Source organism: Klebsiella sp. 141161 (genome assembly GCF_050600815.1).
Lineage (GTDB): Bacteria > Pseudomonadota > Gammaproteobacteria > Enterobacterales > Enterobacteriaceae > Klebsiella > Klebsiella aerogenes.
Genome location: NZ_JAQIRN010000002.1, coordinates 169,268 through 226,938, shown reverse-complemented (window position 1 = coordinate 226,938; position 57,671 = coordinate 169,268). Strand labels below are relative to the sequence as shown.

General features: G+C 55.2%; 47 protein-coding genes, 1 pseudogene and 1 CRISPR repeat array (2 of these 49 running past the window's edge). Of the genes and pseudogenes, 35 read left to right on the top strand and 13 right to left on the bottom strand.

Annotated elements, in window-relative coordinates; translation table 11 throughout:
* Together gudD and PGR79_RS05680 are read left to right on the top strand one after the other, a co-directional pair.
* Window positions 1–58, top strand: partial view of a glucarate dehydratase gene (gene gudD, locus PGR79_RS05685; RefSeq protein WP_213793482.1) — the 3' portion only. It extends 1,283 nt beyond the left edge of the window; 58 of the gene's 1,341 nt are visible here — the last part of the coding sequence; its start codon lies off the left edge, out of view; it ends in the stop codon at window positions 56–58.
* Between the two features lie 66 nt (window positions 59–124).
* Complete coding sequence (locus tag PGR79_RS05680) at window positions 125–1,264, top strand: glycerate kinase (RefSeq protein ID WP_087858597.1); 1,140 nt, start codon at window positions 125–127, stop codon at window positions 1,262–1,264.
* Window positions 1,265–1,402: 138 nt separating this feature from the next.
* On the opposite strand, the gene barA is transcribed toward PGR79_RS05680, so the two are convergent.
* A complete protein-coding gene (barA, locus tag PGR79_RS05675) occupies window positions 1,403–4,153 on the bottom strand; it encodes a two-component sensor histidine kinase BarA (protein ID WP_087858596.1) in 2,751 nt (916 codons plus the stop codon).
* 110 nt (window positions 4,154–4,263) lie between these two features.
* On the opposite strand from barA, the gene rlmD reads away from it, so the two are divergent.
* From rlmD to eno, 5 genes are all read left to right on the top strand, one after another.
* Window positions 4,264–5,568, top strand: coding sequence for a 23S rRNA (uracil(1939)-C(5))-methyltransferase RlmD (gene rlmD / locus PGR79_RS05670; RefSeq protein ID WP_087858595.1), 1,305 nt, complete (start codon window positions 4,264–4,266; stop codon window positions 5,566–5,568).
* A gap of 121 nt (window positions 5,569–5,689) precedes the next feature.
* A complete protein-coding gene (gene relA / locus PGR79_RS05665; protein ID WP_047078980.1) occupies window positions 5,690–7,927 on the top strand; it encodes a GTP diphosphokinase in 2,238 nt (745 codons plus the stop codon).
* Window positions 7,928–8,039: 112 nt separating this feature from the next.
* On the top strand, window positions 8,040–8,831 hold the full coding sequence (mazG, locus tag PGR79_RS05660; RefSeq protein ID WP_015703306.1) for a nucleoside triphosphate pyrophosphohydrolase: 792 nt from the start codon (window positions 8,040–8,042) through the stop codon (window positions 8,829–8,831).
* Window positions 8,832–9,110: 279 nt separating this feature from the next.
* Window positions 9,111–10,748 carry a glutamine hydrolyzing CTP synthase gene (pyrG, locus tag PGR79_RS05655; RefSeq protein ID WP_015703305.1) on the top strand — a complete coding sequence of 546 codons (1,638 nt, stop codon included), beginning with the start codon at window positions 9,111–9,113 and terminating at the stop codon, window positions 10,746–10,748.
* Window positions 10,749–10,828: 80 nt separating this feature from the next.
* A complete protein-coding gene (gene eno / locus PGR79_RS05650; protein ID WP_015369968.1) occupies window positions 10,829–12,127 on the top strand; it encodes a phosphopyruvate hydratase in 1,299 nt (432 codons plus the stop codon).
* A 67-nt stretch (window positions 12,128–12,194) separates the two neighbouring features.
* Here the strand turns inward: eno and PGR79_RS05645 are convergent, their stop codons facing one another.
* Window positions 12,195–13,304, bottom strand: a complete 1,110-nt coding sequence (locus PGR79_RS05645; RefSeq protein WP_113372946.1) for an SDR family oxidoreductase — start codon at window positions 13,302–13,304, stop codon at window positions 12,195–12,197.
* A 514-nt stretch (window positions 13,305–13,818) separates the two neighbouring features.
* Between PGR79_RS05645 and queE the strand changes: the two genes are divergently transcribed.
* Entirely contained in the window at window positions 13,819–14,490 is a 672-nt protein-coding gene (gene queE, locus PGR79_RS05640) for a 7-carboxy-7-deazaguanine synthase QueE (protein ID WP_113373144.1), read from the top strand.
* A 190-nt stretch (window positions 14,491–14,680) separates the two neighbouring features.
* The gene (locus tag PGR79_RS05635; RefSeq protein ID WP_087858593.1) at window positions 14,681–15,469 is read left to right on the top strand and encodes an SDR family oxidoreductase; all 789 of its coding nucleotides are present in this window, start codon (window positions 14,681–14,683) and stop codon (window positions 15,467–15,469) included.
* Between the two features lie 67 nt (window positions 15,470–15,536).
* On the opposite strand, the gene queD is transcribed toward PGR79_RS05635, so the two are convergent.
* Window positions 15,537–15,902 (bottom strand): 6-carboxytetrahydropterin synthase QueD, encoded by a 366-nt coding sequence (queD, locus tag PGR79_RS05630; RefSeq protein ID WP_015369973.1) that lies wholly within the window; start codon window positions 15,900–15,902, stop codon window positions 15,537–15,539.
* A gap of 317 nt (window positions 15,903–16,219) precedes the next feature.
* Here queD and cysJ point away from each other — a divergent pair, with 317 nt between their 5' ends.
* The 3 genes from cysJ (at window position 16,220) to cysH (ending at window position 20,567) form a co-directional block, all read left to right on the top strand.
* Window positions 16,220–18,019, top strand: coding sequence for an NADPH-dependent assimilatory sulfite reductase flavoprotein subunit (gene cysJ / locus PGR79_RS05625; protein WP_113372945.1), 1,800 nt, complete (start codon window positions 16,220–16,222; stop codon window positions 18,017–18,019).
* Window positions 18,019–19,731 carry an assimilatory sulfite reductase (NADPH) hemoprotein subunit gene (gene cysI, locus PGR79_RS05620; protein WP_087858591.1) on the top strand — a complete coding sequence of 571 codons (1,713 nt, stop codon included), beginning with the start codon at window positions 18,019–18,021 and terminating at the stop codon, window positions 19,729–19,731. Before cysJ ends, cysI begins: the two co-directional genes overlap by 1 nt.
* Before the next feature lie 101 nt (window positions 19,732–19,832).
* Window positions 19,833–20,567 carry a phosphoadenosine phosphosulfate reductase gene (gene cysH, locus PGR79_RS05615; RefSeq protein WP_087858589.1) on the top strand — a complete coding sequence of 245 codons (735 nt, stop codon included), beginning with the start codon at window positions 19,833–19,835 and terminating at the stop codon, window positions 20,565–20,567.
* A 41-nt stretch (window positions 20,568–20,608) separates the two neighbouring features.
* Here cysH and PGR79_RS05610 read toward each other — a convergent pair.
* The 6 genes and pseudogenes from PGR79_RS05610 to ecpA form a co-directional block, all read right to left on the bottom strand.
* Window positions 20,609–22,223, bottom strand: a pseudogene (locus PGR79_RS05610) (fimbrial adhesin EcpD).
* Window positions 22,224–22,280: 57 nt separating this feature from the next.
* A complete protein-coding gene (locus PGR79_RS05605; RefSeq protein WP_113372943.1) occupies window positions 22,281–23,990 on the bottom strand; it encodes a hypothetical protein in 1,710 nt (569 codons plus the stop codon).
* Between the two features lie 37 nt (window positions 23,991–24,027).
* Complete coding sequence (locus PGR79_RS05600; RefSeq protein WP_113372942.1) at window positions 24,028–24,732, bottom strand: fimbria/pilus periplasmic chaperone; 705 nt, start codon at window positions 24,730–24,732, stop codon at window positions 24,028–24,030.
* Window positions 24,733–24,812: 80 nt separating this feature from the next.
* A complete protein-coding gene (locus PGR79_RS05595) occupies window positions 24,813–27,350 on the bottom strand; it encodes a fimbrial biogenesis outer membrane usher protein (RefSeq protein WP_113372941.1) in 2,538 nt (845 codons plus the stop codon).
* A gap of 23 nt (window positions 27,351–27,373) precedes the next feature.
* Complete coding sequence (locus tag PGR79_RS05590; protein WP_087858585.1) at window positions 27,374–28,042, bottom strand: hypothetical protein; 669 nt, start codon at window positions 28,040–28,042, stop codon at window positions 27,374–27,376.
* Between the two features lie 58 nt (window positions 28,043–28,100).
* A complete protein-coding gene (gene ecpA, locus PGR79_RS05585; RefSeq protein WP_113372940.1) occupies window positions 28,101–28,691 on the bottom strand; it encodes a common pilus major fimbrillin subunit EcpA in 591 nt (196 codons plus the stop codon).
* Window positions 28,692–29,748: 1,057 nt separating this feature from the next.
* On the opposite strand from ecpA, the gene cas3 reads away from it, so the two are divergent.
* The 8 genes from cas3 to cas2e are packed head-to-tail and all read left to right on the top strand — an operon-like array spanning window position 29,749 to window position 38,200.
* On the top strand, window positions 29,749–32,412 hold the full coding sequence (cas3, locus tag PGR79_RS05580) for a CRISPR-associated helicase Cas3' (RefSeq protein WP_113372939.1): 2,664 nt from the start codon (window positions 29,749–29,751) through the stop codon (window positions 32,410–32,412).
* Window positions 32,413–32,423: 11 nt separating this feature from the next.
* A complete protein-coding gene (gene casA / locus PGR79_RS05575) occupies window positions 32,424–33,980 on the top strand; it encodes a type I-E CRISPR-associated protein Cse1/CasA (RefSeq protein ID WP_113372938.1) in 1,557 nt (518 codons plus the stop codon).
* Window positions 33,977–34,531, top strand: a complete 555-nt coding sequence (gene casB, locus PGR79_RS05570; protein ID WP_113372937.1) for a type I-E CRISPR-associated protein Cse2/CasB — start codon at window positions 33,977–33,979, stop codon at window positions 34,529–34,531. Before casA ends, casB begins: the two co-directional genes overlap by 4 nt.
* An 11-nt stretch (window positions 34,532–34,542) precedes the next feature.
* On the top strand, window positions 34,543–35,601 hold the full coding sequence (gene cas7e, locus PGR79_RS05565) for a type I-E CRISPR-associated protein Cas7/Cse4/CasC (protein ID WP_113372936.1): 1,059 nt from the start codon (window positions 34,543–34,545) through the stop codon (window positions 35,599–35,601).
* Window positions 35,602–35,611: 10 nt separating this feature from the next.
* Window positions 35,612–36,358 (top strand): type I-E CRISPR-associated protein Cas5/CasD, encoded by a 747-nt coding sequence (cas5e, locus tag PGR79_RS05560; protein WP_113372935.1) that lies wholly within the window; start codon window positions 35,612–35,614, stop codon window positions 36,356–36,358.
* A complete protein-coding gene (gene cas6e / locus PGR79_RS05555; RefSeq protein ID WP_113372934.1) occupies window positions 36,340–36,990 on the top strand; it encodes a type I-E CRISPR-associated protein Cas6/Cse3/CasE in 651 nt (216 codons plus the stop codon). Before cas5e ends, cas6e begins: the two co-directional genes overlap by 19 nt.
* A complete protein-coding gene (gene cas1e, locus PGR79_RS05550; RefSeq protein WP_113372933.1) occupies window positions 36,987–37,907 on the top strand; it encodes a type I-E CRISPR-associated endonuclease Cas1e in 921 nt (306 codons plus the stop codon). The genes cas6e and cas1e overlap by 4 nt, the downstream gene beginning before the upstream one ends.
* Window positions 37,907–38,200 (top strand): type I-E CRISPR-associated endoribonuclease Cas2e, encoded by a 294-nt coding sequence (gene cas2e / locus PGR79_RS05545; protein ID WP_047044269.1) that lies wholly within the window; start codon window positions 37,907–37,909, stop codon window positions 38,198–38,200. The genes cas1e and cas2e overlap by 1 nt, the downstream gene beginning before the upstream one ends.
* 96 nt (window positions 38,201–38,296) lie before the next feature.
* A CRISPR array of direct repeats spans window positions 38,297–40,521; the repeat unit is 29 nt; unit sequence GTGTTCCCCGCGCCAGCGGGGATAAACCG.
* A gap of 56 nt (window positions 40,522–40,577) precedes the next feature.
* Here cas2e and PGR79_RS05540 read toward each other — a convergent pair.
* Together PGR79_RS05540 and PGR79_RS05535 are read right to left on the bottom strand one after the other, a co-directional pair.
* Window positions 40,578–42,620 carry a hypothetical protein gene (locus PGR79_RS05540; protein ID WP_113372932.1) on the bottom strand — a complete coding sequence of 681 codons (2,043 nt, stop codon included), beginning with the start codon at window positions 42,618–42,620 and terminating at the stop codon, window positions 40,578–40,580.
* Window positions 42,621–42,753: 133 nt separating this feature from the next.
* Window positions 42,754–43,809, bottom strand: coding sequence for an aminopeptidase (locus PGR79_RS05535; protein ID WP_113372931.1), 1,056 nt, complete (start codon window positions 43,807–43,809; stop codon window positions 42,754–42,756).
* 246 nt (window positions 43,810–44,055) lie between these two features.
* Between PGR79_RS05535 and cysG the strand changes: the two genes are divergently transcribed.
* The 13 genes from cysG to rpoS all read left to right on the top strand — a co-directional run bounded on the left by cysG (window position 44,056) and on the right by rpoS (window position 55,283).
* Complete coding sequence (gene cysG / locus PGR79_RS05530) at window positions 44,056–45,462, top strand: siroheme synthase CysG (protein WP_162750123.1); 1,407 nt, start codon at window positions 44,056–44,058, stop codon at window positions 45,460–45,462.
* Window positions 45,463–45,471: 9 nt separating this feature from the next.
* Window positions 45,472–46,380, top strand: a complete 909-nt coding sequence (gene cysD, locus PGR79_RS05525) for a sulfate adenylyltransferase subunit CysD (protein WP_015369979.1) — start codon at window positions 45,472–45,474, stop codon at window positions 46,378–46,380.
* A gap of 9 nt (window positions 46,381–46,389) precedes the next feature.
* Window positions 46,390–47,817 (top strand): sulfate adenylyltransferase subunit CysN, encoded by a 1,428-nt coding sequence (cysN, locus tag PGR79_RS05520; RefSeq protein WP_271032877.1) that lies wholly within the window; start codon window positions 46,390–46,392, stop codon window positions 47,815–47,817.
* Window positions 47,817–48,422 (top strand): adenylyl-sulfate kinase, encoded by a 606-nt coding sequence (gene cysC / locus PGR79_RS05515; protein ID WP_047044279.1) that lies wholly within the window; start codon window positions 47,817–47,819, stop codon window positions 48,420–48,422. Before cysN ends, cysC begins: the two co-directional genes overlap by 1 nt.
* A gap of 50 nt (window positions 48,423–48,472) precedes the next feature.
* Window positions 48,473–48,799 carry a DUF3561 family protein gene (locus tag PGR79_RS05510; RefSeq protein ID WP_047044281.1) on the top strand — a complete coding sequence of 109 codons (327 nt, stop codon included), beginning with the start codon at window positions 48,473–48,475 and terminating at the stop codon, window positions 48,797–48,799.
* Window positions 48,800–48,937: 138 nt separating this feature from the next.
* Window positions 48,938–49,249, top strand: a complete 312-nt coding sequence (gene ftsB, locus PGR79_RS05505) for a cell division protein FtsB (protein ID WP_015369983.1) — start codon at window positions 48,938–48,940, stop codon at window positions 49,247–49,249.
* 19 nt (window positions 49,250–49,268) lie between these two features.
* Window positions 49,269–49,979 carry a 2-C-methyl-D-erythritol 4-phosphate cytidylyltransferase gene (ispD, locus tag PGR79_RS05500; RefSeq protein ID WP_047039060.1) on the top strand — a complete coding sequence of 237 codons (711 nt, stop codon included), beginning with the start codon at window positions 49,269–49,271 and terminating at the stop codon, window positions 49,977–49,979.
* Complete coding sequence (ispF, locus tag PGR79_RS05495) at window positions 49,979–50,458, top strand: 2-C-methyl-D-erythritol 2,4-cyclodiphosphate synthase (RefSeq protein WP_015703296.1); 480 nt, start codon at window positions 49,979–49,981, stop codon at window positions 50,456–50,458. Before ispD ends, ispF begins: the two co-directional genes overlap by 1 nt.
* The gene (gene truD / locus PGR79_RS05490) at window positions 50,455–51,504 is read left to right on the top strand and encodes a tRNA pseudouridine(13) synthase TruD (protein ID WP_271032878.1); all 1,050 of its coding nucleotides are present in this window, start codon (window positions 50,455–50,457) and stop codon (window positions 51,502–51,504) included. Before ispF ends, truD begins: the two co-directional genes overlap by 4 nt.
* Window positions 51,485–52,246: a 5'/3'-nucleotidase SurE gene (gene surE / locus PGR79_RS05485; protein WP_015369987.1), complete on the top strand. Its 762-nt coding sequence runs from the start codon at window positions 51,485–51,487 to the stop codon at window positions 52,244–52,246. The genes truD and surE overlap by 20 nt, the downstream gene beginning before the upstream one ends.
* Entirely contained in the window at window positions 52,240–52,866 is a 627-nt protein-coding gene (locus PGR79_RS05480; protein WP_087858575.1) for a protein-L-isoaspartate(D-aspartate) O-methyltransferase, read from the top strand. Before surE ends, PGR79_RS05480 begins: the two co-directional genes overlap by 7 nt.
* 124 nt (window positions 52,867–52,990) lie before the next feature.
* Entirely contained in the window at window positions 52,991–54,133 is a 1,143-nt protein-coding gene (gene nlpD / locus PGR79_RS05475; protein ID WP_045361378.1) for a murein hydrolase activator NlpD, read from the top strand.
* Window positions 54,134–54,290: 157 nt separating this feature from the next.
* On the top strand, window positions 54,291–55,283 hold the full coding sequence (gene rpoS / locus PGR79_RS05470; RefSeq protein WP_015703292.1) for an RNA polymerase sigma factor RpoS: 993 nt from the start codon (window positions 54,291–54,293) through the stop codon (window positions 55,281–55,283).
* 52 nt (window positions 55,284–55,335) lie between these two features.
* On the opposite strand, the gene PGR79_RS05465 is transcribed toward rpoS, so the two are convergent.
* A complete protein-coding gene (locus tag PGR79_RS05465; protein WP_015703291.1) occupies window positions 55,336–55,713 on the bottom strand; it encodes a DUF4440 domain-containing protein in 378 nt (125 codons plus the stop codon).
* Between the two features lie 122 nt (window positions 55,714–55,835).
* Here PGR79_RS05465 and PGR79_RS05460 point away from each other — a divergent pair, with 122 nt between their 5' ends.
* Window positions 55,836–56,723, top strand: coding sequence for a LysR family transcriptional regulator (locus PGR79_RS05460; protein ID WP_113372926.1), 888 nt, complete (start codon window positions 55,836–55,838; stop codon window positions 56,721–56,723).
* Here PGR79_RS05460 and PGR79_RS05455 read toward each other — a convergent pair.
* Entirely contained in the window at window positions 56,720–57,139 is a 420-nt protein-coding gene (locus tag PGR79_RS05455; RefSeq protein ID WP_087858572.1) for a MarR family winged helix-turn-helix transcriptional regulator, read from the bottom strand. The two genes, PGR79_RS05460 and PGR79_RS05455, sit on opposite strands and share 4 nt — an antisense overlap.
* A 173-nt stretch (window positions 57,140–57,312) precedes the next feature.
* Here PGR79_RS05455 and PGR79_RS05450 point away from each other — a divergent pair, with 173 nt between their 5' ends.
* Window positions 57,313–57,671, top strand: the 5' portion of a protein-coding gene (locus PGR79_RS05450; protein ID WP_113372925.1) for a non-oxidative hydroxyarylic acid decarboxylases subunit B. The gene runs 232 nt beyond the window's last position; the window shows 359 of its 591 coding nt (coding positions 1–359); its start codon is at window positions 57,313–57,315; its stop codon lies off the right edge, out of view.

The window sequence follows — 57,671 nt, the reverse complement described above, 5'->3', positions numbered from 1 at the left end:
GCAATATTTAATCCCGAACTGGACCTTTGATAACAAACGTCCTTGCATGGTTCGCTAAGATAACGCCGACCCTGTTGGGGTCGGCAACTGCCGGTCGCCGGGGTTATTCATATTAAGGACACTTATGAAGATAGTGATCGCGCCGGATTCTTACAAAGAGAGCCTGAGTGCGCTGGATGTCGCTACCGCGATAGAAACGGGGTTTCGCGAGATTTATCCCCATGCGGAGTACGTTAAAGTCCCGGTAGCCGACGGCGGTGAGGGTACCGTTGAGGCGATGGTTGCCGCGACGCAAGGGCATATCGTACAGGTCAGCGTTACCGGGCCGCTTGGCGAACCGGTCGAAGCCTTTTATGGCCTGTCCGGTGATATGCGCTGCGCCTATATCGAAATGGCGGCGGCCAGCGGACTGGAAAGCGTGCCACCCACGCGACGTAATCCGCTACTGACCACCTCCTGGGGAACCGGCGAGCTGATTCGTCATGCGTTGGATGCAGGGGTTTCGCAGATTATTATTGGTATCGGCGGTAGCGCGACCAATGACGGCGGCGCCGGTATGGCACAGGCGCTGGGGGCGAAATTGTTGACCGCTGGGCAACAGCAAATTGCGCCTGGCGGCGGCGCGCTGGAGACGCTGGCGCGGATCGATCTTAGCGAGTTGGATCCGAGATTGGCGGATTGCCGGATTGATGTCGCCTGCGACGTCACCAACCCGTTAACCGGCCCGCAGGGGGCAAGCGCGGTGTTTGGCCCGCAAAAAGGGGCGACGGCGGCGATGATTGAGCGTCTTGACCACGGCCTGCAACACTTTGCGCAGATTATCGCCCGCGATTTGGATATCGACGTGCTGAGCCTGGAAGGGGGCGGCGCGGCGGGTGGTATGGGGGCGGCGTTGTATGCGTTTTGCGGTGCCAACCTGCGCCCGGGAATTGAGATTGTGACCGACGCGCTGGGGTTGGCAGAGCTAGTGGCTGATGCCGATTTGGTGATTACCGGTGAAGGGCGTATCGATAGCCAGACCATTCACGGCAAGGTACCGGTGGGGGTGGCGAAGGTCGCGAAACGCTTCAACGTGCCGGTGATTGGGATTGCCGGCAGCCTGACCGCCGATGTTGGCGTCGTGCATCAGCATGGTTTGGATGCGGTCTTTAGCGTGTTGTATACCGTCTGTACTCTGGAAGAGGCGCTGGCGAACGCCGCCGCCAACGTGCGGATGACGGCACGTAACGTGGCCGCGGTATTGCAGATGGGCGGTAAGCGGTAACCCGGCCGGCGCAGTGGTATTTGTAGCCCGGATAAGGCGCGTAGCGCAGCGATCCGGGAACCCTCCCCGGCGGCGCTTACGCTTACCGGGGCTACCAACCAAGTACCGGACCGTGGCGCCGTGATTCGGAACACCGAATCACACTCCCATCTTGCACGCTTCGCGGGCGACGTTATCCATCTCGTCTAACAGTTCCAGCAGTTCCGGCTCCAGCTCTTCCGGCGCGGTACCGGCGCGCAACTGGCTTTCAAGGGTATGGCACAGTTTTTTCAGCCGCGGTACGCCGCTGTAGCTGCAGCTACCGTGCAGCTTATGGATTAAATCCAGCAGGCCTTCCGGCGTCTCGCCAACCAGCTGTTCTTCAACTTTATTGCGCACCTCCGGCATAAAGGCGAGCAGCATTTGCAGCATCTCCCGCGCGAGGTCTGGTTTCATGGCCGCCTGACGCAGCGCCAGCTGCCAGTTGAGCGTGACGTTATGATCGATAACCGGCTCCACCGGTTCAGCGATTTGCGGGGCGGCGACGTGCATGCCGGGCTGATAGCGCAACAGCAGGGTGCTGAGCTTATCTTCTTCAATCGGCTTCGCCAGATAATCGTTCATCCCGGCGGCCAGCAGTTTCTCGCGTTGCCCCTCAAGGGCATGAGCGGTCACCGCGATCACTGGAGTTTGCTGCTGATGCGGGAGCTGGCGGATCAATTCGCAGGCGCGAATACCGTCCATATCCGGCATTTGAATATCCATCAGAATGAGATCCAACTGCGACTGTTTGGCCTGCTCTACGGCATCCTGGCCGCTATCGCACAGAATGACATGCTGCACCAGATCGTCCAGCAGCGCGCCAATAAGCTTAAGGTTGGCCGGGTTATCATCTACCGCCATTACCGTCATCGCCAGTTTATCGCTATCGATATAGGGCTGTGGCACCGGCGGCTGCGCGCGGCAAGAGGCCATCAGCACCGGGAAAAGCCGCGTGGAGGTCAATGGTTTAAGCAGGCAGGCGGTAACACCGTTTCTTTTCAGCTCTTCGGCGCTAACCTGCGCGTGGCAAGGTAGCCCCAGCACCAGGGTTTCGGATAGCGAGCAGGCGCGGACCAGCTTATCCCGCTGGTTGCTGAGATCGCGCATCGACACCGGAATACCGGCCAGTAAAATATCGTAGTGCGCATCCGGCAGCGCTGATAGCGTCGGGCTGTAGACCACTTCCAGCGGCGTGGTCGCCAGCAGTTCCATCGTGCTTTGCGCGGCGGTAGCATTGGCTTCAATGTAGGCCAGCTTCTTGCCCGCCAGGCAATGGGTATCGAAACCGTCAGTAATGGCGTTCGGATTCAGGTCAAGACTGATATGGAACCAGAAGGTGGAACCGCGGTTCGGCTGACTATGGAATGAGATATCGCCGCCCATCTCTTTGACCAGCCGCTGGGTGATAACCAGCCCCAGGCCGGTGCCGCCGTGGCGGCGCGAGATACTGGCATCGGCCTGGCGGAAGGCCTGGAACAACCGCGACTGATCGCGTTCCGGAATGCCGATACCGGTATCATGGATCTGTACTTCAATTTGTACTCTGGAATTGCTTATCGCCCGCTGTTCAACCAGCACATCAATATTGCCGTGCTCGGTGAATTTAATCGCATTACCCACCAGATTGGTGATCACCTGCTGCAGGCGCAGCGGATCGCCAATCACATTATCCGGGACATCATTTTTGATGTTGAGGGTGAGCTCAAGGCCTTTATCGTGCGCCGAATGTGCCAGCAAGGTCACCACTTCATCCAGGGTATTGCGCAGCAGGAAAGGAATGCTTTCCAGAATCAGCTTGCCCGCTTCGAGCTTGGAGAAATCCAGCACGTCATTGATGATGGCCAGCAGATTATTCGCCGAACGTTCGATGGTGGTCAGGTGGTCGCGCTGGGTAGCGTTGAGATCGGTTTTCAGCGTCAGGCGGGTAAAGCCAATGACGCCGTTAAGCGGGGTTCGTAGCTCGTGCGACATATTGGCAAGGAACTCGGACTTGATGCGCGCGGCCTCCTGGGCACGCTTTTTCGCCAGATCCAGCTCGACGTTCTGAATCTCCATCTGCTCCAGCGTTTCGCGCAGATCCGAAGTCGCCTGATCGACATTGTGCTGCATCTCCTCGTGGTATGCCGCAAGCGACATCGCCATCGAGTTAATGCCGTTTTTCAACATATCCAACTCGCCGAGCATAAAACCTTCAACGCGGCTATCCAACTGGCCGCGGCGGATGCGGTCAACGGTGTTGACCATATTACGAATCGGCCCGGTCACGTCGCGCATCAGGCGCCAGCCGAAAATCAGCGCAATGCCGATACAAAACAGCATCATGACGCTTGAGATAAATATCTCTTTGTACTGCTGCAGGCGCACAGATTTAAGGTCGAGCTCCAGCGCCACATAGCCAAGCATGTTGCCCGGCATTTTAGCATCGCTTTCCGGCGACTCATCGGGCAGATAGCTTTCTGACACAATAGGCGTGCGCAGCACCATAATATCGCCGTGGCGGGTGACGCTCAGGCGGCGAGGGAAGGGCGCGCCGCGCGGGAGCTGTATTTCTCGCGGATCGAGCTGGAAGTTAGAGGTAACGAACAGCCGGTTTTTAGCATCATAAATGGAAATGGCCCGCACAATATCGGAATGGCGGCGGTGAAGCACGCTGATAAGTTGGCCGATCGCCTCGCGATTTTGCAAATTCATACCGTATTCGCTGGATACCGCCAGCGGTTCAATAATACTGGCGCCGGCATCTTCCAGCTGCCGCTGCAGGTCGTTATAGCGGTGGGCGACGAAGAAAATACTGAGCAGCAAACCAATCAAAACGGTCGGCGCCAGAATAAGAATCATCATGCGAGCACGTAGGCTGTAGTTGGTCATGCGGTTCCATTATGGGAGAATATACATATCAACCTTCAGACGGCTTCTGCATTGGTAGCCCGAATGATTTCATGTATAGAGTCAGTATATTTTTGAGATAATCCTCTACGATGGCGCAATTCTACTCTGCAAAACGGCGTGTGACGACGCGCCAGATCATAACCGTGACGGTAAATGACCTTGATCCCTTTGGCCAGGGCGTAGCCCGTCATCAGGGTAAGGCGCTGTTTGTCCCCGGCCTGTTGCCGCAAGAGCAGGCGGAAGTCGTGCTGGTAGAGGATAAAAAACAGTATGCCCGCGCTCAGGTTAAACGCCGCCTGAACGACAGTCCACAGCGCGTCGCGCCGCGCTGTCCGCATTTCGGCGTCTGCGGCGGATGTCAGCAGCAACATGCGAGCATTGAACTACAGCAGCAAAGCAAGCGCGCCGCGCTCTCCCGCCTGATGAAACGTGACGTTGACGACATTATAGCCGCTGAACCCTGGGGCTACCGTCGTCGGGCGCGTTTGAGCTTGAATTATCAGCCAAAGACCCAACAACTGCAGATGGGTTTTCGCAAGGCCAATTCCAGCGAAATCATCGATGTGGTGCAGTGCCCTGTTTTGGTGCCCCAACTTGAGGCGTTGTTACCCGCGGTGCGCGAGTGTTTAACCAGCCTGCAATCACAACGTCAACTTGGCCACGTTGAACTGGTGCAGGCGGACAATGGACCGCTGATGGTTTTACGCCATACCGCCGCGCTAACGGCGGCGGATAAAGAAAAACTGGAACGTTTTTCGCAAACTCACGGTCTATCCCTGTACCTCGCGCCGCAAAGCGAGATACTTGAACATATTCGCGGCGATGAACCCTGGTACACGTCAGACGGACTACGCTTAGTGTTCAGTCCGCGCGATTTTATCCAGGTCAACGATGGCGTAAACCAGAAGATGGTGCGTACGGCGCTGGCCTGGTTAGATATTCAGCCGCAGGACCGCGTTCTGGATCTGTTTTGCGGTATGGGCAATTTCACCCTGCCGTTGGCCAAAGCGGCGGCGAGCGTGGTGGGCGTCGAAGGCGTGCCCGCGCTGGTGGCGAAGGGACGAGAAAATGCCGCCCTCAATGGGTTGCAGAACGTGACTTTCTTTCATGAAAACCTGGAAGAGGATGTCACCCGGCAGGCCTGGGCGAAGCATGGCTTTGATAAAATTCTGCTCGACCCGGCAAGAGCCGGCGCGCCGGGCGTGATGGCGCATATTATCAAGCTGGCTCCGCGGCGGGTGGTCTATGTTTCATGTAACCCGGCGACGCTGGCGCGCGATAGTGAGGCGTTGCTTCAGGCAGGATATCGTATTCAACGTCTGGCGATGCTGGACATGTTCCCGCACACCGGGCACCTGGAATCGATAGTATTGTTTGAACGCGAGCTTACATAAAATTGTTCAGCCCGCATCGAGGCGACAGTGAAGATGCCTGATGGCGGTGTGGACTGAAGGATGACGGGTTTAAAATATGGCTTGCTGACTTCGGTAGGCTGAGTCCCTTAAGGAGAGGACAATGGTTGCGGTAAGAAGTGCACATCTTAATAAAGCTGGTGAGTTTGACCCGAAGAAATGGATCGCGAGTCTGGGGATTTCCAGCCAGCAGTCGTGTGAGCGCTTAGCCGAGACCTGGGATTATTGTCGCGTAACAACGCAGGGACACCCGCAGGCAGATCTCCTGTTATGGCGTGGCGTGGAGATGGTAGAAATTCTCTCCATGCTCAATATGGATATCGATACCTTGCGGGCCGCTTTACTGTTTCCGCTGGCGGACGGCAATGTTGTCAGCGAAGAGGTCCTGCAAGAGAGCGTCGGCAAATCCGTCGTTACCCTGATTCACGGCGTGCGTGATATGGCGGCGATTCGCCAGCTCAAAGCCACCCACACCGATACCGTCTCCTCAGAACAGGTCGACAATATTCGCCGCATGCTGCTGGCGATGGTCGATGATTTCCGCTGCGTGGTCATCAAGCTTGCGGAACGTATCGCTCACCTGCGCGAGGTAAAAGATGAACCCGAAGATGAGCGCGTACTGGCCGCAAAAGAGTGTACCAATATCTATGCGCCGCTGGCGAACCGCTTAGGAATAGGTCAACTGAAGTGGGAGCTGGAAGACTATTGCTTCCGTTATCTGCATCCAGCCGAATACAAGCGAATTGCTAAGTTGCTGCACGAACGCCGTATCGACCGCGAACATTACATCGATGAGTTTGTCGGCCATCTGCGTTCAGAAATGAAAACCGAAGGCGTAAAAGCTGAGGTGTACGGGCGTCCGAAGCATATCTATAGCATCTGGCGCAAAATGCAGAAGAAGCATCTCGCTTTTGATGAGCTGTTTGACGTGCGCGCGGTTCGTATCGTCGCCGAACGTTTACAGGATTGCTACGCGGCGCTGGGGATCGTGCATACTCACTATCGTCATCTGCCTGACGAATTTGATGATTACGTCGCCAACCCGAAGCCGAACGGCTACCAGTCTATTCATACCGTGGTGCTCGGGCCAGGCGGGAAAACGGTCGAGATCCAAATTCGCACCAAACAGATGCATGAAGACGCCGAGCTCGGCGTGGCGGCGCACTGGAAGTATAAAGAGGGCGCCAGCGCCGGGGCGAGCGGCGGTCGCGGCCATGAAGACCGTATCGCCTGGCTGCGTAAGCTGATCGCCTGGCAGGAAGAGATGGCCGACTCCGGCGAAATGCTCGACGAAGTGCGCAGCCAGGTCTTTGACGACCGGGTCTACGTGTTTACGCCGAAGGGTGACGTGGTTGACCTGCCGGCGGGCTCAACTCCGCTCGACTTTGCCTACCATATCCATAGCGATGTTGGGCACCGCTGCATCGGCGCCAAAATCGGCGGACGCATTGTGCCGTTCACCTATCAGCTGCAGATGGGCGATCAGATTGAGATAATCACCCAGAAGCAACCGAACCCAAGCCGCGACTGGCTGAACCCGAACCTCGGCTATGTAACCACCAGCCGCGGGCGCTCAAAAATTCACGCCTGGTTCCGTAAACAGGATCGCGACAAGAACATTCTCGCCGGGCGGCAGATCCTTGACGATGAGCTCGAGCATCTGGGCATCAGCCTGAAGGATGCCGAGAAACATCTGCTGCCGCGCTACAACTTTAATGAACTGGATGAACTGCTGGCGGCTATCGGCGGCGGGGACATTCGCCTTAATCAGATGGTCAACTTCCTGCAGGCGCAGTTCAACAAACCGAGCGCCGCCGAGCAGGATGCGGCCGCGCTGAAGCAGCTGCAGCAGAAAACCTATACCCCGCAGAACCGCAGCAAAGACAATGGCCGGGTGGTGGTTGAGGGCGTTGGCAATCTGATGCATCACATCGCCCGCTGCTGCCAGCCGATTCCCGGTGACGAAATCGTCGGCTTCATCACCCAGGGGCGCGGGATTTCAGTACACCGCGCCGACTGCGATCAGCTGGCTGAGCTGCAGTCTCACGCGCCGGAACGTATCGTTGATGCGGTATGGGGCGAGAGCTATTCGGCGGGATATTCGCTGGTGGTGCGCGTGGTCGCCAACGACCGCAGCGGCCTGCTGCGCGACATTACCACTATTCTTGCCAACGAGAAGGTGAACGTGCTGGGCGTGGCCAGCCGCAGCGATACCAAACAGCAGCTGGCGACCATCGATATGACCATTGAAATCTACAACCTGCAGGTGTTGGGCCGGGTGCTCGGCAAGCTGAACCAGGTGCCGGATGTCATCGACGCGCGTCGTCTGCACGGCGGTTAATTCGTCCGTAGGCCGGATAAGGCGAAGCCGCCATCCGGCAATTTCGTAACGTCGGATAAGGTATCAATGCCTTATCCGGCCTACCTTTTTTTTAAATTTCCAGGATTGTCACATGACTCAAATTGACCGCTTGCTCGGCATCATGCGCCGCCTGCGCGACCCGGAAAACGGCTGCCCGTGGGATAAAGAACAGACCTTTGCCACGATTGCCCCTTACACCCTTGAAGAGACCTATGAAGTGCTGGACGCCATTGCGCGCGAAGATTTTGACGATCTGCGCGGCGAGCTTGGCGATCTGTTATTCCAGGTGGTGTTCTATGCGCAGATGGCGCAGGAAGAAGGGCGTTTTGATTTCAACGATATCTGCGCCGCCATCAGCGACAAACTGGAACGGCGTCATCCGCATATCTTTGGCGATGCTTCAGCCGGGAACAGTGCGGAAGTGCTGGCGCGCTGGGAGCAGATCAAGAGCGCGGAGCGAGCGGAAAAGGCGCAACACTCGGCGCTGGATGATATTCCGCATAGCCTGCCGGCGCTGATGCGCGCGCATAAAATTCAGCGCCGCTGCTCGGCGGTGGGCTTCGACTGGACCTCGCTTGGCCCGGTGCTCGATAAAGTGCATGAAGAGATAGATGAAGTCATGCATGAAGCGCAGCAGGCGGTGGTTGATGAAGCTAAACTCGAGGAAGAAGTGGGCGACCTGCTGTTCGCCACGGTGAATTTATCCCGCCATTTAGGGGTAAAAGCCGAGGTCGCATTGCAGAAAGCGAACCTCAAATTTGAGCGCCGCTTCCGCGAAGTTGAGCGTATTGTCGCCGCCAGAGGCCTGGAAATGACCGGCGTTGACCTCGAAACCATGGAAGAAGTGTGGCAGGAAGTAAAACGCCAGGAAACTGATCTCTAACGAGTTTTCGTGATCAAGCGCTATTTGTGTGATTTTATAAATAACAAGCGCTTGATTTACGTCAAAAACATTTCGCCAAAAGCGGCTATTTTCTCATTCCGTTATGTTGTTGAAACACCATGTAGCCTGCCTCTTCGAGTTGTTCGAGTCGCAACGCAGGTGCGGCTGGTAGAAAGAAGAGGAGGGGAGAATGAAAGTTTGTGGCGTCACGCATGTTCGGGTATACTACTTTCCCGTCCTGGTTATTCCATCGTTTTACCCTAACTTCTCAGGTTCAGCATGACAACGAACTATATTTTTGTGACCGGCGGGGTCGTATCCTCTCTGGGTAAAGGCATTGCCGCAGCTTCCCTGGCAGCCATTCTTGAAGCCCGTGGGCTCAACGTAACTATCATGAAACTGGATCCGTACATCAACGTCGATCCGGGTACCATGAGCCCAATCCAGCACGGGGAAGTGTTCGTTACTGAAGACGGCGCTGAAACCGATCTGGACCTGGGTCACTACGAGCGTTTCATCCGTACCAAGATGACTCGCCGCAACAACTTCACTACCGGTCGTATCTACTCCGACGTTCTGCGTAAAGAGCGCCGTGGCGACTATCTCGGCGCAACCGTACAGGTTATCCCGCACATCACCAACGCCATCAAAGAGCGCGTACTGGCTGGCGGCGAAGGCCATGACGTGGTGCTGGTTGAAATCGGCGGTACCGTAGGCGATATCGAATCCCTGCCGTTCCTCGAAGCTATTCGCCAGATGGCGGTAGAAATCGGCCGTGAGCATACCCTGTTCATGCACTTGACCCTGGTGCCATACATGGCGGCGGCGGGTGAAGTCAAAACTAAACCGACTCAGCACTCTGTAAAAGAGCTGCTCTCCATCGGTATTCAGCCTGATATCCTGATTTGCCGCTCCGATCGCGCGGTTCCGGCCAACGAACGTGCAAAAATTGCATTGTTCTGTAACGTCCCGGAAAAGGCTGTGATTTCTCTGAAAGACGTCGATTCCATTTATAAAATTCCAGGCCTGTTGAAATCTCAGGGGCTGGACGATTATATTTGTAAACGATTCAGCTTAACTTGTCCGGAAGCAAACCTGGCCGAATGGGAACAGGTAATCTATGAAGAAGCTAATCCGGCAGGCGAAGTCACCATTGGTATGGTCGGTAAGTACATTGAACTGCCGGATGCCTACAAATCGGTGATTGAAGCGCTGAAACACGGTGGTCTGAAAAACCGCGTGACCGTCAACATCAAGCTTATTGATTCGCAGGATGTTGAAACGCGCGGCGTCGAAATCCTCAAAGATTTGGACGCGATCCTCATCCCGGGCGGCTTCGGCTACCGCGGCGTTGAAGGCAAGATCGCCACCGCGCGCTATGCGCGTGAGAACAATATTCCATATCTGGGCATCTGCCTGGGTATGCAGGTTGCGCTGATTGAGTTCGCGCGCAACGTAGCGGGCATGGAAAACGCCAACTCTACGGAATTTGTGCCAGACTGTAAGTACCCGGTGGTGGCGCTGATTACCGAATGGCGTGACGAAGAAGGCAATGTTGAAGTTCGTTCCGAGAAGAGCGACCTCGGCGGCACCATGCGCCTTGGCGCGCAGCAGTGCCAGCTGGGTGATGATTCTCTGGTCCGTCAGCTGTACGGCGAGCCGACAATCACCGAGCGCCATCGTCACCGCTACGAAGTCAACAACATGTTGTTGAAACCGATTGAAGCTGCCGGCCTGCGCGTTGCGGGCCGTTCCGGGGATGATCAGTTGGTCGAGATCATCGAAGTGCCGAACCATCCGTGGTTTGTGGCCTGCCAGTTCCACCCGGAGTTTACTTCGACGCCGCGTGACGGCCACCCGCTGTTTGCAGGCTTTGTGAAAGCCGCGAGCGAGTACCAGAAGCGTCAGGCGAAGTAAAAGAGTTAGAACGGCAATGCACCCAATTGGGTGCATTGTTTGTCTGGAGTTTTAGTTTAACTTGTACTGAGGAAAACCTAATGTCCAAAATCGTTAAAGTCATCGGTCGTGAAATCATCGACTCCCGTGGTAACCCGACTGTTGAAGCCGAAGTACACCTGGAAGGTGGTTTCGTCGGTATGGCAGCTGCTCCGTCAGGTGCTTCTACTGGTTCCCGCGAAGCGCTGGAACTGCGCGATGGCGACAAATCCCGTTTCCTGGGTAAAGGCGTAACCAAAGCTGTTGCTGCGGTAAACGGCCCGATCGCTCAGGCAGTCCTGGGTAAAGATGCTAAAGATCAAGCTGGCATCGATAAGATCATGATCGACCTGGACGGTACTGAAAACAAATCCAACTTCGGTGCGAACGCAATCCTGGCGGTATCCCTGGCGAACGCTAAAGCAGCTGCTGCTTCTAAAGGCCAGCCGCTGTTCGAACACATTGCTGAACTGAACGGCACTCCGGGCAAATATTCTATGCCGGTTCCGATGATGAACATCATCAACGGCGGTGAGCACGCTGACAACAACGTCGACATCCAGGAATTCATGATTCAGCCGGTTGGCGCGCCGACTCTGAAAGAAGCCGTACGTATGGGTTCTGAAGTGTTCCATCACCTGGCGAAAGTTCTGAAGTCCAAAGGCATGAACACTGCAGTTGGTGACGAAGGCGGCTACGCGCCGAACCTGGGTTCCAACGCTGAAGCGCTGGCTGTTATCGCTGAAGCGGTTAAAGCAGCAGGCTACGAACTGGGCAAAGACATCACTCTGGCGATGGACTGCGCAGCTTCTGAATTCTACAAAGACGGTAAATACGTTCTGGCTGGCGAAGGCAACAAAGCTTTCACCTCTGAAGAATTCACCCACTTCCTGGAAGAACTGACCAAACAGTACCCGATCGTGTCCATCGAAGATGGTCTGGACGAGTCTGACTGGGACGGTTTCGCATACCAGACCAAAGTACTGGGCGACAAAATCCAGCTGGTTGGTGACGATCTGTTCGTAACCAACACCAAGATCCTGAAAGAAGGCATCGAAAAAGGCATCGCTAACTCCATCCTGATCAAATTCAACCAGATCGGTTCTCTGACCGAAACTCTGGCTGCAATCAAGATGGCGAAAGACGCTGGCTACACCGCTGTCATCTCTCACCGTTCTGGCGAAACTGAAGACGCTACCATCGCTGACCTGGCTGTTGGTACCGCTGCAGGCCAGATCAAAACTGGTTCTATGAGCCGTTCTGACCGCGTTGCTAAATACAACCAGCTGATTCGTATCGAAGAAGCTCTGGGTGAAAAAGCGCCGTACAACGGTCGTAAAGAGATCAAAGGCCAGGCGTAATCCTGACTTTTTGTGAAATAAAAATGCCAGTCTGCGGACTGGCATTTTTTTTACCTGCGCATCGTGTTTACTTAAAATCGACGGCCATTTGCTGCGGGATAGAAAGCCCGCGGGTGGTTTGTACGCAGCGGTCGATATAATCGGTGAAACGCGGCGGTTTGGGCATGCCCATGCTAAGCAGTTTATCATTGCTGAAGCGGACGTTAAGCGTCGCAAAGGCGCCATACAGGCGCATCGCTTTAAGCATTAAGCGCTCGTTGCACGGGCCAAAAATATCCTTCAACTCGCGGCGCATTTTTACCAGCGTCTCATAGCTGACCTGCGCGTATCGGTCGCCTACCGGGGCTTGCTCCAGCGCCGAGGCCATCGCGCGATCGATTTCCGCAAACTTGACGCTATTCTCTTCACCGGCGGAGATATGCACCACTTCACCGCGCGCCAGCGGGCGTTGTAATAACATCAGCAGCGCGTCGGCACAGTAGTCGACCGGGATGACGTCAACGCGGTCTTCCATTGAACAAAGGAATTTTTGCAGCATCAGCCCCATGCTGAACACCCAAAAAATGCTGCTGGAGGGCTGGCAGCCGTGATGAGTATGACCAACGACGATAGAAGGGCGGGCGATGATTAACGGCAACGTCGGACACTGCTCCTGCATCAGGCGCTCAATGGTCGATTTGGAGTGCGTATACTCCACCAGATGCTCGGCGTGCTCGCGGAATTCAGCGCTTTCTGCGACCAGTGAATCTGGCTCCGGGGTACAGGACATCGCGGTCCCGACGTGGAGAAAACGCTGTAGTCCTGCCACGCGGGACATTCGTTGAGCAAATTTGAACGTTCCTTCGACATTTACTTTCCAGATGAGCGGGTTATTGCCAAATGAGGCAACGGCAGCGCTGTTGATAACGTGAGTAACCCGCTCCAGACGGGGGTCGTCCAGAAATGCCTCCGGGGATGACAAATCGCCGAGCAGGATCTGCCGGGTGGTTAATGCGGCCAGCTTCTCCTCTGCAATATTGAATTTACGCAGGTTTTCCTTCACCCGGGTCAGAGCCGCTTCATCGTTATTGGCTCGCACCAGGAGCAGTAGATTAATCCCATTTTCATTATTAAGGATATTCTCTAATACCGCTCCGCCCAGAAATCCGGTAACGCCTGTAATTAATAATGTATTCATGAATGCAGTCTCTCATGGTTGGTCGACTGGATTCTAGGCGCGGAAAATTAAACGGAGATTAAATAAAAACAGGCGGCAATAATCGGTTTCTTAAGCTTATTTTAAGCTATGGAAATCAAGTGAATTGAATTTGACCCTGAGCGTAGATAAAAGATTCATTGTTTCATGTATCGGTTTGTACATCTTTGATTAATGGTTTCTTTTTATTCGTTTGAGCAGCAATAAATAACGACCGTTACGGTCATGAAAAACATTCTTTGTTACATCTTTATCCGCGAGAAGATACGTCGCAAGAAAGTTATCAATGCGCGGCTTAATGACTGGACGCGATGCATGCTAAAATAATACTCAATGTATCGTAAATACATTTTGTGCTTATTTCATAGTTTGCTAACTAATATAAAAAGAGGGCTTGCACCCGGTTGACAATGGGCTCTGGTAAGCGCAGCTGAGGACAAGACCTGAGCGCCTGAATCTGCGATAATACCTTTTTACCACCTGAACAGAGATGACTATGCAGTACCCGATTAACGAGATGTTCCAGACCTTGCAAGGCGAGGGTTACTTTACCGGCGTGCCTGCCATTTTTATTCGTTTGCAGGGATGCCCGGTTGGTTGCGCCTGGTGCGATACCAAACATACCTGGGATAAGCTGGCCGATCGGGAAGTGTCTCTATTTAGTATCCTCGCTAAAACCAAAGAGAGCGATAAATGGGGCCCGGCGACCAGCGACGATCTGCTGGCGATCATTGGCCGTCAGGGATGGACCGCCCGACATGTCGTGATTACCGGCGGCGAGCCCTGTATTCACGATCTCACGCCGTTGACAGAGTTGCTTGAGCAACATGGTTTCAGCTGCCAGATTGAAACCAGCGGCACGCATGAAGTGCGCTGCAGCCACAATACCTGGGTCACGGTTTCGCCAAAAGTGAACATGCGCGGCGGCTACGATGTGCTGTCACAGGCGCTGCAGCGTGCTGATGAAATCAAGCATCCGGTTGGCCGCGTGCGTGATATCGAAGCGCTTGATGAGCTGCTGGAAACGCTGGCTGATGAAAAGCCGCGAATTATTGCATTACAGCCGATTAGCCAAAAAGAAGACGCCACGCGGCTGTGCATTGAGACCTGTATCGCCCGAAACTGGCGGTTATCCATGCAGACGCATAAATATCTGAACATCGCCTGATCCCCGCTTTCTTTGCCGGGTAGGGTGCTCACCGCCCGGCAGCTCTCTTCTTCATATATGAATTCATCTTAACCCTCGACTTCAACATGGTGTTGAGATACGCGCAAATGACAGCAATGCTATCATTGGCGCGTTAATTCAGCCGCCTGAGGCGGGCGGCTGATACGTTGACTTAAGGAACGAGTTAACCATGCAGCTAATTGATCCACCCACGGCCTTCTCTATGGACTTCTTCTCGCTCAAGGGGAAAACCGCTATCGTTACCGGCGGCAATAGCGGCCTGGGGCAGGCCTTTGCCGTCGCCCTGGCGACCGCCGGCGCGAATCTGTTTATTCCTGCTCTGCGCGAAGAACACGCTCAAACCCGAGAACTTATCGAACAGCAGGGCGTTGAGATGGAATTCATGCTGGCGGATATCACCGATGGCGGTATGCCACAACGTATTATCGCCGCCTGCTGCGAGCGTTTCGGTACCGTTGATGTTTTGGTGAATAATGCCGGTATTTGCCAGTTGAATAAGGTGCTGCGCTTTGGTCGCACAGACTGGGATCCGATGATCGAGACTAACCTGACGGCAGCGTTTGAGCTTAGCCACGAAGCCGCGAAAATTATGGTTCCGCGGCGAAGCGGTAAGATTATTAATATCTGCTCGGTGTTTTCTTATCTCGGCGGCAGCTGGTCGCCGGCCTATGCCGCCACCAAGCATGCGCTGGCTGGCTTAACCAAAGCCTACTGCGATGAGCTGGGCCCGCATAATATTCAGGTAAACGGCATCGCGCCGGGCTATTATGAAACCGCCATGACCGCTATCACCCGTAGTATCCCAAAGGAAAACAGACGCGTGTTGGCGCATATACCCGCAGGCCGTTGGGGAGAAGCGCAGGATTTAATGGGCGCCGTTGTGTTCCTCGCCAGCCGTGCCTCGGATTACGTCAACGGCCATATTCTGGCAGTGGATGGCGGCTATCTGGTGCGCTGATTCACACGGTGTTGGATGAAATAGAAAACCGCCATGGCAGCAGCCCGATGGCGGATAAGGCAGGGAATTACTCGCCGCGATAGACGCAGCCTGCGGTGCAGGTCTCTTTTACCATTACCGCGCTCAGCAGAGGAACCAGCGGTTTCATTTGATCCCAAATCCATTTGGCCAGCACTTCGCTGGTGGGGTTCTCCAGTCCTGGGATATCGTTCAGGTAATAGTGGTCTAAACGATCGTAGGTCGGTTTAAACGCGGCTTTCAGCTCGGCGAAATCCATGATCCACCCGGTATGGGGATCGACTTCACCGGTAATCTCCAGACGCACCATAAAAGAGTGACCATGCAGGCGACCGCATTTGTGGCCTTTCGGTACGTGCGGCAGGTGGTGGGCGGCTTCGAAGGTGAAATCTTTAAACAGCGTGGTGGACATCATTAACTCTCAACAGGACGAAAAAAACCGCCGTAGGGTACCGGAAAGTACATTTTTTAGCATTAACTAAAACGGCCCTGAACGCGAAATCGCCGTTTTTGTGGTGTTTGGATGATTTAATTTATTGTTTTTCAATTATTTAACTAATCGCTTTTGTTGTTAATAACTATAACTAAAACAGGTTAGTCCATTTGGTTATTTGATATTTCCATCCCTTCTTTAATTGTTAGTATGCCCGCCGTTAACCTTACAATCTCTTCTGTTTTTGTCGCGCTGACAGGGCGTGAATAACAGCTTTGCTTACTGGAACATAACGACGCATGACGACACAGGCCCCACCTTCCAATCTGCTGCCGCTAAACCCGGAGCAACTGGCGCGCCTACAGGCGGCCACGACTGACTTTACGCCAACCCAACTGGCTTGGGTGTCCGGCTACTTCTGGGGCATGCTGAATCAGCAGCCCGGCGCCGCGGTAAGCGCGCCCGTTCAGGCGGTAGAAGCGCCGGCCATCACCCTGATTTCCGCTTCGCAGACCGGCAACGCGCGTCGGGTTGCCGAAGCGCTGCGCGACGATTTGCAGGCCGCGCAGCTGAACGTGAAACTGGTGAACGCTGGCGACTATAAATTCAAACAAATCGCCGGTGAAAAACTGCTGGTCGTGGTGACGTCGACTCAGGGTGAAGGTGAGCCGCCGGAAGAAGCCGTCGCATTGCATAAGTTCCTGTTTTCAAAGAAAGCGCCGAAGCTCGATGGCACCGCCTTCGCGGTGTTTGGTCTCGGCGATACCTCCTATGAGTTTTTCTGCCAGTCCGGCAAAGATTTCGATAGCAAACTGGCCGAACTGGGCGGCGAACGTCTGCTCGATCGCGTTGACGCCGACGTTGAATATCAAGCCGCTGCGGCGGAATGGCGCGCTCGCGTAGTGGATGTGCTGAAAGCGCGTGCGCCGACGGCAGCGCCTGCCCAGCTTGCGACCAGCGGTGCCGTGAATGAAATTCATACCAGTCCGTATACCAAAGAAGCGCCGCTGACGGCGACGCTTGCTGTGAATCAGAAAATAACCGGTCGCGACTCGGAAAAAGATGTCCGTCATATCGAGATCGATCTGGGTGATTCCGGTCTGCGTTATCAGCCGGGAGATGCGCTAGGCGTGTGGTATCAGAACGATCCGGCGCTGGTCAAAGAGCTGGTGGAGCTGCTGTGGCTTAAGGGTGATGAACCGGTCACGGTAGAAGGCAAAACGCTGCCGCTGGCGCAAGCGCTGGAGTGGCATTTCGAGCTGACGGTCAACACCGCCAATATTGTTGAGAACTATGCCACCCTGACCCGCAGCGAAACGCTGCTGCCGCTGGTCGGCGATAAAGCGCAGTTGCAGCACTACGCCGCGACGACGCCTATCGTCGATATGGTGCGCTTCTCGCCGGCACAGCTGGATGCCGAAGCCTTAATCGGCCTGCTGCGCCCGCTAACGCCGCGCCTCTACTCGATTGCTTCTTCGCAGGCGGAAGCGGAAAACGAAGTCCACGTCACCGTTGGCGTTGTGCGTTATGACATTGAAGGCCGTGCTCGCGCCGGCGGTGCGTCCAGCTTCCTCGCTGACCGCGTGGAAGAAGATGGCGAAGTGCGCATCTTTATCGAACACAATGACAACTTCCGTCTGCCTGCTAACCCGCAAACGCCGGTTATCATGATTGGCCCTGGAACCGGTATCGCGCCGTTCCGCGCCTTTATGCAGCAGCGCGCAGCGGAAGGGGCGGAAGGGAAGAACTGGTTGTTCTTCGGCAATCCGCACTTCACGGAAGATTTCCTTTATCAGGTGGAATGGCAGAGCTACGTCAAAGAGGGCGTGCTGAGCCGAATCGACCTGGCCTGGTCCCGCGATCAACAACAAAAAGTCTATGTACAGGACAAACTGCGCGAGCAGGGGGCTGAAGTGTGGCGTTGGATTAACGACGGCGCCCATATTTATGTCTGCGGCGATGCCAATCGAATGGCGAAAGACGTCGAGCAGGCGTTACTGGAAGTGATTGCCGAATACGGCGCGATGGACGCCGAAGCGGCGGACGAATTTTTAAGTGAGCTGCGCGTTGAGCGCCGTTATCAGCGAGATGTCTACTAATGAGCGAAAAACATCCTGGCCCGCTGGTGGTCGAAGGTAAACTCTCCGACGCCGAGCGTATGAAGATCGAGAGCAACTACCTGCGCGGCACCATTGCGGAAGATTTAAATGACGGCCTGACCGGCGGTTTTAAAGGCGACAACTTCCTGCTCATCCGCTTTCACGGCATGTACCAGCAGGACGACCGCGATATTCGCGCGGAACGCGCGGCGCAGAAACTGGAGCCGCGCCACGCGATGCTGCTGCGCTGCCGTCTGCCGGGCGGCGTTATCACCACCAAACAGTGGCAGGCGATTGATAAATTCGCCGCGGATAACACCATCTACGGCAGTATTCGCCTGACTAACCGTCAGACCTTCCAGTTCCACGGTATTCTGAAGAAGAATGTGAAGCCGGTGCATCAGATGCTGCACTCCGTTGGGCTGGACGCGCTGGCGACCGCCAACGACATGAACCGCAACGTGCTGTGCACCTCGAACCCGTTTGAGTCGCAGCTGCACGCCGAAGCCTACGAGTGGGCGAAGAAGATCTCTGAGCATCTGTTACCGCGTACCCGCGCCTATGCTGAGATCTGGTTGGATCAGGAAAAGGTCGCCACTACCGACGAGGAACCGATCCTCGGCCAGACCTATCTGCCGCGTAAATTCAAAACGACGGTGGTGATCCCGCCGCAGAACGATATCGATCTGCACGCCAATGACATGAACTTCGTGGCGATTGCGGAAAACGGTAAGCTGGTCGGCTTTAACCTGCTGGTGGGCGGCGGTTTGTCTATCGAGCACGGTAATAAGAAAACCTATGCGCGTACCGCCAGCGAGTTTGGCTATCTGCCGCTGGAGCACACACTGGCGGTGGCGGAAGCGGTCGTGACCACCCAGCGCGACTGGGGTAATCGTACCGATCGTAAAAACGCGAAAACCAAATATACCCTTGAGCGCGTCGGCGTGGAGACCTTTAAGGCGGAAGTTGAGCGTCGTGCGGGGATCAAATTCGAACCGATTCGTCCGTACGAGTTTACCGGCCGCGGCGACCGCATCGGCTGGGTTAAGGGTATCGATAATAACTGGCACCTGACGCTGTTTATTGAGAACGGCCGTATTCTGGATTATCCGGGCCGCCCGCTAAAAACTGGCCTGCTGGAGATCGCGAAGATTCACAAAGGTGAATTCCGCATTACCGCCAACCAGAACCTGATCATCGCCAGCGTACCGGAAGATCAGAAAGCGCGGATTGAGAAACTGGCGCGCGATCATGGCCTGATGAATGCCGTCACGGCGCAGCGTGAGAACTCAATGGCCTGCGTGTCGTTCCCGACCTGTCCGTTAGCGATGGCCGAAGCTGAACGTTTCCTGCCGTCATTTATCGACAAGGTCGAAGAGGTGATGAGTCAGCACGGCGTCGGTGATGAGCATATTGTAACCCGCGTCACGGGTTGCCCGAACGGCTGCGGCCGCGCGATGCTGGCGGAAGTTGGCCTGGTGGGTAAAGCGCCTGGCCGCTATAACCTGCATATCGGCGGCAACCGCAGCGGGACGCGCATCCCACGGATGTATCGCGAAAATATCACCGAGCCGGAGATCCTGGCCTCGCTCGATGAGCTGGTTGGGCGCTGGGCGAAAGAGCGCGAAGCGGGTGAAGGCTTCGGCGACTTTACGGTGCGTGCGGGCATCATTCGTCCGGTGCTCGACCCGGCGCGTGATTTCTGGGAATAACCTGAATTGCCGGATAGCGGCATGAATGCCTTATCTGGCCTACCGTTCGCGTAGGCCTGATAAGCGAAGCGCCATCAGGCAAGGCACACAGTGAGGAATCTATGTCCAAACTCGATCTAAACGCGCTGAATGAGCTAGCGAAAGTAGAACGCGTCATGGCGCTGGCGGAAGTTAACACTCAGCTGGAAAAACTCAGCGCCGAAGAACGCGTGGCATGGGCGCTGGAAAACCTGCCCGGCGACTATGCGCTCTCTTCAAGCTTTGGTATTCAGGCGGCAGTCAGCCTGCATCTGGTGAACCAGCTGCGCCCGGACATTCCGGTGATCCTGACCGATACCGGCTATCTGTTCCCGGAAACCTATCAGTTTATTGATGAATTGACCGAGAAGCTCAACCTGAACCTTAAAGTCTACCGGGCGACGGAAAGCGCCGCCTGGCAGGAAGCGCGTTACGGCAAACTGTGGGAGCAGGGCGTTGAAGGCATTGAGAAGTACAATGAAATCAACAAAGTTGAGCCGATGAACCGGGCGCTGAAGGAGCTCAACACCCGCACCTGGTTTGCTGGCCTGCGCCGCGAGCAGTCCGGCAGCCGGGCGCATTTGCCGGTGCTGGCTATCCAGCGCGGCGTCTTTAAGCTGCTGCCGATTATCGACTGGGATAACCGGACGGTTTATCAGTATCTGCAAAAGCACGGCCTGAAATACCACCCGCTATGGGAGCAGGGGTATTTGTCCGTTGGTGACACTCACACTACCCGTAAATGGGAGCCCGGTATGGCGGAAGAAGAGACCCGCTTCTTTGGCCTCAAACGCGAGTGCGGATTGCACGAAGGCTAAGTGTTATGTGGCAGCCTTTGGCGGCGAAAGCCGCCAAAGGCTTAATTTATATCGCGCCACGTGGCCTGAACGTAGCTCTCCGGAGGCGCTGACATCACCGTACCACTCGTTGTTATCCAGCGTTTTCAGCGAAATATCATCATTCATCGGAATAGAAAATTTCACCGTGGCTTTGTCCATCGTCCCTGCCTCGCCGGAGATATCGGTCCACGCCGAGGTTATCCATAGCGCATCGGTCATATCGCGCCAGCTGCCGTCGCAGCCCGCGTCATAGGTCTTGATGCTGCCATCCTGTTTGCTGAAGGAAAGCGTAGCCGGGAAGGGCACTTTAATGCTGCCGTCGTCGGCGCTGAAGATGCAGTAGGCGCGGCCGTTAATTTGCTGCGTCGGGCCGGTGGCTTTAATCAGTACCTCATCGGCGGCGGTTTTACCGGTAGTAGTGACAATGTAGTTAAAATCTAATGAGGGTTCGTCCTCGCCAACGTAACCAGCAAGCGAAGGGGCGTCGCTATAGTCTTTAGCGGTAATGCTAATACTGAAATCGCGCGGCTTAATTAACAGTGAATTAGACGTGGTAAATTCATACATCCTACTGATTGTAGGAGTGCCGTTCGGCCTTTCGATGCGTAAATTCAACAAATCTTTGCTATCGGTGTCAGTAATGCCTGACTCCACCATTTTTTTAAATAATCTTTCGGAAAAAAAGAAATAAATCGCGCTGGACGACGTCAGTTCCCCTAGTGTGTAGCTCTGTACGCTCGAATTGCTCACCGGTTTCCACGTACTGCCGTCAAGACTAAACTGCATATCATACGATCCCTGCGAAGGAACCATCGCCGCCAGCGCACTATTAAGGATCATCGGATAAACCAGAACGCTTTGCGCCCCGCCACCGCCGTCCAGACTATAAGAGACCATCTTGCAGGCCAATCCTGAATGGGCGCCTACGGTTTGCAATTTGCAGTTGGTATTTCCTTCGGCGGGCGTGGGTACGCCATCGCTATTGATAAAGACTTCATCAACAGAATTGGTGTTAATAAGCGTAAGGTGAGCGCTTTTAGTAATAGTTACAGTGCCAGAGCTATAGAAAGGGGCTACCCGGGAACAGCGCCAGGTGCTCGTCGGGTCGTAGGTTGTGCTTGTCGCACAGGTATACATCACCATTGAAAAGCTGCTGCCGGTTGGCATTTGCTGCATATACTGGTAAAAAGCCTCTGATAAGGTCCCTCTGAGGTTTGTATCCACTTTGGCGCCGTAAATACCGTTCTTCTCCACAACAGCTCCGGGTAGGGTCGAGGTGCTTTCATCACAACCGCTTCTGGCTGACGGCCCATATGAATCACAACTTTGTCCTGCCATCAGATAGGAAATTGGCGGGTTATCCAGCCATAAATCTCCCTCGGTTTGTGTAGCAAAATATTGGTTGTCTGAAATATATCCGAGGGAAGTTTGATATCCTGCCGAGCGCAAACGCATGCTGCCCCAGCGGTTGGAGCCGGAAATAACAACTTCGCTACCGGTGTAAGTAATAAAAAAGCTACTGTCGATATTATTTTCAACGAATAACGCCGTTTGCTGCGTATCAGCCATAGCCGATGGCGCGACGTGAAATAACGCGCCGGCCAGCCCCAAAATGCCCCAGTGGTTTATTTTCATGGTAATTCTCTGTTTACCAATTTTTAGCGTGATTCCAGGTCTGAATCAGCCCGGAGGTTAATTAATATCGCGCCACGTGGCCTGCACGTGAATTTCTCCTGAGGCGCTGACGTCGCCGTACCACTCGTTGTTATCCAGCGTTTTCTGCGAAATATCATCATTCATGGGAATCGAAAATTTCACCGTGGCTTTATCCATGACGCCGGGTTCGCCGGAGATATCGGTCCATGCCGAAGTGAGCCACAGCGCGTCGGTCATATCGCGCCAGCTGCCGTCGCAGCCCGCGTCATAGGTCTTGATGCTGCCATCCTGTTTGGTGAAGGAGAGCGTGGCCGGGAAGGGAACCTTGATGGTGCTGTCGTCGGCGCTGAAGATACAGTAGGCGCGGCCGTTAATTTGCTGCGTCGGGCCGGTGGCTTTAATCAGCACCTCGTCGGCGGCGGTCTTACCGCTGGTGGTGACGATATAGTTAAAGTCGAGCGAGGGTTCATCACGGCCAACGTAGCCTTCGCGCGTTGGGGCGTCGCTGTAGTCTTCAGAGGAGATATTGATGCTGAATTCGCGGGGTTTTATCTCCAGTGAATTGGAGGTGTAAAATTCATATGCCTGGTCGGCATCTGGTGAGAAAGTGGATGCGCGATCGTTGTAGAGGCGAAAATACATTATATCCTGGCTATTAGTATCGCTGAGACCGGATGCCACCATCTGTTTAAAGAAGTTGTCCGAAAAGAACACATAAATGGCGCTGGAGGAGGCCATCTCATCAAGAAGGTAGTAGTTGGCGGCGGAGCTCACGTTGCGGGTCAATGATGTCTGTTTCCATGCACTGCCGTCCAGACTGAACTGCATATCCTCTGATTTAACAGCCGAGACCAACGCGGAGTTGTTCAGCACCGGGTAAACGCGTATTGCGGAGCCACCCGTTCCGTTGAAGCTGTAGTTCACCATCCTGCAGGCGAGGCCGGAGAGGCTACCAATATTTTGCACTCTGCAGTTAGTATTCCCTTCACCGGGGGTCGGGACGCCATCGCTGTTGATGTAGACTTCATCAAGGGCGCCGGTGTTAAGTAACCTCAGGTGCACGCCTTTGGTATAAGTGAGACGTGTGGCGTACCAGGTCGCATCACTCTGGTCTTTACAGCGGGCGCCGGTACTTGCATCGTATGTACTGCTACCCGTTTGGGCGGTCAGGCATTCATTGAGGGTCATTGAGAAGCTGCTGCCGGCGCCCATCTGAAGCAGATATTGAAAAAAAGCATCTGAGATACTGCCGCTCAAATACTCCATCCCGGTAAAGGGAAGCAGGAGACCGTACACCCCCTGGGCATCGGTTACGGATGTATCCGTTGTCACAATAACAGGATTCCTGCCTGTGGCACTGGTGCACATATTATCCATATACGAGCAAGGGATCCCGGTTAACGCATAAGATACCGGCGCGTTTTCAAGCCATAAATCGGCCATACTATTTATCCCAGCATGATAAATCCTTATATTTTGTGTTGAAATATACCCAGGAGTACTCTGATACATGTAATCTCGTACATTATCCCACCACGAAAGATCAACCCAGCGGTTGGCCCCGGACATCATGGGCAGTGCTGATGAACCTATATTCGTAACAAAGTAGGTATTATCGATCTGGTCTTCGATAAACGCGAAGCTCCCGGACATGTCGCCTTTGGTGACTTTCGTCGCCGCCCCCGCCTGCGCCGCGTACAGCGCCGTGACCAGCGCCATTAACCCTGCTAATCCTTTAATTTTCATACTGGCCTCCTGCCATGTCGATCACCGCGCCGGTATTTCACTTCAGCGGGCAGTCGTCGGTTATTTTGATAAATTTTTCGTTATAGACGATATAGTGGTTGCCCGGCTGGCGCAGCCCCGGCTGGCGGACGACATCGCCAGGGCGCAGATACCAGGCGTCCCCTTCTTCTTCCGTGGTGTTGCATCCCGGCTTAATCAGCAGCTTGAACCAGGTATTGCCGGTATTGCTGAGGGTGCCACTCGCCCGGTCGAGGGTCCATTTGAAGTTCGCTTCGCGCGGGCGCACCACCAAGATAGTGTCCATTACCACAACCGGCTCCATGCTGACGCCGGCACCCGATGCCTTACGCGCCACGTGGTTAAAGGAGGGAACTTCGCGGAACATGACCCGGTAATAACGTTCGCGGTTATCCTTCGGGCCGTGGTAGTAAAATTTGAAATATTCGCCTTCTCCGGCCTGCAGGGTTATTTGCCGCGGGGCGAACAGCAGCTCGCCGTCCGCCGGGCGGGAGCGCACCTCTTTGCCGCCGGGGCGGTCGATGGCGCTCACCGACACCTGGTACAGGCGCGCGCTTTTGTTGTTGTTCAGCACCCGCTTGGCGGCAAACGCCGCCTCCGGGGAGAGGGAGAAGGTCAGATTACCGACCGACATCGCCTGCGCGGCCAGCGGCAGACCCAGCGCCAGCATGCAAATTGCCGCCTGCAGGCGGCTAATTACTGTCGCGCCACGTCGTTTGTACATGAATTTCTCCTGAGACGCTTACGTCGCCGTACCACACGCTGTTATCCAGCGTGTTCTGCGAAATTAACCCTAACAACCCGTTAGCTTTCATGACCATCTTCCTTCCCCTGCACGCCCGCATAGCTCTGCAGGCCGCTGCACACCACGTCGCCAACCCATACCGCGCCGCGCGCCTGGTTCAGATCCAGCGCCACTTCGCAGCTCTGTCCTTTGCCGTAGTTGAAGTCGATGACCGGGAATTTTTTATCAACATCCATCACAAACTCGCCGTTATCGTCGGTGCGGGTACGCCCGATATGGTTGCTGATGTGGGCATTCGCCAGCAGGCTGCCGTCCTCGGCGCGGATGCGCCCGGACACCGTGACCATCTGCTTCACTTCCGGCTCCAGCACCGCCACGTTGCCCGGATAGAGCGTGAGGCGGCTTTTACGTCCGCTGACGATGTCGTAGCTGTCCAGCGAGTTTTTGCTGTTCTGCAGTTCCACTTCATAACGGTTGTACGGCGACAGCGGCAGATAGTTGCGATTGCCGGAGAGCTGCACGATGCGGCCATTAACCTTGGCGCTCAGCTGACCGTCATCCTCCAGACCGGTATGGAAAATCACCCCGGCGTTGCCGTCGGTGCGGCCGCTGGCGGCGATATGTTTTCCCTGCCAGCCGACGCTGCCGCTGGCGCTCAGGTTGGTATTCACATAGCCATCGGCGCCGCTGTTGACGTTCAGCGTGCCGTTGGCATAGCGGGTTTCGAACTGCGCATAGGCGCCGCCGCTGAGGGTTTTGTCATCGCCGGTATTGCCGGAAACCGCCCGCGACATATTGGCGCCGATGGTACGAATTGGGCCTTCTTTAAAGCGCTTACGCGCGGAGAGGTTAGCCGTTGAATAGCCGTTCTGGTGCGACATACCGGCGCTGAGCCAGTTTCCGAGCGGCAGCGACAGGTCAAGGGCGATATATTTCCCGGTATCGCTGCCGCTATTGCTGCTGCTTCCCGAGTTGTTAAAGCGCTGGATCCCGGCGCGCAGACCCAGAGAGCCGAATGAGCCGCTATAGATAGTCTGATAGTAATCCGCGGTATAGTAGTGGCTGTTGTTTTCTCGGTCGTCGTTGTAGCTGATGCTGAAAGTACCCAGTTTTGACCACAGCGAACCAAGGTTTAACGAGCCGCCAATGGCCCGGTTATCGGCATCGCTACGGCGCAGCGTGTCGCCAATCGAGGTTTTCTCCTGGTTAACCCATACGGAGCTGAAACCGCCCGGCAGCGTAGCGCTTACGCTGCTGATGGTGCTCCATGAGCCGTCGCTGGCCGCCATATTTTGCAAATTGACGTTAATGGCGTTGGTTAGCGGCAGGGTAAAGCGCGCTTCGGCCACCGCGCTGGTGTCGTAGCCATAACCGGTCGCGGACCAGCTGAGGGTGCTGATAGCGCCGGAGGAAGACACGCCAGCCAGCCAGGTATCTTTCGCCTCTTGTGTTTTTCTGCCGCTTTGCGACCAGCGGTCCATATGGAAGCTGCCGCCCCATACCTGCCAGGCCAGCGGCGCGCCCGCGCCGCGCCCGCGGGAGAACAATTTGTTGACTCGCTGCGTGCGTTTGCTGACCGAGCGGCCGTTAATGATGACTTCAACTTCAATATCGTAGATCCCGTAGGGCAGCCCGCGGGTATCGACTTCGTGGTTACCCATCGCGAAGTTCTGCACGCTGAGCAGTCGTCCATCGCGCTTCAGGTGTACTTCACCGGCGGCGGATAAAAAGGCGACTATCGGGGTGACCGACTGGCTGTTATCAAATACCGTAGAGCTGGCCTGGTTCCCCCAGGAGGCGCCATATATTTTACCCGCGGAAATGGCGGTCATTGGGCCGAGCGACTGTAAATTCCAGGTGTCGAGCATACCGCCGGCAAAACGGTGGCCAGCGAAATCTCGCTCGTACATTGCTTTATACAACTGCTGATTCTGATTGCTGGTCCCGGCGCCGTATATCGAACCGTCCAGTACCAGATGGTGTTCGCGCAATGCGATAACGTTGTTCAATGACAGATAGCTGGAGGTGCTGTCGCCGCCGCTGCTCATCTGGTTGTTGTAGACCCCGAGGTTGTAGGTGAGGCTACTGCTCAGGCCTTCCACGCTGGACTGGCCGATATCTTCGCTACGCGAGCGCAGCACGGTGCCAAGCGCCCCTTTTTTAACCACCAACTGCAGCAGTAGCCGGCGCAGGTCGAACTGAAGCTTAGCGTCGGCCGACAGCGGGATGCTCAGCGATTTGTTAAAGGGTTCATCCGCCATTTGCGTCAGCGTTTGCCTGATCTGATCGCTGACGGTGGCGTTTTGCTCTTTATCTTCCAGACGGATTTGTCGTAGGCGCACCTTACCGTTATCCAGCCAGATAAAAGCGCTACCGATGCGCTGGTCGTCCTGCGTTCCACTATTACCTTCGAGGTGAATAAACAGCGGCAGGCTCATGCCGTCTTGCAGCGCTACGCGAAACGTTTGGGGAATAATAACGCCGCCAATCTGCGATATTTTTTCAGCGTCAGCCATAACGAAACAGGGAGACGAAAACACGACAATTCCGGACGTGATTAATACACGACGTCCATGACGATTCCATAATGAGGACATATCCCTATCCCATGGTTATTAATCTATTTTACCGGTACAAACTGCTCGCCCTGCCACAGCGCGACTCGCCCTTTTTTATCTGCGACATTTACGCGGGTGAAGCGGCGGTCTTTGCCCGGCATCAGGAAATAGCTCTCTTTGCATTCCTTACCGTCGGCGGCTTTCAGGCAGGGGCCGTAGGCCAGGATGCGCAATGTGGCGTTACCGGTATTGGTCATTAAGCCGTTGTTATACTGATAGCGGAAGTTCACCTTGCGCGGCGCGACGACCAGAATGGTGCCGATGCGGGCGGAAGCCGTGGCTACCGCATTGCGCCGGGCGCCGGTTTTTTGCGCGTCGCCCAGTGCCTGATCGAACCAGACGATGCGGTAATAGCGCTCCTGGTCATCGGCAGGGCCTTTATAGAAAAAGCGGATTTGTTCGCTGCTCTTTGCCGGCATCAGCAGGCTGGCGGGAGTTTGTAGCACTTCATCTCGCGATGACATTGGGATCACGCGGCCATCTTCCAGCGGGGAGGAGAGGCGTTCAAGCTGAATAGTAATCAGGCGACCGCTATCGGTCGTATTCTTAACTTCTTTACTTAACGTACTGCTGCCGCTGTTCATAAAAGAGGAAATATCCCCCACGTCCAGCGCACTGGCGGGAGCGATCCCGCTTAAAAACAGACAGACTGCCAGAAGACGATATTTCATATGATTTCATCCATGAAAAAGCAGGGGAGCGACCCCTGCTTGATGCAATATAAAAAAATCAGCTGGTCCAGGTTGCGTCGAACTGCACGCTAACGTCGCCGCTCCAGATACCTTCCGGCAGGGTGCTGTAATCAGTTACAGCAGTCTTACCGTCGGAGGTGCCGCCGTTGATGGAGAAGGTGAAGCTATCCTGTGCGCTGGTACGGCCCGCGGTGTTATAACCGTTGGACAGGGCGCTCAGGTTACCGCCCAGAATGTTGTTCGCGGTATCGATCATCACGGTATCGGAAGCCTTATCAATGGCGGTGCCGTTATAATCGATGCCCACGCTCAGGGTGGAACCGGAAGTATCCAGCTGAGTCAGGGTGTTGGTCAGCACACGGGAGGTCAGTTTGAAGCCAGTTGCAGTGGTGTCGCCTTCAACGGTAACGTCATACAGACCTTTCTGAGTGTTAAAGCCTTTGATGCCGTCAGCATACTGGAAAGTCAGGCTTCCCAGCGGAGTAACAACCAGTTTGCTGGTGGTATCTTTTTTGGCGGTTGCAGACCAGGTGGCAACGGATTGCGCGGTGACGCTTGTTGCTGCCTGAGCCACACCCATACCTGCAAATGCAGCGACCAGAGCTATAGCAAGAACCTTTTTATTCATAACAATTCATCCTGATTTAAAATTAAGGGCCGGAGCCCTAGATTACGCATTAGTCATTAATACGCGGTAATACAAATGGTTTAGTTAATTACTCAAAGAACCATCCTGACTATGTTTTATATGGTTCTTTATCCCAGAGATTTTTAAATTTCTATAATCAAATCAACGAGCTTTTATTAATTGATCTTTTAAGTAATGGGGCTGCCTGCGACTGGCGTATATGAATTATGTCACATGAATATATGTATTAATTTTATTGCACCCATTAATTTTATAAACGCCTGCAATATCACGTTATCAATTATATGCTTAATGGAATAAGGCTTGTTATTTTTTTTGAGATAGCGTGTTGTCGATGAGATAAAATGTATTCGCTTAACATGAACAAGTCAATGTGGTGTCTTCATCAATATTGTGATGTAATCATGCGCGGTTATGATTAGGGTGTGGAGTATATGAATTTCTATTTATTAACTTCAATTTTATTCTTTTTATAGGTTGTTAAATTTCTTTTTATTTCAAATGAATGCGTGTGTTTGTTCGTTTTTTGATTTTACATATTGTTCGTTTTTCCTAAATTCACTTTAGTACGTCGAATGGTTTTATTTGCTTTGCTCTCATTTTTTTGAAGAATGTGTTTAACTCATATTAGTTATTATGGGTATGTTGATGGCGAAGATGGCGGGTGATTTTTATTGTCAATAATAATCCGAGTGAATGCTTTTGTAAGTGATATTGCTAAATGTTAATTTATAATTTTGAAATTTGAATTGTTGAGTTTTGTGAATTTAGAGATGATATTTTTCTATAACATCATCTTTGTATTAATGAGGTTTCATTGTTTGATGTTTAGACTGATTCATATCATTTTTCATAAGAATGTCTGTTTTCCTGGTCATGATATTTGTGTTGATGCGGTTGTTTGATTGGTTTTATGAATGTTATATGGCTGTTTATGTGTGTGAATAATAAGTAATTATATTGAGGGAGGTCATCTTTTAAATGGTTTAAAAGAGTAAATTGCATATTCGATTTTTATTATACCACTGGATATGCCGTGTCAATTTATAAGCACTGGGGGAAAACCCGACGGGGAGATGCTGGCGGAGGCGACGATTATCACCTGCTATGCTGGCATTCTCTGGATGTAGCCGCGATGGGCTACTGGATGGTAAAGAATAACATTTATAGCCTCGCGGATTATTTTCGCCGTCTGGGCCTCACCGATATTGAGGCTGCCGCTCAATTCTTTGCCTGGTTATTATGCTGGCATGATTGTGGAAAGTTTGCCCGTTCCTTCCAGCAACTCTATACCAATGACAATCTTGCCGCGGCTGTCGAAAGCCGTCGGGACTATGAAACAATACCGCATTCAACGCTGGGTTACTGGTTATGGAACACCTGTCTAAGCGAATGCCCTGAACTATTCCCTAACTCCCGGCTTCCTACGCGAAAGCTTAAACGCGTTATTGCAATGTGGATGCCGTTAACCACCGGACACCATGGGCGTCCACCGGTGGGGATGCGCGATCTGGATAATTTTCTTCCCGCTGATATTGAAGCGGCGCACGACTTTCTGTTGGCCATTAAGGCGCTGTTTCCGCGCGTTAATATTCCGCCGTGCTGGGATGACGATGAAGGTATTGAACAGTTCAACCAGCTGTCGTGGTTTATTTCCGCTGCGGTCGTGCTGGCCGACTGGACGGGCTCCTCGACCCGCTTTTTCCCGCGAGTTTCCCAACGCATGCCGCTGGAAGTTTACTGGCGGAAGGCATACTCGCAGGCAGAACAGGCGATGCACGTTTTTCCGCCTGCAGCGGCGGTTGCGCCATTTAGGGGAATAGACGCGTTATTTCCTTTTATTCAGCACCCTACGCCGCTTCAGCAGGCGGTACTGGATCTGGATATCAGTCAACCGGGGCCGCAGTTGTTTATCCTTGAGGATGTTACCGGCGCAGGTAAAACGGAGGCGGCGTTAATCCTGACCCACCGTTTGATGTCTGCCGGGAAGGCGCAGGGGCTGTTTTTCGGTCTGCCGACCATGGCTACGGCCAATGCCATGTTTGAGCGTTTAGCTCAATCGTGGCTGGCGCTCTATCAACCCGGCGCGCTTCCAAGCCTGATGCTGGCGCACAGCGCACGCGGCTTGATGGATAGCTTTAATCAGACCATCTGGTCCGGCGATTTCTCCGGTTCGGAAGAGCCTGATGATGCTCAACCTTTTAGCCAGGGCTGCGCCGCATGGTTTGCCGATAGCAATAAAAAAGCGCTGCTGGCGGAGGTGGGCGTCGGTACGCTCGACCAGGCCATGATGGCGGTGATGCCTTTTAAACATAATAATCTGCGGTTGCTGGGGCTTGACAATAAAGTGCTGCTGGCCGACGAGATCCACGCCTACGATGCTTATATGTCGCGGATCCTGGAAAGCCTGATTGAACAACAGGCGCGCAGTGGCAATTGCGTCATTCTGCTTTCCGCTACGCTATCGCAACAGCAGCGCAATAAGCTTGTGACCGCCTTTAGTCGCGGCAGCGGCTATACCGCTGACGCGCCGTTATTGGGTTATGAAGACTACCCTTGGCTGACGCAAGTCGCAGGTCAGGAGATTATTTCCCGCCATGTTGCGACCCGCAAAGAGGTTGAGCGCAGCGTAGATATCGGCTGGCTGGATAACGAAGACGCCTGCCTTGCCCGTATCGAGCGATCCGCCAGCGAAGGGCGTTGTATCGCCTGGATACGCAATTCAATCGACGACGCCGTGCGCATCTATCGCCAACTGCTGGCGAGAGGTGTGATTCCCGCCGAAAAAATCTCTTTATTTCATAGCCGATTCGCCTTTTATGACCGCCAACGAATTGAGACGGAAACGCTATCGCAATTTGGTAAGCGCGGTTGCTCGCTACGGGCGGGGAGGGTGCTTATTGCCACCCAGGTCATAGAGCAGAGCCTGGATATCGATATGGACGAAATGATCTCCGATTTGGCGCCTATCGATTTACTGATTCAGCGTGCCGGCCGCCTACAGCGCCATATTCGCGATCGTCACGGTCGGCTGAAGGACGGCGGTGAAGACGAGCGTGCAGCGCCACAGTTAATGATTCTCTCCCCGGAATGGGATGATGCGCCACAAGCAGAGTGGCTGAGCAGCGCGATGCCCAACAGCGCTTATGTCTATCCCGATCATGGCCGTCTGTGGCTGACGCAGCGCGTTTTGCGACAGCAGGGGGCTATTCGGATGCCGCAATCTGCCCGATTGTTGATTGAATCCGTTTACGGGGAAGATATCGCCATTCCCGACGGATTAGCGAAAGCAGAGCAAACGCAAGAGGCGAAATATTATTGCGACCGCGCGTTTGCCCATCAAATGCTCCTGAATTTTAAGCCGGGATATAGCCCCGATAGCAGTGATTTCCTGGCTGACAAACTCTCGACCCGCCTGGCGGAAGAATCAGTCACGCTGTGGCTGGCGAAAAGCGAAGGTGGACAATTGCTGCCATACGCCTGCGGCGCGCATCCGTGGGAAATGAGCATGTTACGGGTACGCGAAAGCTGGTGGCGTAAACATAAGTCAGAATTCGCGCTTCTGGACGGTGAACCGCTACAGCGGTGGTGCGTAGAGCAGCATCAGAACCCGGATTTCGCCATCGTGATTATGGTAACGGATTCACCCGCCTGCGGTTATTCGGCCAGTGAAGGATTAATCGGAATAATGGAGGTATAGCAGCTAACCACATGAATAATTTCTCTCTTTTAACAACTTCCTGGCTTCCGGTCCGTTATCGCGATGGCATCACGGGTAAGCTGGCGCCGATCGGGTTGGCGGATGAAAACGTGGTGGATATCGCCGCCACGCGAGCGGATTTACAAGGCGCTGCCTGGCAATTCCTGGTGGGGCTGTTGCAGAGCGCGATGGCGCCCAAAAACCGCAAGGGTTGGGAAGATATCTGGGAAGATGGGTTATGCGCGGAGACGCTCGCCGCGGCATTAGCGCCGCTGGAGGCTGCCTTCCAGTTTGGCCCGGATGCGCCCGCATTTATGCAGGATTTCGATTCGTTGGCGGGAGGGGAAATACCGATTGCTTCTCTGTTGCCGGATGTTCCTGGCGCGCAGACTATTAAGTTTAATAAAGACCATTTTGTTAAACGCGGCGTCACGGGGCGCTTTTGCCCGCACTGCGCGGCGCTGGCGTTATTCTCACTGCAGCTTAATGCGCCGTCGGGAGGCAAAGGCTACCGCACCGGGCTGCGCGGCGGCGGGCCGCTGACCACGCTTATCGAACTGCAGGAGTATAAAGGTGAGCGTCTCACCCCATTGTGGCGCAAGTTGTGGCTCAACGTACTACCGCAGGATGCCGCGGATATGCCGTTACCTGGCGCCTGGGATGAGTCTGTTTTCCCATGGCTTGCTCCGACGCGCACCAGTGAGCAGGCCAGCGCCATCACCACCCCTGAGCAGGTTGATAAGCTGCAGGCGTACTGGGGAATGCCGCGCCGTATCCGTCTGGATTTCGTCTCCACCCAGCGAGGGAGTTGCGATATCTGCGGCAGCGAAAGCGATATGCTAGTCAGTCAAATGGCGGTCAAAAACTACGGCGTAAACTACGATGGCTGGCGCCACCCGCTCACGCCGTATCGCCTGGCGCTGAAAGGCGACGGCGGCTTCTTTTCAGTCAAACCACAGCCCGGCGGGCTTATCTGGCGCGACTGGCTGGGGTTAAGCCAGGACAATCAAACGGAAAACAACAGCGAATTCCCGGCCTTGGTCGTCAAGGCGTTCAACGCGCGCGGCCTCAACAATATAAAAGCCGGCTTGTGGGGATTCGGCGCCGACTTCGACAACATGAAGATTCGCTGCTGGTACGAACATCATTTCCCGCTGTTGATGGATGAAAGCACGATCCCGCATTTACGCAAAGCCACGCAAACCGCCATACGTCTGCTTAGCCTGCTGCGCAACGCGCTAAAAGAGGCGTGGTTTGACGACCCCAAAGGCGCGCGCGGCGACTTCAGCTTTATCGATATCGATTTCTGGAACCAGACCCAGCCGCGCTTTTTGAATCTCATCAACGAACTGGAGGATGGCCAACCCGCGCAGGAGCGGCTGGATAAATGGCAAAGCGAGTTGTGGTTATTCGTTCGTCGCTGCTTTGACGATCGCGTTTTTACCAATCCCTATGAAAACAACGATCTGGCGCGCTGCATGACCGCGCGAAAAAAATATTTCGCTACTTCGGACGAAAAGAAGAGTGCAAAAGCCGCCAGGACTAAAAAGCAGGAGGCTGCGCAATGAATGTTGTAAGTGATGAACATAAGGCCACGCTGCATCGATGGCATGAAGAGCTGCAGGAGAAGCGTGGGCTGCGGGCCAGCCTGCGGCGTAGCGCGACGCTGAACGATGTTTGTCTGTCGGAAGGCTTCCGCTCCCTGATGATGCAAACGCATTCTCTGTGGAATACCGAGGGGAAGGAGTGGCGCTTTACCGCGTTGGCGCTGGTGGCGGCGCTGGCGGCGCAGGTGAAAACAATTGATGAACGCCAGACGTTCGCCGCTCAACTAGGACAGAAAACGGGTGATAACCCGGTGATGTCGAGGCTGCGGTTCGCCCGGCTTTCGGCGGTCAAAACCCCCGACGAGCTGCTTCGACAACTGCGCCGTGCGGTAAGTCTGCTGCACGGCTCCGTCAATTTGTTGTCGCTGGCAGATGATGTCTTTCGCTGGTGCCTGGAACAAAACGATTTACTGAATCACCGCCGCCGCCAGCAGCGGCCAACTGAATTTATCCGCATCCGCTGGGCGCTGGACTATTACCAGGCGGGTGAAGCCAATAACGACGATCAATAAGGGACTATCAGATGACCACATTTATTCAGCTTCATTTACTGACTGCTTATCCTGCCGCTAACCTGAACCGCGACGACACCGGTTCCCCGAAAACCGTTGTGCTTGGCGGCGCGACGCGTTTGCGCATCTCATCGCAGAGCCTGAAACGCGCATGGCGTACTTCCGAGCTTTTTGAGCAAGCGCTGGCCGGCCATATTGGCATCCGCAGCGGCCGCATCGCCCGCGAGGCGGCGAAGATCCTGATGGAACGAGGTATTGAGCCGAAAAAAGCGGTCGAATACGTCAAGAATATAGCCAAGTGCTTTGGCAAGGTAAAAGAAGAAAAGAAACCAAAAGACGATTTGACGAATGCTGAAACTGAGCAACTGGCACATATCAGCCCGGCAGAGTTCGAGGCGGTAAAAGCGCTGGCGCATCGTTTGGCAGAAGAAAAACGCCCGGCGACGGAAGAGGAAGCCGCACTGTTACGCCGTGACCGTATGGCTGTCGATATCGCCATGTTTGGCCGCATGCTGGCCAATAAGCCGGAATTCAACGTTGAGGCTGCCTGCCAGGTGGCGCACGCGTTCGGTGTCAGCGAAACGATCGTCGAAGATGATTTCTTTACCGCCGTAGATGATCTACGCCAGGCATCGGCGGAAGACGCTGGCGCAGGCCACTTAGGCGAAACGGGTTTTGGCTCGGCGCTGTTTTATACCTATATCTGCATTGATAAAGATCTGCTGGTAAAAAACCTCAATGGTAATGAAGAACTGGCGAACAAAACGCTACGCGCCTTCACCGAAGCGGCGCTAAAAGTCTCTCCAACCGGCAAACAGAACAGCTTCGCCAGCCGCGCCTACGCGTCCTGGGCGCTGGCGGAAAAAGGTACCGATCAACCGCGCTCACTGGCGGCGGCATTTTATCAGCCTATTAATGGCGGCGATCAACTGGGTGTCGCGGTGCAGCGCATTACGACCCTGCAGGAAAATATGAATACGGTCTACGGGCAGCAGACGGCATTTCAGCGCTTCGATGTAATGAATAAGCAGGGAAGCATGAACGACGTGCTTGATTTCATCTGCGCGTAAGGGGCGGCTTATGAGCCAATATTTGGTTTTTCAGCTTCATGGGCCGATGGCGTCGTGGGGCGTGGACGCCCCCGGCGAAGTCCGTCACAGCCATGAGCTGCCATCCCGGTCTGCGTTGCTGGGGCTGTTGGCGGCGTCATTAGGGATCCGCCGCGAAGAAGAGCAGCGGTTAAGGGCCTTTAACCAGCACTATACCTTTTTGCTCTGCGCCAGCCGCGAACCGCGCTGGGCGCGAGACTATCACACCTTACAGGTGCCGAAAGAGGTGCGTAACGCGCGCTATTTCAGTCGCCGTGAAGAGCTGCAGGATCCTGAACTGCTCAGCGCGCTGATCTCCCGGCGCGATTATTATACCGATGCCTGGTGGATGGTTGCCGTTGCGGTTACGCCGGATGCGCCTTACACGCTGGAGCAGTTGCAGGAGGCGCTGCGCCATCCGGCATTTCCGCTGTATCTGGGGCGCAAAAGTCATCCGTTGGCGCTACCGTTAATGCCGCTGCTGCTTGCGGGCCACGCTGCGGATGTACTTCGCCAGGCTTATCGCCAGTATCAGGAGAAATTTAGCCTATTGAGGCTTTCTCTGAGGCAGTTGCAGGATCAATGCTGGTGGGAGGGCGAGCACGCCGGTTTAGTCGCGAACAAAATACTGCGCCGTCGCGATTGTCCGCTGAACCGCCAGCAATGGCTGTTCGGCGAGCGTACCGTTAATCAGGGGCCCTGGCTTAGTAAGGAGGAAACGTGTATCTCTCAAGAATAACGTTGCATACCGGCCAGCTTTCTCCCCCACAGCTATTGCACCTGGTGGACCGCGGTGAATACGTCATGCACCAGTGGTTGTGGCAGCTTTTTCCCGCAGAACAACAGCGGCAGTTTTTGTATCGGCGCGAGGAGCTACAGGGGGCGTTTCGTTTCTTTGTACTGTCAGCGCAGCTGCCTGCCAAGAGCGAGATTTTTGAGATCCAAAGCCGCGCGTTCAATCCGCAGCTCCGTGTCGGGCAGAAATTGCGGTTTAGCCTGCGGGCAAACCCAACGATTAGCAAAGCAGGCAAACGCCACGATTTGCTAATGGATGCCAAACGGCAGGTTAAAGGGCTCGTTGAGTCTAAGGACATCTGGGCGCATCAACGGCAGGCCGCGCTGGACTGGTTAACCCGGCAGGGCGAACAAAGTGGATTCACTTTAGCGGAGACCGACGTGGATGCTTATCGTCAGCAGCTGATACGCCGCGAAAAATCACGCCAGACGATCCAGTTCAGCAGCGTGGACTATACCGGCACGCTGGTGATTAACGATCCAGCGTTATTTTTGCAGCGGCTGGCGTCGGGATACGGTAAAAGCCGGGCTTTCGGCTGTGGAATGATGATGATCAAACCCGGAGATGACGAGTGACCTTTGTGCCGCTAAATCCCATCCCGCTAAAAGATCGCACGTCGATGATCTTTCTCCAGTATGGGCAGATCGATGTGCTGGATGGCGCATTTGTGTTGATCGACAAAACCGGGATCCGCACCCATATCCCGGTAGGGTCGGTAGCCTGCATTATGCTGGAGCCGGGAACGCGGGTTTCGCATGCAGCGGTGCGTCTGGCCTCGACCGTCGGGACGCTGCTGGTGTGGGTAGGGGAGGCTGGTGTACGGGTATACTCCTCCGGGCAACCCGGCGGCGCGCGGGCCGACAAACTGTTGTACCAGGCTAAGCTGGCGCTGGATGACGATTTGCGGCTGAAAGTGGTGCGCAAAATGTATGAACTGCGTTTTCGCGAGGTGCCGCCCGCGCGGCGTTCCGTTGAACAACTGCGCGGCATTGAAGGATCCCGCGTTCGCCAAACCTATGCGCTGTTGGCGAAGCGTTACGGGGTGAAATGGCACGGGCGTAATTATGATCCGAAAGATTGGGCCAAAGGAGATATCGTCAACCAGTGCATCAGTGCGGCGACGTCGTGTCTGTATGGAATTTCAGAGGCGGCGATACTGGCGGCTGGCTATGCGCCAGCCATCGGTTTTATCCACAGCGGCAAGCCGCTTTCGTTTGTTTATGATATTGCTGACATTATTAAATTTGATGCCGTGGTGCCCAAGGCATTTGAGATTGCCGCTCGTCATCCTGCTGAACCGGATAAAGAAGTAAGGCTGGCCTGTCGCGATATTTTCCGCAGCACAAAACTGACCGGGAAACTGATTCCGTTGATTGAAGAGGTGCTGTCGGCAGGGGAAATCGAACCGCCTCAACCACCGCCGGATATGCTGCCGCCGGTGATCCCGGAGCCTGAATCAATGGGTGATAGCGGGCATCGAGGGCATGGCTGATGAGTATGCTTATGGTGGTGACGGAAAATGTTCCTCCTCGTCTGCGAGGGCGCCTCGCTATCTGGCTGCTGGAGGTTCGGGCGGGAGTCTACGTTGGCGATACCTCAAAGCGGATCCGGGAAATGATTTGGCAGCAGGTGATACAGCTTAGCGATTGCGGAAATGTGGTGATGGCCTGGGCAACGAACAGCGAATCTGGTTTTGAGTTTCAAACCTGGGGAGAGAACCGCCGCATGCCGGTAGATTTGGATGGCTTACGACTGGTTTCATTTCTTCCCATTGAAAATCAATGAGTTGAATGTTCTTTAATAATGTGAAATTGTTGGAATAAAGTTGGTAGATTGTTGGTGTCTTAAAAAGACATTAAAAAACAGTCATATATGTTTAGTGTGTTCCCCGCGCCAGCGGGGATAAACCGTTGCCTTAAATTCCTGCCAGTGAGGCGCGTATGTGTTCCCCGCGCCAGCGGGGATAAACCGCTGACCGAGTTATTAAAGGATGCTGGTGACTGGTGTTCCCCGCGCCAGCGGGGATAAACCGGTTTTGGGGAAATTAATCCGGCTTTGGGTGTGGTGTTCCCCGCGCCATCGGGGATAAACCGACCGACGGGACAGAACCATAAATAGGGTGAATGTGTTCCCCGCGCCAGCGGGGATAAACCGACCGACGGGACAGAACCATAAATAGGGTGAATGTGTTCCCCGCGCCAGCGGGGATAAACCGGCGGCACTTACGTATGTAAAGAGCTGGTTTACGTGTTCCCCGCGCCAGCGGGGATAAACCGATCTCTTACGGATCTGTCTGCAGCGGCGTCGAGTGTTCCCCGCGCCAGCGGGGATAAACCGTCATCGGTAAAAACCAGCCGATCTCCTATGTTGTGTTCCCCGCGCCAGCGGGGATAAACCGGAAACTTAGCTGTACCGCGCGCGCATAGCCGCGTGTTCCCCGCGCCAGCGGGGATAAACCGGCCTCGGCAATTTTTATCGCCGAGTCTTTGCTGTGTTCCCCGCGCCAGCGGGGATAAACCGGCCGCTTTGGTGTTGATCTGGGCGTTGACGGCGTGTTCCCCGTGCCAGCGGGGATAAACCGATGTATATCAAAATCGAGATATAGTAAAAACAGTGTTCCCCGTGCCAGCGGGGATAAACCGGACGTCAGGAAATTTGAACAGGCGCTGGCGTGGTGTTCCCCGTGCCAGCGGGGATAAACCGTTTGCGCGGTGCTGGCGTACACGAAAATTCTTGTGTTCCCCGTGCCAGCGGGGATAAACCGGAAATATTAATTCCCCGCGCTTTTGCTGCGCCGTGTTCCCCGTGCCAGCGGGGATAAACCGCGCTGGGATGATATGCGCCGCCTGGCGAAGAAGTGTTCCCCGTGCCAGCGGGGATAAACCGCAGGGAAGTACGCCGAATCATTCTTCAGTGGTGTGTTCCCCGTGCCAGCGGGGATAAACCGTACTCAGACATAGTGATCCAGTAGGTACGGATGTGTTCCCCGCGCCAGCGGGGATAAACCGCTCCGTGAAATCCAGCTCCAGGCGAAGCTGGGGTGTTCCCCGCGCCAGCGGGGATAAACCGACACAGAGGAAAACCCCCGCCCGCTGCAGCGTGTGTTCCCCGCGCCAGCGGGGATAAACCGTGGTAGTGATCCACCAGCCAGGCGAGGCAGACGTGTTCCCCGCGCCAGCGGGGATAAACCGCAGGAGACGGCCAGCCGCAGCAACGGCGGCGTGTGTTCCCCGCGCCAGCGGGGATAAACCGCAGTGTTTTTGTAGTAGACCATCACTGTGGATGTGTTCCCCGCGCCAGCGGGGATAAACCGTCGGGTTTCTGCTGGTGGGGTTTGCTGTTCATGTGTTCCCCGCGCCAGCGGGGATAAACCGATTGCGGATTTGTCGAATTTGCCGTTAACAATGTGTTCCCCGCGCCAGCGGGGATAAACCGGCGGCGGCATGAAAAACGAAAGCGGATTAACAGTGTTCCCCGCGCCAGCGGGGATAAACCGAAGCAGCAGATTTCACCCTTCGTGTGTTCGACGTGTTCCCCGCGCCAGCGGGGATAAACCGACCACGGTGGGGATTCTTTTGGTCACTGATGGGTGTTCCCCGCGCCAGCGGGGATAAACCGTTCTTAAACAGGTACGGCCAGACCAGAACGCGGTGTTCCCCGCGCTAGCGGGGATAAACCGCAGGATATTGATGTCACCACGCTGGGATCGGAGTGTTCCCCGCGTCAGCGGGGATAAACCGCGATTCCACTTCTTCTTCCGTGCCGATACTGAGTGTTCCCCGCGCCAGCGGGGATAAACCGGTGCCTAATCCGGCATTTTCACGCCTCTCACAGTGTTCCCCGCGCCAGCGGGGATAAACCGCGTCGCATCTTTCAACAGTATCCCAAGCCATTGTGTTCCCCGCGCCAGCGGGGATAAACCGCGAACTCAGCCGCGGAATGTTCAGCTCACTGAGTGTTCCCCGCGCCAGCGGGGATAAACCGTGGTAACAAAGACCGGAAATATATATTAGTGCGTGTTCCCCGCGCCAGCGGGGATAAACCGCCGTGGGAAGTGCTCCACCGGCTGGAGCTGCCGTGTTCCCCGCGCCAGCGGGGATAAACCCTAGTTTTGTTTTAGGTTACGATCGCCACTTCTCATTCCCATTTCATTCTCGACTCTTTAGCTTTTCCCACTAACCTTTCGCTCAGAAAAATCCGGAGATGGGCATTGTCGGCCAAATTTCTCAGCCCAGGGGAATGGCGCCCCGTTTTTCACGTAAAGCTGGTACAGCCGCTTAACTGATTGTTGGTCGCTCGAGACCCAGCTGCTGGCATTGCAAAGTATAGCGGCATAGGCCTGAGATTTACGCGGAAGCAAACTGGCTGCTTTTTCAGCAAATTTTGCCGCCCTCCAGCGATAATGCTCCACATGGTTAAAGGGTTTGGTTCCTGATTGCTGTATGCGATATTGCTCCTCGCTACCAACCCAAGAATTTACTCCAGAGATATTGTTTATGGCGTCTGCGCAGGACAGGTACGTATTTGCGTCACTTAAATACTTTTGGTCAGGCTCCAAAAAATAGCTCATCAGGTTGTCGCCATGCTCGCGTAGAATGACCGCAGCCTGCCACCAGCCCTCGGCTTGGTCGATTTTAGAGCCGCTTTCGGGAAGCGTATCAACAAATGACTGTGCAAGCTGGCGGTCCTGCTGATTATCAAAATAGGGTAAGGCTTTTTGATACTGGCCATCGCGCATCAGGCGATGGGCGAGGAGGGTGCGAAATTCGATACCGTATGTATCTTCCTTATCGCGCTGTGGATTTTGCGTTTGTGGCGAGTCTGATGGCGGAAAATATTTGTCTACAAATGCCGTTAACTCTTCTATGGTGAGTAGCCGCTCGCCAATCCAGAACGGGCCTCGCCAGTAGTATGTTGGGCGATACATCAGCTCCATCGCTTGAGGGTAGTTATTATTTTTTAACGCCAGTAATGCTCGCTCGGCGCTAATTCGCTCACTCGGAATCTCATATGAGTACTCCTCGATTGCCATATTGAAGAATGGGTTTACCCAATTCTCTCCTTCCACGGGAAGTGAGCTGGCCGCTTTTTCGTACCAGACTGTCGCTTTTTTTACATCACCTTCACGCAATGCCATTTTAGCCCGCAGCCATGATGTCAGCATATTCTCTTCCGCATGTTGTAATAGCTGCGTAACCGTAGAATATTGCCCGTAACGGTAGGCCAGGGCGATAAGATGAACATCCGAAGGCAAATCATCATTGGCCGTTTTTAACAGCGCTGCCACCACTTTAGGGTAGTAAGCGCCAATCTGAAAGATGCCGTCATTGGCTGAAGCATCAACAGGAGTGGCGTTCAAATGGGCAATAAGCAACTGCCGGATAAGCGGGTCAGCAATATGCTTTTGCAGAAAAACTTCATTTTCCGGATGGCTTATATTTTCGGCAACTTGATATAGCCGTACGCTGCTGGAGAGCGATCCCTGCGCTGCCAGCCGGGCATAAAAATGGGCTTCATCGATAAAGGCGTCCGTTTCGCTTTCGCTCGCGATACGGGCCTGTTGCCCTAGACTAGCCAGGGAAAGTAACTGCGGATCGTCCTGGCCGTTACGGACAGCATCGATAATTTGCTGAAAGAGAGCAAAGGCCTCTGCTGATTCAGGACGGCTAACCTCAATATCTCTAGTGTCGGGCAAGGCTTCCAGATCGCTTAAGCTGGCTAGTGGATTCTCCTGGATTAAATCCTGCCCCAGCGCAAAAAGCGCTTTTAATCCCCATTCGCCTTGCCGCTCCGCTGGCAGCGCAAGCAGCTGGCGGAAATATTCACGTGCTAGTTCACGATCGCTGTCATACGCAACGGCGCCGAGCGCGTACAGGCGCTCGGCGTCGGGAAGGTTAGCGGCCATCTTCTCGGCGGCCTCTACTGAGCCGCTATCGAGGATCGCTTTCAGCTGGGCGCCCTGAGCGGAAGTGGCGAGCTTATCTTTGGCGGTGTCGCGCCATTGCGGCAGGAGCGGGTCGGGCGGTAACAGGTGGCTGCTGACAAAGGCAAAGTTGCCCTGCGGCAATTCGAGCAGGCGGGCCTCGCGGTTAGTCAGAAAAAAATAGTCCGGGCATTCCGACAATGGAGATTCGCAGGCGTGGCCGCTGGCTGCACCAAGCGCGGCGATCAGAAATACAGCCAGAGACAATTTGCGTAAAGGCATGTTGCATTCCTTGCTAAGAAGCCTGGCATCCTGCCAGGCCGTTGCTTAATGTTGGCTAAAACGACATAACGTCTTAAGTAGAGACAATATTGTTAATGGGCGACGCTATTCTCGCAATCCGAAAAACGAGAGACTACTTTCCTGAATGAGGCGCGCCTGCCTTCGCCAGCTCTTTCACCAGCGGCAGCATCACTTTCACGACATCGCGCCCGCGGTGCTCGATCCTTCCCGGCAGCGCTTTGTCGATATATTGTTGGTTATCCAGTTGTACGTCATGCCAGCTAGTACCCTGCGGGAAGCTGCGGGTTTTACTGCGCTGCTGATAGCCATCTTTCTTACCGAGCGACCAGTTGGTCGCTTCCACGGAGAGCACCGGGATCCCGGCGCTGTCAAAAACGCTGGCGTCGTTACAGCAGCCGGTACCTTTCGGGAACTCCGGATTCAGCCCGGGATTGGTGAACGCGGCGATGCCGTGACTCCGGGCGATAGCCAGCGCGCGATCGCGGGTCAACTTGCGTACCGACGCCGGCGTACTGCGCCCGCTGTTGAAATAGAGCTTATCGCCGACCACCAGGTTGTCGAGATTAATCACCAGCAGCGTGTTTTTCTTTTCCGCCTCGCTCATGCGTTTCAGCAAATTTTGCGCGCCCAGGCGGCCTTCTTCCTCGCCGCTGGTGGCGATAAAGCGAATGCCGTAACGGGTGGGGACGTTCTTTAAATGTTCCGCCAGTTCCAGCAGCACCCCGAGCCCCATCGCGTTATCGTCGATCCCCTGCAGCGTCAGGCCGCCGAGGTTGTTTTCTACGTCTTTATCGCTCTGTGGCGCATAGGTATCGAGGTGCGCCATAATGATAATTTGCTGACGAGACTGGCCTTCATGCGCGGCGATAACCGTGCTGCCGGTGGCGTTGTGCCAGTTCTTACGTTGGTTGCTGTCGGTATAGATGTAGCGGGTATTAAAGTTACGCACGTCGCTCTGATAACCCATCTGGGCAAACTGCTGGCGAAGATAATCGGCTGAAAGCATCTCGGCCGGCGTACCGGTCATTCTTCCGGGGAAGACGGTGGCAATATGGCGGGCCTGAGTATTTGCGGTGTCGCCCAGAGCGCTGAATGCCGGGGCGGCGGAGAAGACAAAACCTGCGCCAAGCGTCAGCGGAAGCAGACGACGGCACATCGCGGAAAACATAATGGGTCCTTACACGAGCGAAACATTTCGACCGCGTTAGTATGAAACTGTGACGCCGCTTAAACAATTTCATTTGCTCTTAAATAGCGGAAAACTCGCGCGTTAAGCACTTTTTGATATTTAGATTTCCAGCTCGTTATTCTTTTGCGTCACAACTCATTCCATTTCGTAATTTCATTTGCTCAAAGCCGCCCCCTATAGTCCCTCTATTGCTGAATGTAAGAGAGTTGTTGCGCCGTGGATTACTTGCCCCTGTTTGCCGAGTTGAAAGAGAGACCCGTGCTGGTTATCGGCGGCGGTGAAATTGCCGTCCGCAAGATTAAATTCTTGCTGCGGGCGCAGGCGAAGGTACAAGTGGTCGCCGCCGTCCTGTCGCCGGAGCTCGCTGAACAGGTTGAACGTCAGCAAATCAGCTGGCGGGCAACCGCCTTTGATGAACAGCTGGTGGACGACGTATTTCTGGTGATTGCCGCCACCGACGATCGTGAACTCAACCAGCGGGTGTTCGCCGCGGCTAACGCGCGCTACCGCTTGGTGAACGTGGTGGATGACCAGCAACTGTGCTCATTCGTCTTTCCTTCTATTGTCGACAGATCGCCGCTGCTGGTGGCTATCTCCTCCAGCGGCAAGGCGCCGGTGCTGTCGCGCATTCTGCGTGAAAAAATCGAAGCGCTACTACCCACGAATCTTGGACGGCTGGCCGAAACGGCGAGCTACTGGCGCCATCATCTGAAAACCCGTCTGACCACCACCGAAGCGCGTCGTCGCTTCTGGGAGCGCGTTTTCACCGGGCGCTTCGCCAGCCTGATGGTGGCCGGTAACCATGCGGCGGCGGAACGGGCGCTACAGGATGAACTCGACAGGCCGGAACGCAGCGTGGGCGAAATTATTCTGGTGGGCGCCGGTCCGGGGGATGCCGGGCTGCTGACGCTACGCGGCCTGCAGGCGATTCAGCAGGCGGACGTGGTGTTTTATGACCACCTGGTGACCGAGAGCGTGCGCGAACTGGTGCGCCGCGATGCCGAAATGATCTGCGTTGGCAAGCGCGCGGGCGAGCACTCTGTGCCGCAGCACGAAACGAATCAGATGCTGGTGGAGGCCGCCAAAGCGGGGAAAACGGTGGTGCGCCTTAAGGGCGGCGACCCGTTTATCTTCGGGCGCGGCGCTGAAGAGCTACAGGCCGCCGCCGCCGCCGGGATCCCGTTCCAGGTGGTGCCTGGCGTTACCGCCGCGGCGGGCGCGACGGCCTATGCCGGCATCCCGCTGACCCATCGCGATTACGCGCAAAGCGCTGTCTTTGTCACCGGTCACTATAAATCAGACAGCGCGCCGTTTGACTGGGCGCTGCTGGCGAAGAGCCAACAAACGCTGGCGATTTATATGGGCACCATGAAAGCGGCGGACATCAGCGCTCAGCTGATCGCCCATGGCCGCGACGCGAATACCCCGGTGGCGGTGATTTCCCGCGGCACCCGCGAGGATCAGCAGACGCTGACCGGCACGTTACAACAGCTCGAACATCTGGCGAAAGATGCCCCAATGCCCGCGCTACTGGTGGTGGGCGAAGTGGTACAGCTGCATCAGCAGCTCGCCTGGTTTCAACACACAACATCTAGCGAGGGGTTTAACTCTTCGGTGGTAAATCTGGCTTAAGGAACGGTTATGGACCAAAAACGACTCACTCACCTGCGGCAACTGGAGGCGGAAAGCATCCATATCATTCGTGAGGTGGCCGCCGAATTCTCTAACCCGGTGATGATGTACTCCATCGGTAAAGATTCCAGCGTAATGCTGCATCTGGCGCGCAAAGCGTTTTATCCGGGAACCCTGCCGTTCCCGCTGCTGCACGTCGATACCGGCTGGAAATTCCGTGAGATGTATGAATTCCGTGACCGTACCGCCAAAGCCTACGGCTGTGAGTTGTTGGTGCATAAAAACCCGGAAGGGGTGGCGATGGGCATCAACCCGTTCGTTCACGGCAGCGCCAAGCATACCGATATCATGAAAACCGAAGGCCTGAAGCAGGCGCTGAACAAATACGGCTTTGATGCCGCGTTCGGCGGCGCGCGCCGCGACGAAGAGAAGTCCCGCGCTAAAGAGCGTATCTATTCCTTCCGCGACCGCTTCCACCGCTGGGACCCGAAAAATCAGCGTCCGGAGCTGTGGCACAACTACAACGGCCAGATTAACAAAGGCGAAAGCATCCGCGTCTTCCCGCTCTCTAACTGGACCGAGCTGGATATCTGGCAGTACATCTACCTGGAAAATATTGAAATCGTTCCGCTGTATCTGGCGGCAGAGCGGCCAGTACTGGAGCGCGACGGCATGCTGATGATGATCGATGACGACCGTATCGATCTGCAGCCGGGCGAGATGATCAAAAAGCAGATGGTGCGCTTCCGTACCCTCGGCTGCTGGCCGCTGACCGGCGCGGTAGAGTCCAACGCGCAAACGCTGCCGGAAATTATTGAAGAGATGCTGGTATCCACCACCAGCGAACGTCAGGGGCGCGTCATTGACCGCGACCAGGCAGGCTCCATGGAGCTGAAAAAACGTCAGGGGTATTTCTAAGGAGCCGCCATGAACACTACGATTGCACAACAAATTGCTAATGAAGGCGGCGTAGAAGCTTACCTGCACGCGCAACAGCACAAAAGCCTGCTGCGTTTTCTGACCTGCGGCAGCGTCGATGACGGCAAAAGTACCTTGATTGGCCGCCTGCTGCACGATACGCGCCAGATTTATGAAGATCAGCTCTCTTCCCTGCACAATGACAGCAAGCGTCACGGTACTCAGGGCGAGAAACTGGATCTGGCGCTGCTGGTGGATGGCCTGCAGGCCGAGCGCGAGCAGGGCATCACCATTGATGTCGCCTATCGCTACTTCTCGACTGAGAAACGCAAATTTATCATTGCCGACACGCCGGGCCATGAGCAGTACACCCGTAATATGGCGACCGGCGCGTCCACCTGCGATCTGGCGATCCTGCTGATTGACGCCCGCAAAGGCGTGCTCGACCAGACTCGCCGCCACAGCTTTATCTCCACGTTATTAGGGATTAAGCACCTGGTGGTCGCGGTGAACAAAATGGATCTCGTCGAGTTCAGCGAAGCGCGCTTCAATGAAATTCGTGAAGATTATCTGACCTTCGCCGAACAACTGCCGGGCAAGCTTGATATCCGTTTCGTGCCGCTGTCGGCGCTGGAAGGAGATAACGTCGCCACACAGAGCGACAAAATGCCGTGGTACAGCGGCCCGACGTTGCTGGAAGTGCTGGAAACCGTTGACATCCAGCGCGATGTCGAAAGCCAGCCGCTGCGCTTCCCGGTGCAATACGTGAACCGTCCGAACCTGGATTTCCGCGGCTTCTCCGGTACCGTCGCTTCCGGTACGGTCACCGTTGGCCAGCGTCTGAAGGTGCTGCCGTCGGGCGTGGAGTCGAACGTGGCGCGTATTGTCACCTTTGACGGCGACCTGCCGCAGGCCGGGGCGGGAGAAGCGATCACTATCGTCCTGAAAGATGAAATCGACATCAGCCGCGGCGATTTGCTGGTTGACGCTGAAGCCTCGCTGCCCGCGGTACAAAGCGCCAGCATCGACGTCGTGTGGATGGCGGAACAGGCGCTGTCGCCGGGTCAGAGCTATGACATTAAAGTGGCTGGCAAGAAAACCCGCGCCCGCGTTGACGCTATCCGCTATCAGGTCGACATCAATAATCTGACCCAGCGTGAAGTCGAAGCGCTGCCGCTGAACGGCATCGGGCTGGTGGAGCTGACCTTTGACGAGCCGCTGGTGCTCGATCCGTATCAGGACAATCCGGTGACCGGCGGGCTTATCTTTATCGATCGCCTGAGCAACGTGACGGTGGGCGCGGGAATGGTCAACGAACCGCACCTGCAGGCGCAGGCTCCGACGTCACAGTACAGCCCCTTTGAACTGGAGCTGAATCAGCTGATTCGTAAACACTTCCCGCACTGGGACGCGCGCGATCTGCTGGGAGGTAAGTAATGGCCCGGCATGACGAAAACGTCGTCTGGCATGCGCATCCTGTCACCCGCGAGCAGCGCGAACAGCATCATGGCCATCGCGGCGTGGTGCTGTGGTTTACCGGCCTCTCGGGGTCGGGTAAATCCACCGTCGCCGGGGCGCTGGAAGAGGCGCTGCACGAGCTTGGCGTGAGCACCTATTTGCTTGACGGCGATAATGTGCGTCACGGGCTGTGTAGCGATCTGGGATTCAGTGACGACGATCGCAAAGAGAACATTCGCCGCGTTGGTGAAGTAGCTAAGCTGATGGTCGATGCCGGGCTGGTTGTATTGACCGCGTTTATATCTCCGCATCGTGCGGAACGGCAGATGGTGCGCGAGCGTTTGGGGGAAGGACGCTTTATCGAAGTGTTTGTCGATACCCCGCTGGCCACTTGTGAGACGCGGGATCCGAAAGGATTATACAAGAAGGCGCGGGCAGGGGAGTTGCGTAATTTTACCGGTATCGATTCGGTCTATGAATCCCCGGAGAATGCTGAAATTCATCTGGATGGTGAACAATTGGTAACAAATTTGGTGCACCAACTATTAGACCTGCTTCGACAGAGCGATATTATCAGATCCTGAAAAGGCAACGGCATCGAGGGGTGCCGGTCGCCCGGTCAACAGGATTCAATATGCGCAATACCCAGAACCTCAGTATTATTCGTTCAGAACCGCCTCCGGCGGCCGGCGACGAGACCACCTGGTCTTTGTCAGGCGCCGCCGTGGGCTTTATTTCATGGCTGCTGGCGCTGGGTATTCCCTTCCTCATGTATGGCGGTAATACGCTCTTTTTCTTCCTCTATACCTGGCCTTTCTTTCTTGCCATTATGCCGGTCGCCGTGGTGGTCGGTATTGCGCTACATTCATTACTGGACGGCAAACTGATCTACAGCGTTTGCGCGACGATTTTAACCGTCGGGCTAATGTTTGGTCTGCTGTTCCTCTGGCTGTTGGGATAGCCTTTTTGGGATGAATCAAGCCTGGGTATCCATCGCAAAAATGTGGTACAGTCCCCGCGTTACGCGGCATCGTCCGCGCGCCAGGGTAGAGTACTCCGGCGAGTTATGGGATGATGATGCCGTTTTTCAGGGGGCAGGATGGGTAAATTAACGCTGCTATTATTAGCTTTGCTGGTCTGGCTACAGTACTCGCTGTGGTTTGGCAAAAATGGTTTGCACGACTATAGCCGGGTTAATGACGATGTCTCCGCTCAGCAGGCCACTAACGCCAAATTAAAAGCGCGCAACGATCAGCTTTTCGCCGAAATTGACGATCTCAACGGCGGTCAGGAAGCGATCGAAGAACGCGCGCGCAATGAACTCAGCATGACCCGCCCGGGCGAAACGTTCTATCGTCTGGTGCCGGATGCCTCAAAACGCAATCAGGGTTCTGCGCAGAATAATCGATAAACAAGCCCAGGATGACAATATGGCAGCCACTTTTCCGGGCGTTTGCGCCGTGGTGCCGGCAGCCGGTTTTGGCCGCCGTATGCAAACGGAGTGCCCGAAACAATATCTCTCAATCGGTAACAAAACGATTCTCGAACATTCGGTCGCCGCGCTGCTGGCGAACGAACGCGTTCAGCGAGTGGTCATCGCCGTTAGCCCTGGCGACATCCGCTTTAGTCAACTTCCCTTAGCCCACCATCCGCAGGTCACCGTCGTTGACGGTGGCGCTGAGCGCGCCGATTCGGTTCTGGCGGGGCTGAAAGCCTTAGCGGATGCGCAATGGGTGCTGGTTCATGATGCCGCGCGGCCGTGCCTGCATCAGGATGATCTCTCGCGGCTGCTGGCGCTAAGCGCGACCAGCCGCGTCGGCGGCATACTGGCGGCGCCGGTGCGCGATACCATGAAGCGTGCCGAACCGGGCAAAACCGCGATCGCCCATACCGTCGAACGCAATGATTTATGGCATGCGCTGACGCCGCAATTTTTCCCGCGTGAACTGCTATTTGACTGCCTGACGCGCGCGCTGGATGAAGGCGCGACCATCACCGACGAAGCGTCGGCGCTGGAGTACTGCGGCTTCCATCCCGAATTGGTCGCCGGACGAGCTGATAATATTAAAGTAACGCGCCCGGAAGATCTGGCGCTGGCCGAATTTTACCTTACCCGTTCCCGACACCAGGAGAAAGCTTAATGCGAATTGGACATGGTTTTGACGTACACGCTTTTGGCGGTGAAGGGCCAATTATTATTGGCGGGGTACGTATTCCTTATGAGAAAGGGCTGCTCGCCCATTCCGATGGCGACGTCGCGCTACATGCGTTGACCGACGCGCTGCTGGGCGCCGCGGCGCTCGGCGACATCGGTAAACTGTTCCCGGATACCGATCCGGCCTTTAAAGGCGCGGATAGCCGGGAGCTGCTGCGTGAAGCGTGGCGGCGGATTCAGGCTAAGGGATATACCCTTGGCAACGTTGACGTCACCATCATCGCCCAGGCGCCAAAAATGCTGCCGCATATCCCGCAGATGCGCGTGTTTATCGCCGAAGATCTCGGCTGCCATATGGACGACGTCAATGTGAAAGCGACCACCACCGAGAAGCTTGGCTTCACCGGCCGTGGCGAAGGCATCGCCTGTGAAGCGGTGGCGCTGCTGCGTAAGGCTGCGCAATGATCGCCTTTGATGACTTAACATACCTGCACGGCAAGCCGCTCAGCCAGGGGCGGCTGAAGGCTAATCCGGAAGACTTTCTGGTGGTCGAAGACCTCGGTTTCGCCCCTGATGGCGAAGGCGAACATGTGCTGGTGCGGATTCTGAAAAATGGCTGCAACACCCGTTTCGTTGCCGACGCGCTGGCGAAATTCCTTAAAATCCATGCGCGCGAAGTGAGCTTTGCCGGGCAAAAAGATAAGCACGCTGTCACCGAACAGTGGCTGTGCGCCCGCGTGCCGGGCAAAGAGATGCCGGATCTGAGCAAATTTCAGCTCGAAGGCTGCCAGGTGCTGGAGTATGCCCGCCATAAGCGTAAGCTGCGTTTAGGCGCGCTGAAGGGCAACCAGTTCACGCTGATCCTGCGGGAAATCAGCGATCGCGACGATGTCGAAAAGCGCTTGCAGGCGATAGCCGCCGCCGGCGTGCCGAACTATTTCGGCGCGCAGCGCTTCGGTATCGGCGGCAGTAACCTGCATGGCGCATTGCGCTGGGCCGAGAGCGGCGAGCCGGTGCGCGATCGCAATAAACGCAGTTTTTGGTTGTCGGCGGCACGCAGCGCGTTGTTTAATCAGCAAGTTGCAATTAGATTAAAAAAAACGGAATTTAATCAGGTTGTTGATGGCGATGCGCTACAATTAGCGGGGCGCGGAAGCTGGTTTGTGGCAACCACCGAAGAGTTGGCGGAATTGCAGGCGCGGGTCGATAACCGCGAGCTGATGATTACCGCTGCGCTGCCGGGCTGCGGCGACTGGGGCAGCCAACGCGACGCGCTGGCCGCCGAGCAAGCCGCGATAGCCGAAGAAACGTCGCTACAGGCGCTGCTGGCGCGCGAAAAAGTCGAAGCCGCGCGCCGGGCGATGCTGCTGTATCCGCAGCAATTGTGCTGGAACTGGTGGGATGATGTCACTGTTGAACTGCGCTTCTGGCTGCCAGCGGGAAGTTTTGCCACCAGCGTGGTAAGGGAACTTATCAATACAACGGGTGACTATGCGAATATTGCTGAGTAACGATGACGGTATCCACGCGCCGGGGATCCAAACCCTGGCGAAGGCCTTACGCGAATTTGCCGAGGTCCAGGTTGTTGCACCCGATCGTAATCGCAGCGGCGCCTCAAATTCGCTCACGCTGGAATCTTCTCTACGCACGTTCACCTTTGAAAATGGCGATATCGCCGTCCAGATGGGCACGCCGACCGACTGCGTTTATCTTGGCGTTAACGCGCTGATGCGTCCGCGCCCGGATATTGTGGTCTCAGGAATCAACGCGGGCCCCAATCTTGGCGATGACGTCATTTATTCCGGTACCGTCGCGGCGGCGATGGAAGGCCGCCATCTTGGTTTTCCCGCCCTTGCCGTTTCGCTGAACGGCTATCAACATTACGATACCGCGGCGGCAGTGACGTGCACGATTTTGCGCGCGTTAAGCCGCGAGCCGCTGCGTACCGGGCGGATCCTCAACATCAACGTGCCGGATCTTCCCCTCGAGCAAATCAAAGGCATTCGCGTGACCCGCTGCGGCAACCGGCATCCGGCTGACCAGGTCATTCCGCAAAAAGATCCGCGCGGCAATACGCTGTACTGGATCGGCCCGCCGGGCGATAAGCGCGATGCCGGGCCGGGAACCGATTTTGCGGCGGTGGATGAAGGCTATGTTTCCGTCACGCCATTGCATGTCGATTTAACCGCTCATCAGGCACATGAGGTGGTAACCGATTGGTTAGAACGCGTCGGGGTTGATACGCAATGGTAAGTAAACGTGTTGAAAGTTTGTTGAATCAGCTACGTACTCAGGGCATCGTCGATGAGCGAGTCCTCGAGGCAATCGCGCAGGTTCCGCGCGAGAAATTCGTTGATGAAGCCTTTGAACATAAGGCGTGGGAAAACACCGCGCTGCCGATTGGCCAGGGGCAAACCATCTCGCAGCCCTATATGGTGGCGCGGATGACGGAGCTTCTGGAACTGACGCCGGACTCAAAAGTGCTGGAAATCGGCACCGGCTCCGGCTATCAGACGGCGATCCTGGCGCACCTCGTGCACCACGTCTGCTCGGTTGAGCGGATTAAGAGCCTGCAGTGGCAGGCGCGTCGGCGTCTTAAACAACTTGATTTACATAATGTTTCAACCCGTCATGGCGATGGATGGCAGGGTTGGCAGGCTCGCGCGCCTTTTGACGCGATTATCGTCACCGCCGCGCCGCCGGAAATTCCGGCCGCGCTGATGGCGCAGCTTGATGAAGGCGGCGTGCTGGTTTTACCGGTAGGTGAAGAACATCAGTACCTGAAGCGGATCCGTCGCCGCGGCGGCGAATTTTTCATCGATACCGTCGAGGCCGTTCGCTTTGTTCCGCTCGTCAGAGGGGAACTGGCCTGAACCCGGATTATTCCAGGTTTTTTTTGCCTAAGTTTAGGCGTAGGGTGGACACATTTTTCAGTGTCCTGGCCGGGCGCTGCCCGGTAAGCAAGATATTGGCAGTTAACATATTCCTGGGGGATAAATGAGCGCGGGAAGCCCAAAATTTACCGTAAGCCGTATTGCGGCGTTGTCACTGGTTTCACTCTGGCTGGCCGGGTGTACAAATACCAATAATCCGCCTGCGCCGGTGAATTCGGCAAGCGGCGCTGCGTCCTCCAGCACCAATTCCGGGATGCTGATTACACCGCCATCCTCCGGCGCGCAGCAAGTTCCTCCGGCTCAGCCGATTCAACCGATGCAGACCCAGCCAATTCAGACCCAGCCGACTCAGGTTCAGCCGATGGCTCAACAACCGGTGCAGACGGTGAACGGTAAGATTGTTTACAACCGTAAATATGGCGATATTCCGAAAGGTAGCTATACCGGCGGCAGTACCTATACCGTTAAGCGCGGCGATACCCTGTTCTATATCGCGTGGGTCACCGGCAACGATTTCCGCGACCTTGCGGAACGCAACAACGTCCCGGCGCCGTACGCGCTGAACGTGGGCCAGGTGCTGCAGGTCGGCAACTCCGCAGGCCAGCCGATCACCGGCGAAAACCCGGTATCTCAGGCTAGCGCGCAGGCAAGCGGCGGTGCGACGGCCACCACAACTTCTGCACAAAAATCCACCGCAGTGGTTGCGTCACAACCGACTATTACGTATTCTGAATCTTCAGGTGAACAGAGTGCTACTAAGATGTTGCCGAATAATAAACCAGCAACGACCACAACAACGGTCGCTCCGGTTACGGCGCCATCAACCGTTAGCACAACCCAACCGACTGCAAGCAGTACGTCTACCAGTTCGCCGATCTCATCATGGCGCTGGCCGACTGATGGCAAGGTTATCGAGAACTTTAGCGGCGCGGAAGGCGGCAATAAAGGTATCGACATTGCAGGCAGTAAAGGACAGGCTATTGTCGCGACCGCCGATGGGCGCGTCGTCTATGCCGGTAACGCACTGCGCGGTTACGGTAATCTTATTATCATCAAACACAACGATGATTACCTGAGTGCCTACGCTCATAACGATACCATGCTGGTTCGGGAGCAACAGGAAGTCAAAGCGGGGCAGAAAATCGCTACCATGGGTAGCACCGGAACCAGCTCAACAAGATTACATTTTGAAATTCGTTACAAGGGGAAATCCGTCAACCCGCTGCAGTACTTACCGCAGCGATAATTTGGCAAAGTACGGATAAGCGTAACACCATGAAAGGCGCCAGGGCGGTCGCGATATGCCTCCTTCAGTGGAGGTATAAAGAGGATAACTCCGGCGTCGTTTAGTGATGGGTCGCGGAAGGTGCTTTGCTCAGGGATCACGGGTAGGAGCCACCTTTATGAGTCAGAATACGCTGAAAGTTCATGATTTAAATGAAGACGCGGAATTTGATGAGAACGGAATGGAGGTTTTCGACGAGAAAGCCTTAGTAGAAGAGGAACCCAGTGATAGCGATCTGGCTGAGGAAGAGCTGCTGTCGCAAGGCGCCACCCAACGCGTTCTCGATGCGACACAGCTGTATCTTGGTGAGATTGGTTATTCCCCGCTGCTGACGGCCGAAGAGGAAGTCTATTTCGCCCGTCGCGCACTACGTGGAGATGTTGCTTCACGCCGTCGCATGATTGAAAGTAACCTGCGTCTGGTGGTGAAGATTGCTCGTCGTTATAGCAATCGTGGTCTGGCGCTGCTGGATCTGATTGAAGAAGGTAACCTCGGCCTGATCCGCGCAGTTGAGAAGTTTGACCCGGAGCGTGGGTTCCGTTTTTCAACCTACGCCACCTGGTGGATCCGTCAAACGATTGAACGGGCGATTATGAACCAAACCCGTACCATTCGTTTGCCTATCCATATTGTGAAAGAGCTGAACGTTTATCTGCGTACCGCGCGCGAGTTGTCGCATAAGCTGGACCACGAGCCAAGCGCCGAAGAGATAGCCGAACAGCTGGATAAACCGGTTGATGACGTTAGCCGTATGCTGCGTCTGAACGAGCGCATTACCTCAGTGGATACCCCGCTGGGCGGTGATTCAGAAAAAGCGCTGCTGGATATTCTGGCCGATGAAAAAGACAACGGCCCGGAAGACACCACGCAGGACGATGATATGAAACAAAGCATCGTCAAATGGCTGTTCGAACTGAACGCCAAACAGCGTGAAGTACTGGCTCGTCGTTTCGGGCTGCTGGGATATGAAGCCGCAACGCTTGAAGATGTGGGTCGTGAAATCGGCCTGACCCGCGAACGCGTGCGTCAGATTCAGGTGGAAGGCCTGCGCCGCCTGCGGGAGATCCTGCAGGGACAGGGGCTAAACATCGAAGCGCTATTCCGCGAATAAATCGTTTTCTCTCAAAAAGGCCCAATCCAGCGATTGGGCCTTTTCCTTTGTATTAACCGATACGGGTTTCCTGCAGGTGACGCCAGAGGATTTTTCCCTCAATGCGTTGAAATATCGCCGTCGACCAGCGCACGACTTCGCCTTGTTCCGGCAGGGTCTGGCTTTCGCGGTACAGCACCGCGCCGCCGTCATGCCATTCGCTCAACACCTGCGCATTATCAACCACGATACTTAATCCCGGGCGACTGCCGCCTGCGCTATGGAAAAAACCGCTTACCGTTGGGTAATCCATCTTTGCGCCGCTGATAGGGACCATTGTAAATTCTTGCGCAAAGCGGCTCATTAGCGCTTGCGCGCTACCTTCTTTCCGGCCCAACCATTGTTCAATGATTACGTGGGCGTCGATAACTTCTTGGATCCATGGGTTCATGTTTACTCCAGGTTAAGCTGCAGGCAATGCAGGCGATTACTGTAAACCGCGCCTCAGGGGCGGATAAACGCGCTTTTCAGGGATATACTGTCTAAAAATTTTTGACAATAAGCACTATTCAAATGCTAAACCTGCAGCGCGTTACCATGTTTGTCGCCGTTGTTGATGCCGGGAGCTTTACCGCCGCGGCGACGGCGCTTGGGCAGACCAAAGCGGTGGTCAGTTTTAACGTTCGCCAGCTTGAGAGTGAGCTGGGGGTGACGTTGCTTCTGCGTTCGACGCGCCGGTTAACGCTCACCGAAGCCGGGGCGGTGTTTTACCAGCGCGGCGTCGGGCTGCTGAAAGCCGCGGAGAATTTACAGGACGAGGTGCGCGCCAGCCACGCCGGGTTAAGCGGTGAACTGCGGATCACCACCACCCCGGAATATGGCGCGCAGGTGATCATCCCGGCGCTGGCGGAATTCGCTCGTCGACATCCGGCGCTGCGGGTGCGCCACGTCTCATCGTCGTATCACGCGGATTTGATCTCTGAACGTTTTGATGTCGCGATCCGCCTCGGTACCCTGGCCGATTCACGCTATCACGCGGCTCGGATTTCGCGTTTCGCCATCGTGCCCGTGGCCTCGCCGGTTTGGCTGGATAAACATCCGCTGCGCACGCTTGCCGACCTGGCGCAGGCGGAGTGGATTGTTAACGAGCGCTTAGCGACCCCGCTACGCTGGCAGCTCCTGACCGTCGAAGGGCAATCGATCGCTTTTGAAATTACGCAACCACCGCGGATCTCAGCCGATAGCGCACAAGCGTTAATGGGCTTTGCGCTGGCGGGAAGCGGGGTGGCGCTGCTCCCAGAGTGGCTGGTGGCTGAAGCCATCGTGCGGCAGGAGCTAGTGCGGGTATTGCCGGAGTATATTTTTCCCTCTCAGGGGGTATACGCCGTCTACCCGGACGCGCAGCATGTGCCAACCAAGGTCCGGGCATTTATCGATTTTCTGCGCGAGCGAACCGCTTAATCCGCGGTTTTACTTTCCATCATTTTCAGCACCAGCCGGGAAAACTGCGCGCGCTCCTCTTCATTAAGGCGGCTCAAAAACTCTTCATCGACACGGTTGCCCTGCGGCATGGAATTTGCGAGCAGCGCCTGTCCTTCATTCGTCAGATAGACAAAGCGGCGACGTTTATCTGTCGGATCGTGTTCGCGGCGCACCAGCCCGCGTTTTTCCATCCGGCTTAGCATCTCCGCCAGCGTCGCTTTCGTGCTGACGGCCGCTTCGATAAGCGTCACCTGCTCGATACCAGGATGTTCGGCGACCGAGCGCATCACCGCGTATTGCGGCTTGGTCAGTTCCGGTAATTCATGTTGCCAGCGCGCGGTGTGCTGTTGAAAAAGCTGGCGCAGAAGGTGGAACGCCTCGTTACGTAACTCCATGAACACTCCGTCACAAAAATATCACCTTTATGATAGCCGCATTTACGGCTTCTTTTCACATCTCATTTTTTTGATTATTGATGCGGATCGTATGCGAACGATATTGAGATCCCGTAAAAATGAGCGTAGTTTTAATACAAAGGTTCGTATACGAACAATGTATGAGGTAGTGAATGAAACTGATTATTGGGATGACCGGGGCGACCGGCGCGCCGTTGGGCGTCGCGCTATTGCAAGCGCTGAACGAAATGCCGGATGTGGAAACGCACCTGGTGATGTCGAAATGGGCAAAAACCACCATTGAGCTGGAAACGCCCTATAGCGCTCGTGAAGTCGCCGCGCTGGCGGACTTCTGCCATAGCCCGGCGGATCAGGCCGCGACCATCTCATCAGGATCGTTTCGTACCGACGGCATGATTGTTATCCCGTGCAGCATGAAAACGCTGGCAGGTATCCGCACAGGCTATGCGGAAGGGTTAGTCGGCCGCGCGGCGGATGTCGTGCTGAAAGAGGGGCGCAAGCTGGTTCTGGT

Bases quoted from the DNA above. Each gene is read 5' to 3' on its own strand.
- cysH (WP_087858589.1), top strand. From the start codon at position 19,833: ATGTCCAAACTCGATCTAAACGCGCTGAATGAGCTAGCGAAAGTAGAA.
- PGR79_RS05540 (WP_113372932.1), bottom strand. From the start codon at position 42,620: ATGCCTTTACGCAAATTGTCTCTGGCTGTATTTCTGATCGCCGCGCTT.
- PGR79_RS05460 (WP_113372926.1), top strand. From the start codon at position 55,836: ATGCTAAACCTGCAGCGCGTTACCATGTTTGTCGCCGTTGTTGATGCC.
- nlpD (WP_045361378.1), top strand. From the start codon at position 52,991: ATGAGCGCGGGAAGCCCAAAATTTACCGTAAGCCGTATTGCGGCGTTG.
- casB (WP_113372937.1), top strand. From the start codon at position 33,977: ATGAATGTTGTAAGTGATGAACATAAGGCCACGCTGCATCGATGGCAT.
- queD (WP_015369973.1), bottom strand. From the start codon at position 15,902: ATGATGTCCACCACGCTGTTTAAAGATTTCACCTTCGAAGCCGCCCAC.
- PGR79_RS05595 (WP_113372941.1), bottom strand. From the start codon at position 27,350: ATGTCCTCATTATGGAATCGTCATGGACGTCGTGTATTAATCACGTCC.
- PGR79_RS05600 (WP_113372942.1), bottom strand. From the start codon at position 24,732: ATGTACAAACGACGTGGCGCGACAGTAATTAGCCGCCTGCAGGCGGCA.
- cas7e (WP_113372936.1), top strand. From the start codon at position 34,543: ATGACCACATTTATTCAGCTTCATTTACTGACTGCTTATCCTGCCGCT.
- PGR79_RS05635 (WP_087858593.1), top strand. From the start codon at position 14,681: ATGCAGCTAATTGATCCACCCACGGCCTTCTCTATGGACTTCTTCTCG.
- ispF (WP_015703296.1), top strand. From the start codon at position 49,979: ATGCGAATTGGACATGGTTTTGACGTACACGCTTTTGGCGGTGAAGGG.
- cysD (WP_015369979.1), top strand. From the start codon at position 45,472: ATGGACCAAAAACGACTCACTCACCTGCGGCAACTGGAGGCGGAAAGC.
- ispD (WP_047039060.1), top strand. From the start codon at position 49,269: ATGGCAGCCACTTTTCCGGGCGTTTGCGCCGTGGTGCCGGCAGCCGGT.
- mazG (WP_015703306.1), top strand. From the start codon at position 8,040: ATGACTCAAATTGACCGCTTGCTCGGCATCATGCGCCGCCTGCGCGAC.
- surE (WP_015369987.1), top strand. From the start codon at position 51,485: ATGCGAATATTGCTGAGTAACGATGACGGTATCCACGCGCCGGGGATC.
- cas5e (WP_113372935.1), top strand. From the start codon at position 35,612: ATGAGCCAATATTTGGTTTTTCAGCTTCATGGGCCGATGGCGTCGTGG.
- truD (WP_271032878.1), top strand. From the start codon at position 50,455: ATGATCGCCTTTGATGACTTAACATACCTGCACGGCAAGCCGCTCAGC.
- barA (WP_087858596.1), bottom strand. From the start codon at position 4,153: ATGACCAACTACAGCCTACGTGCTCGCATGATGATTCTTATTCTGGCG.
- PGR79_RS05465 (WP_015703291.1), bottom strand. From the start codon at position 55,713: ATGAACCCATGGATCCAAGAAGTTATCGACGCCCACGTAATCATTGAA.
- cysJ (WP_113372945.1), top strand. From the start codon at position 16,220: ATGACGACACAGGCCCCACCTTCCAATCTGCTGCCGCTAAACCCGGAG.
- ecpA (WP_113372940.1), bottom strand. From the start codon at position 28,691: ATGAATAAAAAGGTTCTTGCTATAGCTCTGGTCGCTGCATTTGCAGGT.
- PGR79_RS05605 (WP_113372943.1), bottom strand. From the start codon at position 23,990: ATGAAAATTAAAGGATTAGCAGGGTTAATGGCGCTGGTCACGGCGCTG.
- PGR79_RS05455 (WP_087858572.1), bottom strand. From the start codon at position 57,139: ATGGAGTTACGTAACGAGGCGTTCCACCTTCTGCGCCAGCTTTTTCAA.
- cysC (WP_047044279.1), top strand. From the start codon at position 47,817: ATGGCCCGGCATGACGAAAACGTCGTCTGGCATGCGCATCCTGTCACC.
- pyrG (WP_015703305.1), top strand. From the start codon at position 9,111: ATGACAACGAACTATATTTTTGTGACCGGCGGGGTCGTATCCTCTCTG.
- cysN (WP_271032877.1), top strand. From the start codon at position 46,390: ATGAACACTACGATTGCACAACAAATTGCTAATGAAGGCGGCGTAGAA.
- PGR79_RS05480 (WP_087858575.1), top strand. From the start codon at position 52,240: ATGGTAAGTAAACGTGTTGAAAGTTTGTTGAATCAGCTACGTACTCAG.
- PGR79_RS05590 (WP_087858585.1), bottom strand. From the start codon at position 28,042: ATGAAATATCGTCTTCTGGCAGTCTGTCTGTTTTTAAGCGGGATCGCT.
- rlmD (WP_087858595.1), top strand. From the start codon at position 4,264: ATGGCGCAATTCTACTCTGCAAAACGGCGTGTGACGACGCGCCAGATC.
- PGR79_RS05645 (WP_113372946.1), bottom strand. From the start codon at position 13,304: ATGAATACATTATTAATTACAGGCGTTACCGGATTTCTGGGCGGAGCG.
- cysI (WP_087858591.1), top strand. From the start codon at position 18,019: ATGAGCGAAAAACATCCTGGCCCGCTGGTGGTCGAAGGTAAACTCTCC.
- ftsB (WP_015369983.1), top strand. From the start codon at position 48,938: ATGGGTAAATTAACGCTGCTATTATTAGCTTTGCTGGTCTGGCTACAG.
- rpoS (WP_015703292.1), top strand. From the start codon at position 54,291: ATGAGTCAGAATACGCTGAAAGTTCATGATTTAAATGAAGACGCGGAA.
- eno (WP_015369968.1), top strand. From the start codon at position 10,829: ATGTCCAAAATCGTTAAAGTCATCGGTCGTGAAATCATCGACTCCCGT.
- PGR79_RS05680 (WP_087858597.1), top strand. From the start codon at position 125: ATGAAGATAGTGATCGCGCCGGATTCTTACAAAGAGAGCCTGAGTGCG.
- cas2e (WP_047044269.1), top strand. From the start codon at position 37,907: ATGAGTATGCTTATGGTGGTGACGGAAAATGTTCCTCCTCGTCTGCGA.
- PGR79_RS05535 (WP_113372931.1), bottom strand. From the start codon at position 43,809: ATGTTTTCCGCGATGTGCCGTCGTCTGCTTCCGCTGACGCTTGGCGCA.
- PGR79_RS05510 (WP_047044281.1), top strand. From the start codon at position 48,473: ATGCGCAATACCCAGAACCTCAGTATTATTCGTTCAGAACCGCCTCCG.
- casA (WP_113372938.1), top strand. From the start codon at position 32,424: ATGAATAATTTCTCTCTTTTAACAACTTCCTGGCTTCCGGTCCGTTAT.
- queE (WP_113373144.1), top strand. From the start codon at position 13,819: ATGCAGTACCCGATTAACGAGATGTTCCAGACCTTGCAAGGCGAGGGT.
- relA (WP_047078980.1), top strand. From the start codon at position 5,690: ATGGTTGCGGTAAGAAGTGCACATCTTAATAAAGCTGGTGAGTTTGAC.